This is a genomic window from Eubacterium sp. BIOML-A2, assembly GCF_009680135.1.
Classification (GTDB): domain Bacteria; phylum Bacillota; class Clostridia; order Lachnospirales; family Lachnospiraceae; genus Faecalicatena; species Faecalicatena contortus_B.
This window is the reverse complement of the sequence record NZ_WKZK01000031.1, coordinates 1-51372: the sequence shown is the minus strand read 5'-3', so window position 1 is coordinate 51372 and position 51372 is coordinate 1. Positions and strand designations below refer to the sequence as shown.

Below are 51372 nucleotides of genomic sequence, written 5' to 3'. Positions count from 1 at the left end.
ACAATTCGACTTACCACCTGTTGAATCGACTTACCTATCTCCTGAAACAAAAGACTTACCTATCTCCTGACTGGTCAGCAACCTTGTGCCATCTAGTCCCCCGCCGCCATCCCCGTACCACAACGTCCCCCGTAATCCCGGCCGGATGCGCCCAGCCTGCCGCCAGAGCGGAGTGCCCCCCCTCCCGGGGACGCATCTGGTGATTTCTAGTGCATCAAAGTGCGTATTAGAAAACGTTGCGTCAAAACAGGAGCCCCACAGAGATAGAATTTGCTTACCAAAGCAAATTCTAAGACGACCTGAGCTGCGTAGTCATAAAGATTACGCAGTGAATGCCGTCGGTTCTCTGTGAGGCTCCTGTTTTGATGTTACGTTTTCTTTGCAAACGGCCTGCACCAGAAATCACCAGATGCGCCCCTCGGGGGTTGGCACTCCGCTCTGGCGGCAGGTGCCCCTCCAACTTTATTTTGCCTGAATATATTTTTTCGCTGTCAGTGCCTCTGCGCACAATACCGCTCCGCCTGCCGCGCCGCGTACTGTATTATGTGACAGTCCCACGAATTTGTAATCAAACAGGGTGTCTTCTCTCAGCCGTCCGATGGACACGCCCATACCATTTTCATAGTCTACGTCCATTTTAACCTGCGGACGGTTATCATCCTTCAGATACTGGATAAACTGCTTTGGAGCACTCGGCAGTTTTGCCTCCTGAGGGAAGCCTTGATAGCTTACCAGTTTATCGATCAGCTGCTCTTTGGTTGGTTTTTTCTCGAAGTTTATAAATACTGCAGCCGTATGTCCGTTCAGAACCGGAACACGGATACACTGGCATGTGATCTTAGGCAGCTCTGCTTTTACAATCTCGCCATTTTCTACTTTTCCAAGCACTCTGAGAGGTTCCTGCTCACTCTTTTCTTCCTCACCGCCGATATAGGGGATAATATTTTCTACCATTTCCGGCCAGTCTTTGAAGGTCTTTCCTGCTCCGGAAATTGCCTGGTATGTGGTTGCCACAACTTCTTTCGGCCCAAATTCTTTCCATGCTGCAAGACATGGGGCATAGCTCTGAATCGAACAGTTTGGCTTAACGGCAATGAATCCTCTGGTTGTTCCCAGACGCTTTTTCTGATCTGCAATTACTTCAAAATGGTCTGCATTGATTTCCGGTACTACCATCGGAACGTCCGGTGTCCAGCGGTGTGCACTGTTGTTTGATACAACCGGAGTCTCTGTCTTTGCATATTCTTCTTCAATTGCTTTGATTTCTTCTTTTGTCATATCCACCGCGCTGAATACAAAATCCACAGTAGAAGCTACTTTTTCAACTTCATTCACATTCAACACAACAAGTTTCTTTACGGCTTCCGGCATTGGCGTATCCATTTTCCATCTGTCTCCCACTGCCTCCTCATATGTCTTACCTGCAGAACGCGGGCTTGCCGCTACAGTTACTACTTCAAACCAAGGATGGTTCTCAAGCAGAGAGATAAATCTCTGTCCGACCATTCCTGTTGCGCCTAAAATTCCTACTCTTAATTTCTGTTCCATTTTTCTCTCCTTCTCTTTTCCTTTGGTTTAGACAATATTTATTCCACAGCCTGCTGCGTATCCCGCCCGACCAGGCATACATTACCGGATGTCCTTTGGGATATTATTTTCTTATATGCTCAAATACGCCTCTTGCAAAGCGATAACTTTTTCCATGGCTGCTTTTCCAGGAGCGCCGATCGTGTTTCGCATTTCCACACAGGTTTTCATACTGATTGCATCATAGATGTCTTCTTCAAATACCGGGGATATTGCCTGGAATTCTTCCAGGGACATATCGTCCAGCGCAATATTTTTTTCTATACAATAAAGAACCAGCTGTCCTACGATCCCATGCGCATCCCGAAATGGCACGCCATGATTTACCAGATAATCCGCTGCATCCGTTGCATTCGTAAATCCGTGTTTGGCACTGTTCTCCATACGCGTTTCATTAAAACGCATGGTACGGATCATTCCGGTAAACAGCGCCAGGCACCCCTTGGTCGTATCAATGGCGTCGAACACCAGCTCTTTATCTTCCTGCATATCCTTATTATATGCAAGAGGGATTCCCTTCATCGTTGTGAGAAGTGACATCAGTGCGCCATATACGCGTCCTGTCTTCCCGCGGACAAGTTCCGCGATATCCGGATTTTTCTTCTGCGGCATAATGCTGCTTCCTGTACTGTAGGCATCGTCAATCTCTACGAACTGGTATTCATTGGAATTCCAGATGATCACCTCCTCAGAAAAACGGCTCAGATGCATCATCACAGTTGACATGGCAGACAGAAGTTCGATCAGATAATCCCTGTCTGACACGGAATCCATACTGTTCAGCGTCGGCCCTTCAAAATCCAGAAGCCCGGCCGTGTACTCCCTGTCCAGGGGATAAGTCGTCCCTGCCAGCGCCCCGGAACCAAGCGGACAGAAGTTCATGCGCCTATAGATATCTTTCATACGTGAGCGGTCTCTCTTGAACATCTCGAAATATGCGCCCAGATGGTGTGCCAGCGTGATCGGCTGTGCCTTCTGCAGATGTGTGAACCCAGGCATATAAGTCTCCGTATTTTCCTTCATTAGATTCAAAAGAACTTCAAGAAGCTCCTTGAGCAGCTTATCCAGCTCCAGAATCTCATCTCTGGTATAAAGCTTCATATCCAGAGCCACCTGGTCATTGCGGCTCCTTCCTGTATGTAGTTTCTTCCCGGGTTCCCCAATACGTTCAATCAGATTGGCCTCCACAAAACTGTGGATATCCTCATACTCGTCCGTGATTTCCAAAACGCCGTTTTCCACATCGGCCCGAATTCCTTCCAGCCCATCTATAATCTGCTCTCTTTCTTCCGCTGTCAGAATTCCCTGTTTTGCAAGCATCGTCACATGCGCGATACTCCCGCGGATATCCTGTTCATAGAACTTTTTATCAAAAGAAATTGATGCATTAAAATTGTACACTAATTGATCCGTTTCCTTTGTGAAACGACCACCCCATAACTGCGCCATTTCCTGATCCTCTTTTCTCTATTTTAGATTTTCTCATTAGTTTATCATAGTAACGTGCTGGTGTCTACAATAAATTTCAAAGGGGTCTGACCCCTTTGCGTTCCGTTTTCAGAATATTCTCATTATTCTTTTCTTCTGCTCTCCATCGAAAACTGGCATCCGCAGTAATCCTGGCGGTAAAGCCCGTGTGTTTTCGAGAGTTCTATCGACCTTTTATAGCCGTTTTTCTTTTTAAAGTCGGACTGCAGGTATTTTATTCCATATCTGGATGCTATATCTTTTCCTATTGTATTCAGCTTTTCCGCATTTTTCATCGGACTGATACTCAGCGTGGTTGTAAAGTAATCGAAACCGCCTTTTGCCGCCATCTGCGCGGTCTCATTCAGACGCAGTTCGTAACACTTGAAGCAGCGCTCACCGCCTTCTTTTACATGTTCCAAGCCCGCGGCCATGCTATAGAACTTATCTTTGTCATAATTCCCGGCTAGAAAAGAAACCGGATGTTTAAAGTTCATATCCGAGATTAATGTCTGCTGCTCCAGCAGCCGTTTTGTGTATTCACTTTCCGGGAAAATATTGGGATTATAATAGAAAACTGTAATTTCAAAATATTCCGATAAATATTCCAGCACATAACTGCTGCAAGGAGCGCAGCAACTGTGCAGCAGAAGCCTTGGCACCCGCCCTTCTTTCTGCAGAGAAGAAATCAGGCGGTCCAGTTCTTTCTGATAATTTACATAGCGATAGTTCATATTTAATTGAGACCTTTCTATCGATTCATAATAATATGAAGGTATTATATCACACCTCCCTGACATCCCGCAACTTATGAGTATATATTCCACGTGCCAAAAGTTATATACTTATTGTTCGTACTCTCGATGGAGATAATTATTGAAATACCCTCAGTCAATTACCGGGGCCTTTTACGCTCAATCAAGCGAATTCATACGCCGCTGCGGCTTCGAAGCCACTCCCATTGGACGCCCCTCTTTTACCGACTGGATGCACCAGCCGAAAAACCGGGCAGCCTGTCTCATGCCGGTAGCATATATGCCATTTTATTAATCCTAGAGTTAACGTTAGGGACCCTTAAGGAAAAAACATAGAAAATGGTGGGCAGAATTTGCAGTCTCACTGCAAATTCTGAAGCGGCCTAAGACCCGAAATTATCATATTTCGGGTTGCATGCCGCTGGACCACCATTTTCTATGTTTTTTCCTTTAGGGTCTCTTACGTTAACGGAGCGGATTAATAAAATGGCATATATGCTCTCGGCATGAGACAGGCTGCCCGTTTTTTCGGCGCCCTCCCCCCATTCTACTAAATCCTGCTCCCACTGCGCATCCAAATCACTTTAGTATTCCATCCAGTGCCAGATTGACCTGGAGTACATTTACAACCTTTTCTCCAAAAATACCAAGGAATCTGCCGGTCGTATACCTTTCTATGATATCCTGTACCTCTTCCTCCGTCATATCCCGCTCCTTTGCAAGCCGTGGAACCTGATATTCTGCTGCGTCCACACTGATGTGCGGATCCAGGCCGCTGCCGGAACAGGTTACCAGGTCTACAGGTATCTGCTCATCCTCTGCATCTGGATTTCCTGCCTTGATTTTCTCTACTCGTTCCTGAATCTGTGCTTCGAATTCCTCACCGGCGGGAGTCTTATTAGAAGGCCCTGCATATACCGTCGCCATCCCATCTTTATTTGTGAAGGTCTCGGTATTGATATTCATAATCCTTCCCCACATATACTCATCACCTGTGAACTGCTGTCCCAGCAGCTCGCTTCCGTACTGCACGCCATCTACTTCAATTATACTTCCATTTGCCTTATCTTTGAAAAACAACTGTGATATGCCAGTCATCAGCCAGGGATAGATTACCCCGCATAAAACGCTGAATATGACAAGCGCCAGAAACGCTTTCCCAACTACTGACTTTAAAGTCTTCATCTATCGACACCTCTTTCTTATTTACTTCCTGCACATTGGCTGATGTTTAGAATCCTAAAGCTACAATCAGCATATCTATTAATTTGATGCAGATAAACGGTGCAATGATTCCGCCCAATCCATAAACCAGCAGATTTCTTGACAATAGTTTGCCTGCGGAAACTTCCCTGTACTTTACTCCCTTTAATGCCAGGGGTATCAGTGCAATGATAATCAGGGCATTGTAGATGATTGCTGAAAATATTGCGCTCTCTGCACTATGCAGATTCATAATATTCAAAGCACCCAATCCGGGATACAGGCCCATAAACAGTGCTGGGATGATTGCAAAATATTTTGCCAGGTCATTGGCGATACTGAATGTAGTCAGGCTACCCCTCGTCATCAGCAGCTGCTTTCCGATCTTGACAATCTCGATCAGTTTCGTCGGCGAAGAGTCCAGATCCACCATATTTCCCGCTTCCTTTGCGGCCTGTGTTCCCGTATTCATCGCCACCGCCACATCGGCCTGCGCCAGCGCTGGTGCGTCGTTTGTTCCGTCCCCGGTCATTGCCACGAGATGGCCTTTTGCCTGCAGCGTACGGATCATATCCAGCTTTCCCTCCGGTGTTGCCTCCGCAAGGAAGTCATCCACGCCCGCCTCTGCCGCGATTGCCGCTGCTGTCATCGGGTTATCTCCGGTAATCATAACCGTCTTAATCCCCATCTTGCGCAGATCGGCGAATTTTTCTTTCACGCCTGATTTAATAATATCTTTTAGATAAATCACGCCCAAAACCTGATGATCTTTGGCTACGACCAGCGGCGTGCCGCCTTTTTCAGCAATCCTGCGTACGACTTCTTCGCATTGGGCGCTAAAGCTCTGCCCATATGATTCCACATATTCACGCACAGCCTCTGCTGCGCCTTTCCTGATTTCACTCTCTGCAGTATTCACTCCGCTCATCCGTGTCTTAGCGGTAAATGGAATGAATTCCATATGAAGCTCTTCCAGACTTCTCTCACGGAAGTTGAATTTTTCCTTTGCCAGTATGACTATGCTTCTGCCCTCCGGCGTCTCATCCGGAAGAGAGGAAAGCTGTGCCGCGTCAGCTACTTCCTGTTCCGTGTGTCCGTCTACGGGGATGAACTCGCTTGCCTGCCTGTTTCCAAGCGTGATAGTTCCTGTTTTATCCAAAAGTAGTGTATCAACGTCTCCTGCCGCCTCGATTGCCCTTCCGCTCATGGCCAGTACATTAGCCTGATTCAGTCTGCTCATTCCGGCAATGCCGATTGCAGAGAGCAGCGCGCCGATCGTAGTCGGTGCCAGGCATACAAGCAGTGCAAGCAGTGATGTCACGGAAGTCGGATTCTCGATTCCTGCCTGGCCCGCTGAAAATTGGGAGTATGCATACAGGGACACTGTTACTAATATAAAGATTACCGTCAGCGCTATCAGAAAGATTTCCAGTGCGATCTCATTCGGGGTCTTCTTTCTGGATGCCCCTTCCACCATGGCGATCATCTTATCCAGGAAGCTTTCTCCTGCTTCACTGGTCACTCTTACAACGATCCAGTCCGATATAACCGTTGTTCCGCCGGTGACTGCGCTTCTGTCGCCTCCTGCCTCACGGATTACAGGAGCAGATTCTCCTGTAATCGAGCTTTCATCGACAGATGCGGCGCCTTCTACAACTTCTCCGTCTGCGGGAATCTGTTCCCCGGTATGAACGATCACCAGATCCCCTTTCTTCAAATATGCTGATTTGACATGTTCGATTTGATCCTTCTGGTCAGCAGCAGGAATTTTATTCGCCATCACATCTTTTTTAGACGCCCTCAGGGAATCTGCCTGCGCTTTTCCTCTGCCTTCCGCAATCGCCTCCGCAAAATTTGCAAAGAGTACGGTAAACCATAATATAACTGCGATTCCTAAGATAAATCCAGCTCCTGCATCCTGGATGCCGAACAATGCAAGAACAAAAAGGATTGTTGTCAGTATCGCTGATACATAAACCAGGAACATAACCGGATTCTTTACTTCTGTTTTAGGTGACAGTTTGATGAATGCGTCTTTTACCGCCCGCATCAGCATCTTTTTATTCACCATTGTGTCTTTCATCTTTTCTGCCATTTTCGTTATGCCTCCCAACTTATCCTAACATCTGAAAATATTCTGCAATCGGTCCGAGCGACAGCGCCGGGAAGAAACTCAATGCCCCAACCAGCAGGACTACAAAAATCAGCAGTCCGATAAACATTGCATTGCTGGTGGACAGTGTTCCTGCCGTAACAGCCACTTTCTTCTTCCTGACAAGACTTCCGGCAATCGCCAGAACCGCCATCATCGGGACAAATCTGACAACGGCCATAACCAGCCCGAGCGATATATTGATAAAGAGCGTATCCGCGCCAAATCCGGCAAAAGCGGAGCCGTTATTTCCACCAGCTGATGAGTATGCGTACAAAATCTCAGATAGTCCGTGTGCTCCCGGGTTATTCAGACTGTCAAGCGTAGATGGGAGCACCGCTGCGATACCGCTACCAATCAGGATCGCAACCGGTGTTGCAAGGCAGACAACGCATGCCATCTTCATTTCATACGGTTCGATCTTCTTACCCAGATATTCCGGCGTCCGCCCGACCATCAGGCCGGCGATGAAGACCGTCATGATCGCAAATCCGAGCATTCCATATAACCCGCATCCTGTCCCTCCAAATACGACTTCACCAAGCATCATCAGGAGCATCGGTATGGCCCCTCCCAGCGGAGTGTAGGAATCGTGCATGGAATTGACGGAGCCGTTAGACGCCGCGGTTGTAAAGACCGCCCATGTGGAAGATGTTGCTATCCCGAATCTGGATTCTTTGCCTTCCATATTACCGCCGGATTGTCCGTCCGTATGCTCTATATTGACTGCACCATCCGCTGCAAGCTGGGGAGTCGCATTCTGTTCTGAAATTGCAACACCTGACAATGCAAGAACCAGCATAATCATCATTGCAGAGAAAATTGCAATGCCCTGCTTTTTATCCTTAACATTTCTTCCGAACGTGAAGCACAGCGCCACAGGTATTAATAGAAGAGACAGCATCTCAACCATATTGGAAAATGGCGTCGAATTCTCCAGTGGATACGCTGAGTTCACGCCGAAGAAACCGCCTCCGTTTGTGCCCAGCTGCTTAATAGCGATCTGACTTGCCGCCGGCCCCATAGGGATTGTTGCCTCTGTTATCTCCTCCCCCTCTTCCGTTGTGACCGGCTCCACCAGCTGCGTTGTCTCATAGCTGTTCATATTTTGCACAACACCCTGAGACACAAGCAGAACAGTTACTACGATTGACAATGGAACAAGAACATACAGGACCACTCTCGTAAGATCGGCCCAAAAGCTTCCAAGCCCCTCCGACTTTACTTTTATAAATCCACGGATTAAGGCAAACAGTACACAGATTCCGACTGCCGCAGACACGAAGTTCTGTACGGTCAAACCCACCATCTGTGAGAAGTAAGAGAGTCCTGTCTCGCCGCTGTAAGCCTGCCAGTTTGTGTTGGTCACAAAACTGACCGCTGTGTTAAACGCCAGATCCGGACTCATCCCGCTAATTCCTTCCGGATTCCATGGCAGATGTCCCTGCAGCATAAGAATCAGGAATAACGCAATAAAGCTGAAAATACTGAAAAGCCCTACGCTGGCCGCATATTTTTTCCAGCCCATCTGTTCCTCTTTATTCACTCTGAGGGCTTTATAGACCAGCCCCTCTACCGGTGACAGTATCTTGCTAAGCCATACTTTTTCACCATTCATAATTTTTCCTATGTAGCCCCCAAGCGGTATTGCAAGCGCTACTAGGATGACAACATAAAGCACATACTGCAAAATTGTATTTCCCATTTATTTTTCCTCCTTACAGGTCTCTAATTTACGCCAGTCTATATAAAATTGGGATAATAAAAATACATTCTGGTATTAAAATGACATTAAAACAGCAATCCGCAAATCTATTCCTTTCTCATAAATAAGGGGTCAGGACCAGGGATTTTCCAGTTCTGCATCATACTCCAGGTTCCTCAGAAAAAAATAGTTTTTTTTCCCCTTAACTTCGCTTGTCATCCTGATACAGTCATTCATGTCAAATGCCGGTTCTACCCTGCCCTCCTTTTCAAAAGAGGCGAACCGTTCCATATTAAAGTTTGCAGGAACATAGGATGCATCCAAGGCCTGTGCCGCCCGGAAGTGTTTCATGGCTTCCGCATGCCTGCCCTGTTTTTCCATGACAATTCCTCGTAAATTATGCGGCACCGCACTGTCCGGATATAACTCCATATACTTCGGAATCAGACGGTCACACTCTTCCCACTTATGTTCGGACACATAATTCCTGATGACTCTGCAGAGATTCTTCAGATCATCCTCCATATCAAATAAATTTCCACTCCCATATTCGTTAGATTCTTTCTTCATTATAAAAGCCTCCCTGCTTCGGATGCGTACTGCTTTACCGCCGCACCCATATCTTCTCTTTACTACTAAAAAATAGCATGCTTTGTATTAAATAGGTGTGAAAGAACATACGGCGGGTATTAAAAAAGTATAAAAACCATAAGGAGGAGGTCAAGGGGGTCTGACCCCCTTGACCTCCGTTTTCAGAATATTCTCAAAAAAGCGGGAAGCCGTGGGTATTCTTTTCCCACGGCTTCCCGCTTTTATCGCATCTGCAAATTTTCTAATCCATGCTTTATGTTTCAACCTCCTGTATATATTTTGAAAATATTCTATTCAAGATACAGGCCGAAATATATGCTGTTCCTGAGACAGCAATGATAATTAGTACCGGTAAAAGATACAGATCGATGGCCACTGCCAGATACGGTATGAGTATTACAATCATCATCAGGATTGTACGGATAATATGCCTGAAGCATAAAAATATGGATATTTTCAATATTTGTATAATTGTTGTATCAAATTTAGCCAATACCGGCGCCAGATAGATACCTATCATTACATATAGAATAGACATAACTGTAAATACCGTCAGGAAAAAAGCCTGTGCAAAAAGCTTCCCTGTGGCCGCCGCATACAGGTTGAAGTAAAGTATTCCCCCAACTCCTGCATAAGCCAGCCAAATCAATGTCCCCTGCCTGAAATTTTTCCGAAAGGCCTGTACAAAGGAACGGCATATATAGGACTCTTTATTCCTGCACATTTTCAGGGTAACCGTATAGAGAGCTGCCGTAGATGCACCAACCGTAATTATGGGGAGGCTGAAAAGAATCCACAGTATATTCAGTAAAAACAGGTTGCTGATTTTATAAAGAACCGGCATAAAACCGTTTTCCGGGCTGAACACTCTCTGAATCATACATAGCCTCCTTTCTCTGTGAGCACTAATACGGCGGCCTTATGAATCAGGCCATACCAGCGGAATGGAATAGCCTCATTTTGCCTTCCGCAATTTCTTCACACTTTGTTTTTACATATTTCATATAGTTTCTTGGATCAACCTCTGCTGTTTCATTCACAGCAACAGCATCTCTGATTGCATTTGTATACGCCGCCTTAAATTCGGTCCCCACATTGATCTTACTCATGCCCAGGCTGACGCATGTCTGAAAATCTGTTTCCGACACCCCTGTCCCCCCATGAAGAACCAGCGGGCAGGATGTTAACTCAGCGATTTTCCTAAGGCGTTCAAAATCCAGTTTCGGCGTACTCTTATAAAATCCATGTGCAGTGCCGATTGCCACTGCAAGTGCATCTACTCCTGTTTTTTCTACAAATTCGGGTACTCTCTCCGGGTCAGTCAGCGCACTCGAAGCATCATCAACAACGATCTCTTCTTCCCGGCCGCCAATTCTTCCAAGCTCCGCTTCAACCGAACATCCGAATTTCTTCGCATATACTGCGACTTCTCTCGTGATTTCTATATTCTCTTTAAAGTCTTTTTTGGATGCGTCTATCATAACCGAGGTAAAACCGGCGACTACCGCTTCTTTGAGAAACACCGCATCTGTTGCATGATCCAAATGGAGACACACCGGAATGTCTACGGATTCCGCCATCCCCTTAATCATCCCGACTGTCTGTTTCAGTCCGATATATCTGGCAGCTCCCATAGAGGCCATGAGAATTATGGGGGAGCGCATCCGAAGCGCACTGTTCATCATCCCCTGAGCATCCTCATAACCATTAAAATTAAATGCCGGAACTGCATATTTCTTTTCCCTTGTTTCTTTTAAGATTTCTTTTAACGTGACTAATGACATTATACCACACTTTCTCCTTTCTTCCCTATCGTTATGTATTTTTCCAGTCTATTTACTTCTTCTTTCGTTATCATTGCCGGACCAATTTTATATGTATTTGCAAGACCACATGCACCGGCGTATTTCAGGCATTCTTCTAATGACGCATCCTGTGCATATTTTGCCAGATAACCTGCTAAAAAAGAGTCCCCCGAACCTACGGAATAGTTTCCGCCCTGTACTTTTTCGGCTTTTCCAAATAGGCATTCCCCGTTTTTACCACAGGCTATACTTCCATTTTCACCATCCGTGACAATCAGTTCTTCGATTCCCCTCTCGAATTTAAAGCGCTTTAATTTTTTGGTAAAAAGAAAAGCATCCAACTGAAACGCTTCTTGGAATTCCTCTCTATTCACTTTCATCAGACTTAATGGGTAGTCCCCTGCTGCTTTCAGCCAGTTTCCTGAAACATCCACAGCGAAACGATGCCCTTTATAAACCCCATATTCCAGGATCTCCCGAAAATCTTGTTCCGATATTCCCCTGCATGGCGCACCGCTTATGACAAAAGACTGCTTTTCCTCTGAGTCCATTATGCCCTTTAATAATATCTTAAGGCCCGAGACCTCTTCCCTGGATAGTACGGGACCCGGATCATTATAAGAGAGTGTCTTTTTGTCATACTCCAGCATGACACAGGTATTAATCCGGGATTCGCCGGCAATACGGTACTCCAGGCAGTTCAGATGCTCCTTCCTGCCCAGATCCCGGATTATTTCCCCTGTCTTTCCGCCTAAAATATTCATGCAAACATATTCTTTACATGCCAGATTCTTTAATGCCCTGGCAACATTCAGCCCTTTTCCCGATATGATATGCAGCACCTCGTCTGCCCGGAACACATTCTGTACAGCAGGCCTGCTTCGCACAATATGCCACTGGTCATAGCCGGGATTCAGGCTTAAAATAAAGTACCTTCCGCCTTTCATTTAATCCCCCTTTGTTGTTTTGCGCACCACTAAGGACGGACGTATCAGATGCTGGACCGGCTGTTTTGGCTGGAAGTCTTTATTCATCTTCTGCATCAGCAGATTTACGGTATTGGCTGCCATGCTGTCCAAATCCTGATGTACTGTCGTCAGTGGTTTGTCGGCAATCAGATGATAGAAGACATCATCATATCCCGCCAGAGAAATATCTTCCGGTATACGATATCCGCATTCCTGGATCGCCTTTTTGATTCCATATGCCATATAATCATTCAGTGCCAGTATCCCATCCGGTGTCCGGCCACTCTGGAGAAGCTGCTTCGTTTTTGCATAACCGTATTCCACACTGATATCATCACAGCCCACAATCCAGTCCTGTTCCACGTCCAGCCCCATCTCCGCAAATGCCCTCCTGTAACCGCTGATACGTTCCTGGGCGACCGGCAGCTTTTTATCACTGGTGACAAAATACCATAGCTCGCGATGCCCATTTTCTAATAAGTAACGTGTCAGCTGGTAGCTGCCCTCCGCATAGTCTGTCAAAACACAATCTTTTTTAAAGCCTGTATAATAGGAAGTACAGAACACGATCGGAATCTTATTCTCCTTCACATCCGTAAAAACTCTGCTTTCATTTTTCCTGATATTTAGCGGAAGCACGATAATTCCATCGTACTGTTTATCCACAAAATTCTCCATAATACGAGTTTCCATATCCGGATTATTATTGGACACACCAAGCACAAGTGAGTACCCATATTGATTGCAGTAATGCCCCAGCAGCTTCATGAGTTTCCCGTAATAGGGGTTCTCGGAATCCGGGCAGACTAACCCTATTGTCATAGATTTTCTGAGAGCTAACCCTCTCGCCAGGGGATTCGGCTTATAGTTCATCTCCTCTATGCACTTCAGTACCCGCTCCCGTGTACGGCTGTTCACGACACTCTTATTATTCAATACCAGTGAAACAGTTGCCTCCGATACACCTGCTTTTTTTGCAATATCCTTTAGTGTTATGTTCCCCATTATCTCTTCCTTTTCCTACTTGTGCCCCATTTTCGGCAAATTTTCTATATTGATATCAGGTCCAAAATATTTATATAAGACAAGGTCATGTTTGCCTGTGTTTTTAATTATATAACCTTCCTTTGCCCTTTGGCAAGTAATTAAGAGCTCATCCATACAGGAATACAGGTCAAATTGCCCTGCCGCCACCTCCTGGCCGCCGACTGTCCCCTGCCCCTTCCAGACAAAGATATTGTGTACGCCTCCCTCACGGCTGAAAAATTCTTCACCCGGCTTTAGAATCAGCCTTTTCCCGCTGAATTTAGGAGTCCCATAATAGATCCAGTCTTCCGAGATATCCCCCTGTCTGGTCTCCTCTACAGGTTTCGGATAAATATGCCTCTTCTCATAAAAATCAGGATCGCTGCTTGCCTCCCAGTCAATCAGATCTAAGGCCGCTTCCTCCCCTCTATTCTCAACCTCTTCCTGTGCCACGTCCTTATACAGCATGCTTTTGGGAATGCTGCAGCCCTCCACAACGGGCTGAAATACGGTACAGACATCGGAAGACTCCTGGATCTCCATTGTCAATGCGCTCCCCGGCGCATGAAGTATTCCCGAATCCAGGAAAAATCCTTCTCCCGGTACATTTAAAAAGGCCCGGGAATGTTTCAAGACCTCTTCCTCTCCAGCTTTCCATTCTTTCAGGATCGGAAGGAATATCTCTTTCTGGAGGTTTTGCTCCACAATATACTGATGTACTCCGAAAAAACTCTCCGGATGGTTTCCAAGCGGCGCATCCAGAAAATGATATGCTTCATCCTTGGAATTTTTCCCTATCTTTTTCATGTCCTCTGCCCTAGGATGGATATGGAAAAACAGCCTGGTGCCAAAATCATATATTTTGATCAGCCGTCCCAGGCAGCCGTGCTTTTCTGCATATTCCGCCCCCAGAATCTCTGTCCTGCATAATTGCAGTGCATCACGCACCGTAATATTTTCACCCGGGATCTCCAGATAAGAATAGCCCTCATCCGGTATATCAATTCTGTTATCCGCATGCGTTTCCGAGCAGAACCATCTTTCCATTATGCTGCCGCGTTCACCTGCATCATAGTCTTCCTCCTTCAGCCCCAGCCTTTTTCCCGGCTTCAGAAAATCATGTGCCACCCAGGCCGGACGCAGCCTTAATATCCCCTGCATATTTTGAATATAATCTGATATAACCGCCTTTGTATCTTTCATCTTTCTCGTCTCCTATGCTGTTATTTTGTATTCTTATCCCTTAATTCCTGTAGATGTGATCGCCTCTACGAACTTCTTCTGCATTCCGATAAAAATGGCAAGCGCAGGGATGGAGGTTAGAATGGAGATTGCCATCAGAAGACCATACTGCCTCGAGGCCGATGACTCGCTGTAACTTGTCATAATCGTTGCCAGGCCGACCGGAAGTGTCATGGATTTATCCGTAAATGTCACCAGCAGCGGCCAGAAAAAGTTATTCCACGATGATACAAAAGTCAAAATGACCATAACCGATATGGCCGGCCCAGACAACGGAAGACATATCTTCGTCAGTATGGTAAAATGGCCTCCTCCGTCTAACTGGCATACCTCGCTGTATTCTTTGGGGATGCCGCGGAAAAACTGATAAAGTAAAAACACACCGATGGCATCGCATATCTGTGGAATCACTACTGCCGAGTAGGTATCCAGAAGCCCCAATTTAGCTACGATTTTATAAGACATAATGGAAGATAATTCTTTGGGAATCATAATCGTCGCAACCATCAGCATGACAAGAACACCCGAATACTTAAACTCTATTCTTGCCAATGCATATGCCGGCAGTATATAGAAAACGCAGGATAATACAATAACCAATGCAACGACAATCACACTGTTTTTCATCCACACGCCCAATGGATAGGCCTGCACGGCCTCTGCGTAATTTTCAAGAGTCGGCTGAATCGGAAGCCAATTGTATAGACCATTGAAGATCTCTGCCGTCGATTTGAATGATGTTGATACAATCCAAATCAGAGGAAAAATAAATAATAAAACAACCAGAATCAGTATGATATACAATATGCCTTTTGTAATCAGGCTGTTTTTCTTTTTACTTTTCATGTTTCCCCCTCCTTCTCTGGCTCCGCTTGATTCTCCATTCATCGCGGTCAAGAAATACCCCGTAAATCACAACTGACATCAGCAGAATGATGATAAATAAAACCACTCCTATTGTTGCTGCATAGCCCAGTTTAAACTCCCTGAATGCTTTGATATACAGATACTGCACAAAGGTAAGGGTGCTATAGTTAGGGCCTCCCGATGTCATAACATAGACCTGTCCGAATACCTGCATGGAATATATTACTGTTGTCAGCACTACGAAAAATGTTGTGTTTTTTACATATGGGATTATAATACGCACCAATCTTTGAAACCGGTTGGCTCCGTCTATGGAAGCCGCTTCGATCAGATCCCGCGGAACATCCTGCAGAGCCGCAAGATAAATCACCGTATTATAGCCGATTGTCCACCATATAGAAGCCACTGCGATACCGAGCATCGCTGTGGAGGTCTTTGTCAGCCAGAAGACCGGCTCAATACCCAAAAACGACAGATAGTGGTTTAGAATTCCATTGTTTCCGTCCAATATGTATCTGAATGTAATACCGACCAGGGTTGTCATTAAGATATAGGGGACAAATATGACGGCCCTTGAGAAGGTTGTTCCTTTCAGCTTCTGGTTTAAAAGCAGTGCCAGGAGAAAACCAAATATGATATTCACTGGGCCTACATATAATAAGTATGTAAATGTATTTTTCAGAACCTTATAAAACAAAGGGTCCTAAAAAAGCATCTTATAATTTTTTAGACCTATGAAAGTTCCTGCCGTCTGCACCTCTATTTCTCTAAAACTGTAGTAAAAATTGGCAAATATGGGGAGAATTTTAAATATAAACAGCAGCACAAAATATGGTGCGAGAAATAGGAGCAGTATCCCGGCTTTTTTCATTTTTTTCTTTTTATTTACCACGCTCATCCCTCCGTTATTATCCGGCGGCAGTGTATGGTGAGGTTTGCAGCACTGCCGCCTAATACGGCATTTCTCAGACAGCAGGCGCCCTATTCATTGAGACCTGCCCGTTACCGTACGATGTTCTCCCGCCTTTAATTCCCCAGTATTTTATCAACACTCTCTGCAGCTTCATCCAGAGCCGAAACGGAATCCTTTTCCTTGCTGATCACACTGTATACTGCATTTGCAACCGGTGACAGCTCGTTATCCGCACCAAATTCACTGGTTTCCGGACATAACGGCTCATATTTCACATATTCTGCCTGATCAATAAATGCCTGTGCATATTGGTACATCTCGAGCGCCTTATATTCCTCCGATTCACGTACCTTCTGGTTTGCAGGAATCTGTCCGCTCTGTGCAGCCCAGTTAAATGAATTTTCTACGATCCAACCGATAAACGCCTGTGTTGCCTCGGTCTCTTCCTCACTTCTTTTATCATATCTGGGAACCGTAATCGTATGAGAACTTCCCCATACAGAATTTTCTCCCAAAACCTGTGGGAATGGTACGGTGGTAAAATTAAGATCAGATGCCATAGCGGAAGGTGTAAACCACGGTCCTTCAATCACCATTGCCGTAGTTCCGCCCAGCCAGTCCGCATCGATATCTGCTTCAGCTTCGGGAGCATAACCTTTTGCCACCCAGTCTGCCAGAAAATCCAGCGCTTTGGCACCAGCATCACTGTTAAATTCTGCTTTTGTCATATCTCCATTCAGGAAACTACCCCCAGCCTGTCCCAGAAGTCCGTACCAATATCTGTAGGTATGCGCGTAATTACTGCCAAGTCCGACCGCATACTGGTCATCCGTTTTTAATTTCTCACAGAGTGCGTTGAATTCATCCACGGATGTTACTTTCGCATCTTCTGCAGTAAGGCCAGCCGCCTCAAAAGAATCCAGATTAATAAACATTGACATGCAATGGAAGTCCAGCGGAATCCCATACTGCTTCCCATCCACCTGGTTTCCCTTCCATATGACATCCGAATAATCCTCTTGATTCACATCCATCGTTCCAATCAAATCATCCAGGGGTACGATCATCTCCTTGCCCGCATATGTAGACAGATCTGTGGGATGCATCAGCATGACATCCGGTCCGCTTTCGGTATTGCTGGCGGCAGATAATTTTGTAAAAATCTCTCCCCAGGTAACTGAATAAAAGTCTACTTCGATCTTATCTTGTTCACTGTTAAACTGCTTTACCATATCAGCCATTGCCTGCTGGTCATCCCCTGTTAAGCCTGCCCAAAAGGTCAATTTTACTTTTTCTCCATCAGAAGACTTTGTATCCTCCGAAGATTTTCCACATCCGGCTGCCAGTGCTCCAATCATCATGATGGTTAATAAAATGGAAACTAATTTTTTCATACTTTTCCTCCTTTTTCACTTAAACTTCCTCATCATACAGAAATGTCCGGACAATTTTGTCCGTTCTGTATTCCTCTCCGGTATGGCATATAATCTGATACTCCGGCTGCCACAAAATTGTGTGCTCCTGCTGTTTGCAGTAATCGTCCCACTGCCTGACCTTCTGCTCATCGCGCTTTGCCTGGCGGTTGACAATCCTTGCGTAGAGCACTTTTTCCGGCACCTGCAGAACAAGGGACAATACCTTGAACTCTATGTCATATTTACTTTTCATTCCGTCAAAAAAGCTCGGCTGCCTCATTTCCTTCGATAACGGTGCGGACGCCGCTATGCTTATGCCCGCCCTTAAATTTTCCGCTATCACATTCCAAAAGGTTTCATAACAGCATTCGCGCCAGATAGAACAAAATTCATCGTATGCCCTTCCCTGATAAAATCTGTCATAAACCTCTGTCATAAACGGCTGGATCACTCCATCGTAATCAACGTATGGAATCTTATATTTGTCAGACAGCCATCTGCCGCATGTTGTCTTTCCGCTCCCTGGCAGACCAGATATCAAAATTAATCGTCCGCTATCCTGCTTCATATCTTTTTCTCATCTCCGCTAAGTACTCTGCGTACTGCAATTGGGGCGCAACCTTCGATTCCGCAAGAAGCGTTTTTTTCATGTTCCTTAACAAGTTTTCCCTTCCGCTGGCGCATAATCCGGAGATCGCTGCACCCAGCCCACTGATTTCTGATGTTTTTAAAATTGTAATTTCTCTGTCCAGTGCTGCAGCTTTGAACTGCATAAATAACTGGTTATCCGTAATGCCGCCGCCTGTGAAGTATGGCATCTCCTTTTGGGAACCGTTACAGTACCGGCTTAAATCCGCATACATTCTCTCCGTCCCGATTGCCATATAGACATAACCGCTTAAGAGCAGTTCCGAAAGGGAAGTATTTTCCTTTACATCCAGTAAGTTGATGTAGCGCGCATGCTCTGCATATCTGCCATAATCTTTCGGACATGCTATCCTGCAGAGCCTGTCCACATCCGGCAGGTTAAAAAGCCTTTGATTGGCATCATCATAGAATGCCTGGTCAGCACTTTTTCCGGCTAACCCTGCCAGACATTTCAACACTCTCCCATAATAGTCCAGGGATCTGTTCACCACATATTCCTCCGGTTCAAATCCTGTGACCAGACAGCCGCCCTTTGGATTGAATGTAGCTGTGCCCCGCAGTTTTTTTTCGCCGTCTGCTTTTACCATTGCCAGTACAGAAGAAGAGCCCATTGAATCGTAAAACAAATCTGAACTTCCATATAGCTTTCTCACTGCGTACAGTCCGACATAATGGTCATGACCGCCCAGTCCATATACGATCCCGTCTTTACTCCCACAGTACCCGCCTAAGCTTCCCACAGGTTTTGGAAGCTTAATATGCAGCCTCTCTGCAGTCTCTAAATCCCATGTCTTTTTATGGATATCATAAAGATAGCTGCGCCCTGCCTGGGATGTATCCCATCTTGCAGTACCCGTTCTGCTATAAGTCAAATAACTGCTGATCGGAAGCCACATATCCGGTATCCCGGACAGCACGTTCTCCATCATCCATATCATCTTATACACGGCAAATGTCGATGATTTATGTACCCCTGTATTAGCAAACCCCGATTTCTTACAAAGGATCTCATCCTTCCATTTTGGAATGTCATCTGTCTGTTCATGCCAGACCAACGGCATACTTAAGACTTTTCCTGATTTCATAGGGATCACCGATTCTCCCACACTCGAAAATCCAACACTCTTTAATTCCGAGATTTTACCGGCTTCTTCAATCCAATGTTCAACACAGGCATCTATTTTCTCAATATCAAAATAAGAACGGCCATCCTTTAAAACCTGAGGGGTCTCCTGTTTCCATATTGAGAGGATGTCTCCATTTTCCCCTAAAAGAATGGCTTTACTATTCGTTGTTCCGACATCAATTCCCAAAAATCCATCCATATTTTTATCACCTCCTTTCGTTTTTAAAGCGCTTTAAATTTAATTTGAATATACTATACTTAAATATATTTGTCAATTATTTTCAGGATTCGCATCAAGTTTCGTCAATTTTTAACAATTTTAGCTTATAATTTTCTGGTATTATTACCAATATTCAATTTTTAAATCGGTTTAAATAGATAATTTATTTGTATTTCCAAGAATCCCCTACTTGTTAACATCCACTTGCAAAGGGCAGAAAAGAATGTTCGGGTTCTGACTCATGATTTTGTATTTTTTACACCCGTATATTCTTTTTTCTTATTTTATTGTTTCTTTTTATTTTCCAATGAAAAACATTTCCTGCCGCATTTCTTTCTACATAGCAAATAAAGTTTATAGAATTACGGAATAGCTTTTCCTGTTTTCTGTCAGCTACCATAGATATACCCATAAGAACGGAAATTAGAGGGCAGCTTCTGATTCTATCTGCGAGTTCTTTCACCCATCTTAAGTTTTCTCATAAACTAACTATATACTTGTCGAATGGAGTGTCTGCATGGAACCAATACTTGAATTAAAAAACATAAATTATGCTTATCACACATTAGAAGGAGAAACCAAAGCACTGACAGATATTTCCTTTTCCATCGCCTCCGGAGAGTTTGTGGCTATTGTCGGTCCGTCCGGATGCGGCAAATCTACGCTGCTCTCGATTATATCCGGCCTGCTGGAGCCGGAAAAGGGGCTGCTGAAAACTAACGGAAAATATTTAAGAGAAAGTACCATGAATATCGGATACATGCTCCAGCATGACCATCTTTTCGAGTGGCGGACCGTCTACAGCAATGTGCTGCTTGGTCTGGAAATCCAGCATATGCTTTCTGCAAAATCGAAAGCGAAGGCAAAAGAGCTTCTCGAATTGTACGGCCTCAAACAGTTCATCAATTCCAAACCCTCTGAATTGTCGGGAGGGATGCGTCAGCGCGCTGCTCTGATCCGCACCCTTGTCCTGGAGCCGGATATTCTTTTATTGGATGAACCATTTTCTGCCCTGGATTACCAGACCCGTCTTTCCGTAGGCGATGATATCGGACAGATTATAAGAAATGCACACAAGACCGCATTGCTGGTAACTCACGACCTCTCGGAAGCCGTAAGCCTTGCAGACCGCGTCATAATCCTGACGGAACGGCCTGCCACGATTGCCAAGATAGTCCCGATCACATTTACCCTTGAAAAGGATACTCCCCTTCTGCGAAGGAACGCTCCCGAGTTCAAAAATTATTTCAATATTATATGGGAGGAGTTGAATAAAAATGAATGAGATTTCTGTTGGACAGCAAAGTTATCTGGACAGCCGGAAACGCCACAAAAGGATTGTACGGGTCTCCCGGATTGCAATCCTTTTGAGTTTTCTGTTCCTGTGGGAATTCACTGCAAATGTGGGAATCATTGACTCCTTCATCTTCAGCAGCCCGTCTAAAATAGCCCTCTGCTTCTGGGGAATGGTTCTGGATAAGACGATCTTTCTCCATATCTGGACCACTTTGTATGAAACGATCGTCAGTTTCCTGCTTGTCACCCTGATCAGCGTTATGCTGGCGGTTGCCCTTTGGTGCAGTAAAAAGCTGTCGGAAATACTGGACCCCTATCTGGTTGTCCTGAACAGCCTTCCGAAGTCCGCGCTGGCGCCGCTTCTAATCGTCTGGCTGGGCGCCACTAAGACTACAATCATTGTAGCCGGCATGTCCGTCGCAATCTTTGGCAGCATCCTGAATCTTTACACCAGCTTCACGACGGTGGACGAGGAAAAGATAAAATTAATCTATACACTGAGGGGAAATAAATGGCACGCCTTGACAAAAGTCGTTCTGCCCAGCTCCATACCGGCTATTATCAGCAACATGAAGGTCAATATCGGACTCTGCCTGGTCGGTGTCATCATCGGGGAATTCCTGGCGGCGCGCAATGGACTTGGATATCTGATTATATACTCTTCACAGGTATTCAAAATGGATTGGCTGCTTATGTCAATCGTCCTGCTCTGTATCATGGCAATGGGGCTTTACGCACTGATCAACCTGCTTGAAAAAGTTTATCAGAAAAGAATTTGACAAAGGGGTCTGACCCTTTTGCAGAGGGGTCTGACCCCTTTGCTCACATCTTCTCTCTATATGTTCGTTCTGAACATTTGAAAAGCAGCTGCGGTTTATTCCCACAGCTGCCCTACATATTTTCAATCTCTCCTTATATCCGAATCTGTCTCCTAATATCTGCTGTCATGCCTCCAAAAATTCCAGCAGTTCTGCCTGACTCATGCCGCCAAGCCCACCCGTCTGCGCATTCACGATCTGATCCGCCAGATCCATTTTGGCCTCCTGCAGTTTCTGAATCTTTTCCTCTATTGTGTGTTTAACAATCAATTTATACACCGTCACCTTCTTGGTCTGTCCAATACGGTGTGCACGGTCTGTCGCCTGATTCTGCACCGCCAGGTTCCACCAGGGATCATAATGGATAACTACATCCGCCCCGGTCAGGTTCAGGCATTGTGGTGAACTGCGAAAACAGCAGAAGCTTATGCCCGCCGTCAATGGCGCTTTGGATCAGTTCCAGACACGATTCCAGCTTGGCCGATTCATTCCGGTAATCTTCAAAACAAAGTCCCGGATCGCAGCATATCTGCCGCAGCTTCATTAACTCCGCCAGAATCTGAATCTTATTCTTATGAAACTGAGCGTCATCCTGTTCCGCTAATTGTGTCTGCATATGCACCACCTGTGCATCGTAAATCTTTTGCTGCGGCTTCTCCATCTTAACATATCGGATTTCTTCCAGTTTATCCGGAAGATCCTTTAATACATCGCTTTTCAGCCTGCGCAGGATAAACGCACCCGTCATTTTCTGAAGGCGCTTCATTGCATCCTCGTCTCCATTTTTCACGATCGGGGTTTCTATCTCTCTCTTGAATATTTTGTAACTATATAAAAATCCCGGCATCAGATAATCAAAAATACTCCACAGCTCACTTAACCGGTTTTCGATGGGAGTTCCGGTCATTGCATACCGGAACTGGCTTTTGATCACTTTTACCGCCTTGGATGCCGCCGTGGTATGGTTCTTGATGTACTGAGCCTCATCGATAATCTCATACAGAAACTCCTTATCCTCATAAGAAACGATATCTCTTTTCAGCAGGTCATACGAAGTAACCAGCACATCATAGGACGTATATTCATCCAGCTTCTGCCGGCGCTCCTCCTGGCTTCCTGTAATCAGCAGCACCTTCAGCAGTTTATCCAGATAAAGAGTACGGTAAACCGGGAGATGCATTTTCCCCTTCACAAAGTCTTTTGGGGAAAGATGCATAGAATCCATCAGCTCACCCAGCAGTTCCAGCGTATTATCCTCCAGCTTCAGAAAATCCCCGCTCTTCAGACGGTAAAATTTTTTGCGGGAACGGTAGCTTTTCAGAACATCCAGCAGTTCTTCCCGTGGGATATCTTCTGTCGTAATATCCAGATTCAAAAGTCCGCTGGAAAGCGATACCCCCACCGACACCTTTACCTTTCTGAGCACATTCATATTGCGGAATCTCTGGGTACACTGGACTTCTCCATACTCCAATAGTGTCTCCACCCCATGCTCCAGCACGGAATACATCAGGTCCTCATCATGCCCGCAATGCAGTTCATCTTCTTCCACATCAATTTCCGGAAACAGGCGCCTTGTGATAAGCAGTATTTCAGCCTCCTTGTTTTCCATTCTGAAGCGTTCCAGCGGCCTGTCCTGATTTTCGTCTAACAGGTCAAATACCGACACTTCGCGTTCTCCATATTTTGCATGCAGCCGGCAGCTGCTATTGTGATCTCTGGCATCCAGATAGAACATAAACTGTACCTCGGGCGCAGGTATTCGTGAATCTCTTCTGTATCTGCTTCCGTAACATCGACCACATCCCGGAGCCTCGGCAGCACCATATAATAAAACTCTGACAAATTGTTCCTTCCCACTTTGAAAGACAGCAACCCATTCCTTGACTGATCCGCCAGAAGCCTGATGCGTTCCATATATTCCTGTCCGGTTCTGCATAAACAATCCTTTTCCACAAAATAGGATGCTTCCACCCCTTTAAAAAACACCGGCATTTCACAGGTTATTTGCACGCCGTGGAACTCTTTTTGTGTTTCCAACGTATTTTTTCTAATTTCCATGCGGATTCTTGGAGTCGCTTCTTTGCAGCAGATCATCCGTTTTTCCTTTTTCGCTGCGCTTCGGTCTTCATACTCAACCTTTTCTGATCCCAGCAGCTGATAGAACTCATCCAGCTTCCATCCGGACAGATCTAAAACATTGTGCCTATTCGTCTGCTTGCCATAATACCAGCCGGATTCACAAAGACGCCTTTCCATTTCCAGTTCTTCCTCTACAATCCTATGGATATAACCGGCCCATTCCTGTCCCCGTGCCGTAAAGTTGCTCAGTTTATGATTCATCCTGGTATTTGTTCCGTAAATGGCAGTCTCCGAATTCTGCACCTGTTCATTGAATTTTCCTTTCCCATTCCTGCATTGCCAAGTTTTCTCCTTAAACTTATCAAATTGTACCTTTTCAAATCTTCTGTAATATGATCCCGCCGGTTAAGAAATCATGTCTGCTCTTTTTTGCACCTGTCTCCACTGTTCCGCCGTTAAAAACCCGGGACGCCTCATAGCCTTCAGCTTACTCATATCAATTTTAAGCTCCGCCTGCGCCTCTGAAGCCGCCTCGTACAAAGTTTTCTCATCCGCTGTTGTCTGGGACATCACATGCGGATTACTAGAAAATGCATGGTCGTGTGCCGGGATTTCATATTTCCCAACCTTATGAAGATAAAGAGCATTTTCCCGCCTGATCCATGCTTTCGCACTGGCTCCTAAAGTTGTAAGTTCCGGCGTATGGATCTGGCTCTTTGACGAAATATTTGCCGGATGTCGGACATTTCTTCCCGACAGAGATATTTCGGTAATAAAAAGCGTCAATGGGTTATGAAATAAATTAACCTCTTCCCATGTTTTTCCATCGCCATCCTGCCTGCTCCAGTACGAATCCTCCAGACTTAATCCTCTGCAGGCTTTGCATACTGCATAGCGATTAGTCTGGGACAGCCGTAAACTGTTCAAGATCTCTTTTGCATAACTTCTCCCAATAGATAATGTTCGGTTAGAGGCCCATTCGATAAAATCCGCCAGTGTTATGTTCTGCTTTCTAAGCGCAAACGGAAGGCGCTCAAAATCCAACACATTACATATTCCATTGTCATACACTTCCAATAAAACTTTGTCTCAATAAAAGCTGCATCTGTAACCTCCTGACAGTGCTTTATAAAATGATTATAGTATAATGGATTCTGCCATTCAACAAAAATTCTCTAAATGCAGAGGGGCCTGTCCCCTTTGCAGAAGAGACTGACCCCTTTTACTTCCGAAAGATTCCCAGCACAAATAACAGAATCCATATTAGGATTACCGCCGAGATCACTTTCTGAAACGGATGCGGACTATTAAAGTCCTTCAGATAAATGTTAGGATTTTCAAGTGTGATCCCCGGTTCACTGCGGTTCTCTTTCAACTGAAAGTCCTCGATAACATGGTGCCACCCTGTGGAATCAGTATACACCTTCACATAGGGCGCTCCCAGATATTTGTGCAGCGGGATCCGATAAGGCTCACTCTTGATCCGCTGTGAGACCCCCGTATTCGAATCGAATACTTCAATAATCAGAAAATAATATGTAATATACTGCCTGTTTCTGCTGTTGGAATCTACATAATACTCCCGCACAATATTCACGATCTTGCCCTTCTTCGGATGCCCCTCCTCCACGCACTGCGCATGCAGCCTTCTGTAGTAAACTGCCTTCTGCACCATACGCACTGCCTGAAACGGAAGCAGAAGCCCTGCTGCCAGAAAGATCAGGATAAAAGGCTGAAACCCTTCCCGCAGTATGTTTCCCAAAAGCCCTGCATACCATACGATTGTAAACAAAATCAAAAATACTACATTGCCGATTTCTTCATTCGCTGTCCGGATTTTTTTATGCATATGTCCTCCTCGATCTGATATCGCTTCTCCGCGGCTTCCACTTGTTCCCCCTCAGCCATCACTGGACTTCCCTCAATAAAAAACCACTCTGTTAATTTATTCACTATAAAACATCATACCACAGAGAAATAAAAAAATCTCTTTAATTCTGTTAATAAAATTTGATTTTAAAAGCTGTGTCAATAAACTAAAACATACTATAAAACAGTAACGAAACATGAACCATATACAGCGAGCTTCAGCCTTGACGGCAGATGGGGGCGCCAGCCGGCTGTCAATTTCCGGTGCGCCCCCATCTGTCGCTAAAACTAAAGCTCATCTCTTACAATCTGCGTCATATTCTCAAAATATTACCCAAATTACTCCACTAATTATTTAATACGTGTCAAATGCTGACAGTAGACATAGATATTCTGGATCTTCCTCGCCTCTACGCCGTCATCAGCCTGTATCACAGGCTGGGTCTCCGAGGGGGTGACGTAGAGCTTAAACACAATCGCATCCTGTCCCGACCTCATATTCCTGATCTTTTTAAATTCGAAGTTCCGTTTTGTAATACCAAGGTAGTCAAAAATAACTGTCTCAATGTCAACATTGGTAAAGCAGCGGAGAATCATATCCTCATCGTACATGTCTATGATTGCCTTCGTTTCTTCAAACGTAAGGTTGCTGCATTTAAATTCGCCCTCGTTCAATACCGACATCATATTGCTGTTGTCAAGTAACAGTAAAGGTTTTGCAAGTTTTCCGCCCATATCAGTCCCTCCCTTTCTCACGTGGAATCTGAATAGTTACACACAGCATCTCTTCTATAATTTAATGATAAGCGTATGGGAGGAAAATTACAACCAAAGTTATTAACTTAACGGGATTGTTAATAAAATAGCCTTACTGTTCTTGACGGCGGATATGTTCACACAAACACTGATACACCATTTCTGCGATGATTCGATTCCCCCTGGCATTCGGGTGGACTCCGTCAGCAAAATACTCCGGATGGTCTTTTGTCGTACCGTAAATATCGATAACCGGCACTTCACAATACTCCCCTACCCGTTTAATAATTGCATTTACTTCATTTCCAATAACCGTTTTATCTACGCCAAATGCAACTTCTTTCTTGCCGTCTGTGGCAAAGGCATCACAGCATGTCATGAGATATACCTCGGGATGGCTGGGTATGTTCTGGTACAAGTCCACGAACTCCCCGAGCTCTTTTTCATATGCCGCGGAATCCCAGTTATTTGGCTTGGAGTCGTTCGTGCCTAACATAATCAAAACAAGATCGGGCTCTGCTTCCTGCGTTTCTTCGAAGAAATCTTCTTGTTTGTATGGCTTGTTCCCTTCATCGAGCAAAGTACGGCCGCTCAGCCCATAATTAAGTACCTGATAGCAATCCCCTAGTAATTCCTGTAAAATGGCAGGATAGGAATCTCTGTCCCGGGTAGCAAGTACTCCGGCTCCATATGTGATACTGTCCCCTATACATGCGACCCTTATCTTTTTGTCTTCTGTTTTTCCCGTTGACTCTATTTGGGGCGCCGGTGGTTCTTTTGCTTTATAAACAAAGCAGAAAAGAACTGCGCCTGCAGCCACAATCAATGCTGCGGCGATTATAATAATTCCTTTGATGGCCTTATTCATTCTCCCTGAAGTCCTTCCTATTTTCTTTCCGCAGACAGAACAGCGTCCCCCTTTTTCCTGCATTACAATATTAACTTTCTGCAATTAATTTTGACGCGCATATTTTCATTTGGTTATTCACCGTTAGAACACCCCAAGTTTTTTTATTGGCAGGTGAAGCAGGCGGTATAAAAACAGCTTCTGCAATTATATTACTTTGAATTTTCCCTAAATTAGTAATGCTATAACCGTTTTGTGAACCATATCCAAACATATTTCTTCCTACAAATGTTCCTGCTTTACTTCCAAAATCTCCTAATGCAGATATTGCAACAGCGTCAATTAGCTCTGGCTGCATATGTATATAACAGGCAAGCACAAGCATTTCTTTCTGCGGGTGCTGACATATATTTAGGACTTGTGACGATACGCGCTTTGCAAGGGATATAACATTTTCCCCAGTCTTTTTCACAGAAACGCTAAAAGCAGTCGAATAATTCCCCATTGCTCCTTGTCTGTAACATTTCGTCTGATTACGAATATCAGCTGCAATAACCACTTTATCTGTATTTTCTTCCAACATCATTTTTGCAATCAGCCAGTCATTTACGGTAATGCAATGTTGTCTGCATAAAGTCTGTATTTCCGCTAACTCCTGTTTGCAAACGGTGAGTACTTCCCGTTTCATTTTGTGTTCTTGAATATAGGCCCTTTCAAATCTGCTATATTCCTCATACATTACCTGCTTTCCCTCTTTTTTCCACCTTCTATTTGCGTCGCCTATCATCAATTTACTGATTAAAGGTAAATCACTGTTTGAGGGAAGATCATGTAAGCCTTGAATTAAGCGTTCCTCTACAAACTGCGGCATTACTCCATTCGCATAATGCTCTGAAAATTCCTCTGCCAGTTGTAAAAGCCCTCTGCCGTCACACAATAGATGGTGGGCAATAAATAATATTTGAAATTCTTTCCCCTTTGGATAAATCACTATTTTTAGCAGACATTCTTTCTTGACATTCCATCCGCGCAAAGATATTTCTTCATAATCCTGCTGCCACAAATCAACCTCTTCTTTTACAGTTACGGGAATATGCAAAGAATCTTGTATTTGATAAAACAATCTGCCAGTGTCTGTTTCCTCTGCAATTAAACTTTGCAGAAACGGGTGTGCTTTTTGAAGAGTGTCTATACTTTGCCTTAGCAGTCCTTCATCATAATTACATTCTATCTTTGCCATAATCCCAAAGTGCATATTAGGGCACATATAATGCGCACGTTCTGTATACACATAATTTTTATCCGATTTCATATCTTTTCTCCGAATCATTTTCATTGTGATATAACTTAAAACTTGCACATGCTTCTGTAAGTAACCGCCTTATTTCTTCCGGTTGGATATTCGTTGTGTTCGTGGAAACAATCGTTGCTATACCATGCGTAAATATCCATGTTTTTACAAACACTCCAGGATCGATCGGAACAGGGATGTGTTTTGCCAAATCGTAAAGGCTTTCTTTGCTGTCGCCCCCCTTGATTACTCGGCTGGTTTTGTTATCTACTGGAAATAACGGAATCTATCAGACCATATTTTAATGCTTCTTCGGCACTCATAAAATTATCCCTATCGGTATCCCTTTCAATTTCTTCAATAGTACGCCCTGTGTTTTCAGATAATATTCTGTTTAATCTTTGTTTGTTTTTTTGCATATAATCAGACATTATTTTTATATCGCTGGCTGGTCCTTGAATACCGTTTCCATGCATGGCCGGCTGGTGTATCATGATTTCAGCATTAGGCAAAGCCATACGCTTTCCATGTGTACCTCCTGCTAACAAGAATGCACCAAAGCTTGCAGCCATACCAATACATATTGTAGAGACATCGCACTTGATGTATTTCATGGTGTCATAAATCGCAAATCCGGCAGAAACAGAACCTCCCGGACTGTTAATGTATAAATGAATATCTTTCTCCGGGTCTTGGGCCTCCAAAAAGAGGAATTGCGCCACGATTAAACTGGCAGAAGTATCACTTACTTCTTCTCCCAGAAAAACAACTCTGTCTGACAACAAACGAGAGAAAACATCATAGCTGCGTTCTCCCCGGCTCGTCTGCTCAATAACGTAAGGAATTGTACTCATGCTGCCATCTCCTTGAACATACTGATGAATAGATTATATCTTGTGTTATTGAAATTTCCACAAAGGGAAATTCTGTTTTGCTTTGGTACAAACACCCCCATACTTCTATAAATTTTAGGCGGATATAAATACAATTGCTTAAAAGCGAGTGTAAATGCCTGTTGAGAATCATATCCAGCTTCATAAGCAATTTTTGTAATCGGCTCGTTTGATAATATCAATTTTTCAGCAGCCATTGTAAGCCTGCGGCTTTGAAGGTATTTATAAATGGTAATTCCCGTACATTCGGAAAATATGCGATTAAGATAAAATCTTGAATAGCCAACATTTTTAGCAATTTTATCTACGTTAATTTCTTTCTCAATATTATCCTCGATATAATTCAAGACCTTACCGACAATCTCTTTTTGCTGTTCCATAGTTACGCCTCCTTTTTATCATTATAACAAGTTTCCGATCGCGTGTCTTAATAAAAAGTGCGGTTTTGGCGCCAAATGCGAAATCTAAAAGAAGCAGCTATGGTTTTCCACAGCTGCTCACCTTATTTTCTTTTTACTGTTAGACTTCCTTTTCTGGAAACAGCTCTTCCAGTGCATGTTCTACGCGGTCCATATCCGCAGTAGGCTCGAACCGGTCAATCACAGTTCCGTCCCGGTTGATCAGGAATTTTGTAAAGTTCCATTTAATGTCACTGCTGTTTTTATAATCCGGTTCCTCTGCCGAGATAATCTCGTGCAGCTTTCCGCTTAAAGGATGTCCTTCATCGAACCCCTGAAATTCTTTCTTTTCTGTGAGAAACCGATAAAGCGGATGCATATTTTTGCCTTTTACATCTATTTTTGAAAAAAGAGGGAAGGTGACGCCATAGTTCAATTTACAGAATTCTGCAATTTTACTCTCCTCTTCCGGTTCCTGCTCCTTGAATTGATTGCAGGGAAATCCCAGGATTTCAAATCCTTTTTCATGGTATTTTTTATAAAGCGCTTCCAGTGCTTCATATTGAGGTGTGAATCCACATTTACTGGCAGTATTGACAATCAGTAGAATGTTGCCCAGATATTTCTCCATACTCTCTTTGGTTCCATCGATCCGTTCCAGTTCTATCTTGCTTAAATCCATTTCATTTTTTCCTTTCCTGCGTTTATTGCTTATAATTCCTTCACTTTTAATTACTCAATGCAGTATTAGTATGTCCTTTTAAAGTTTACATAATACGCAGCCAACGCAGCAGGATGTCGGCAGTAACCTCCTCTTCTGCCTTTTTGTTATATACTGGTAAAGCTTTCTATTTACGGTTTGTATATAGTCTTCAGCTTTTCTATGCTGTTTTCCAATGAAGTCTCATGTAAGGGATTATATAAAGAATATAATTCTTCAGGTTTAATCTTTGCTTCAATCTTGCTGGATAAAATCTCACATTTCCACTGCATATAAGTATATACATCTGCCATCCATTCCAATATAAACTCATCATACTTATCGCTTATATCAGCATCTGCCCGGATCTTCACCCCCAAACTGCCCAGGATCTGTTTTGGTGTCTTATTTAAAAAAAGAGGATTGCCTTCATCCATATGCCTTCTGTATGTCCCGTTCATATATTCAGTAATTATCTGAAACACATTTTCACAGTTTCCGGCAATTAATTTGAAAAGATATCTGTTTTTTTGTATCATGCTGTCTAAATAACTCACATCATACGCCGGCATTATCATAACCTCCGCTTTCCTTTCGATATATCAGTCTGTTCCGAATTGCAAACTGTGCTGTAATTCCTGGTACCTGGTATCCATCTAACAAAATGGACTGCATTCTTTCTGATAAGAACCTGCCCACCTCACGTCTGACATATATATCCGTATTTTTATATTCTTCATGCACTTCTGCATTATATGAGTCTATCCACCTAATATTTCAAAATGCTTTTTCTGATTTTAAGAATATTTGCTTTCCCAGGGAGCCTTTATAGAATAATTTTTCAACTTCTACAATATTAATCTGATTCAGCAAAAAAGCTTCTAATATATAGGTAAGCGCATATGCCATATCATCCAGCGGATTTGGAGCTTTCGCATGTTCTTTGCAGCGGTAATTCAGAGCAAATGCATGATATCCCAGCTGATTCAAATGCACGCATGTCGGGTATGCCTCAATCATAGATGCGCATCCCATATACCCGCCGCCGGCGCATACAATCAATCACAAAGGCTGTTGTTACCATGATAATCTTCCTCCTTTTATCGGGCATCCGAACTATCCGTCCGAAAGCGATATGCCCCGCTGCCTCGTTCAAACCTCTGCCCGTCCGGCAGAACAATAACCGCAGTTGTATTGCAGGGGATTTTAACAAATAACTCAAAGTTCCCGTCTTTCTTCTCCCACTCCGAAACGATCTCTCCGTACGCTGATTTAAAAGTACGTTTCGCCCAGTCCAGCCGGTCATCTGGCTGCGGCTGAATCCGAATCTTTTTAAAGCCGGGTTCTTCATAATTAATTCCATTTATGTTGCGGAACATCCAGTCGTCCACACAGCCAAATGCATAATGATTCAGGCTCATACAGAATGGCATTCCATAGATCTCTGATATAAAAGGGGCGCCGTCTTCATCTAGGGCAAACCAGCTCTCCCAGATGGTCGTTGCGCCGTGTTTGACCTCATATAGCCACGACGGTGCTTTTTCGTTAAACAAAAGATCATAAGCCAGATCCCGGCGGTCAATCCGGCACAGGGCGTCCTGCAGAACCGGTATTCCTAAAAATCCGACATCCAGGCACCCGTCGTTCTCTTCTATTTTACGAACTAAGTTTTCCGCAAAGGTCTGCTTGAGATTTTCCGGTACTAGCCTATAAAAAAGAGGCATTGCATATGCGCCCATGAGATCAGCAGGCATATTGCCTTTCTCATCGATTACGCCTTTCTGAATAGCAGCTTTCATGTTTTGCGCCATTTCCCCATAATAATCTGCATCTCCATCATTTCCAAGAACTCTTGCAATCTCCGACATACTTGATACAGAATGATATCCATAGATCGGAGCCACATATTTTGTCGATACCCGTATCGCCTCAAAGGTTCCTTCCCCATACCCGTCCCTGGAATAACTCGGTATTAAATGTTCCCCGTAATGATGTCCGGTATTCCACAGATATTGCTCCACTTCCTCAGGAATCATACTGCCATCCGGACGGTTTTCTCTTGCCGTCCTAAGAACAAAATCACACCAGTTTTTCATGGACTCATATTGCTGCTTCAGAATCTGCATGTTTCCTGTCAGGCAATACATGTAAAATGGAACCAATACTGCCGCATCTCCCCAGCCCGCGGGAGACACTGCCTCCGGCGTCTTGAACTGTTCGGCATACATTTCATACTGCCCGATATAGGCTCCTGCCAATGGCACTACGAAGGGCACGGAACCATTTTCCTTTTGCTCACATGCCAGGTTTTCAAGCCATCTGGTCAGAAACGGAGTGATATCTTCATTTAATAATGCTGTTTTTGTGTATACCTGAATATCTCCTGTCCATCCTGCTTTTTCACGCTGTGGGCAGTCAGTGGGCAGCGAAAGCATATTCGCATGCTGTGACCAGCGCGTATTCTCATATAATCTGTTAATATCTGCATTGGAGCAGGCAAATGTTCCGGCATTTTCTTTTTCAGAACTTAATACAACAGCAGTAATATCCTCTTCATTTAAATCCTTTATACCATCGACCAAAACATAACGGAACCCCTGAAATGTAAAATACGGCTCGTATACCTGTTCATTTCCATCTGAAATATATTCAATCCTCTGATCTGCCGTCGGATTGTTGTCGAAAAAATTTCCTTTTGCATCCAGCCCTTCCGTATGGATCACTGTCACCTTTGTCCCACTTGGTTCATGGATGTTCAGACGCACACGGCCGGCAATTACTTGGCCGAAATCAATAATCCGCTCGCCTTTCGGTGAAGTCAGGACATTTTTCACCGGCAAAATCATAATAGGGCGCACCGGCTGCCCATACTGCGCTTTTAAGTTCTGATAGCCAAAATCTGCCGGCACCACATCTAACCATTCGTCGTCAATAAACTCTGCGCTTTCCCATCCGTATGGCATTCTGTTTGCATCATAGCGTTCGCCGGCAAACAGATCCGAACACCGGACAGGGCTTTCCTTCACCTTTACGGTTTCATCTGAGCCAAAACAATCTGCAGTCCCATCCTCATATGTCACTTCCAGCTGCGTCAAGACCGCAAGCGCAGGATCATAAGTTTCATCCTGGGCCTTTGTCATAAATCCGTGATACCAGCCATCGCCCACATGCATCCCTATGATATTTATACCAGTATTTAAAAGTTCCGTAACATCGTAAGTTTGATAGCACAAATACTCTCTATACACAGTACACTCAGGCGCAAATTCACGGTCATCTGGACGTTTCCCGTTAACTGTCAGCCGATAGACCCCGTGGCAGGTTGCATAAAGCCTCGCCATTTTCACCTTTTTATTAAGAATGATCTTCTGGCGGAACATGGCTGCCGGAGGCTGATCCCCCAGATGTGCCTGGCGTTCTATGATCGGAAGCGGCGATTTTACCCATTTCGCCTGCCAGTCCTTTCTGTTTAAGAATGCTGTCTCAAATTCGCTGGAAGCCTCAGGAATGAAATCGTTGCTGTTTTTGCCGGTGCTTCGGTATCGCTCTCCCTGACAGAGGAATCGAATTCTTCTTCCGGCAGTTCTTTTAGTGTGAAAAACGGGATTAACAGGATCCCAACGCCAACAACCGCATAGATCAGAGCAATCATTCTCCATCCCTGCTGCCCTCCTCCAAATGCCTCGACCAGGCCGGATGTAACGGATGCTACCACCACACTTCCTATGGTTCCGCTCAACATTGCCGCGCCGCTCATCGTAACCTGGTCATGCTGATCCTTTGTTACACGGGCAAGCATCATATTATAGGCAACCTGATTCATTGTATAAAAAACAGCACTGATCAGCAGGTAGAAAATAAAAATCCATGCACTTTTTGCCCCTTCCCCCAGCGATCCCGGGACATTAAAAATCAGGAACATACAGACTCCCATTGGAATACAGCTCAATAAATACCAAAACCTTGTTTTTCCCATCTTAGACTTTGTAAGGTCAATGATCCTGCCCATAAAGATATCTGTAATACCATCAAATACCTTTGCAAACATAAGAAGCGTACCGATAATCGCGGCGCTGACCCCAATCACATTCGTACAATAAAGTAATAAAAATGTGGTGATGGTTCCCCAGGTAAAGCCGCCCCCTGCATTTCCTAGTCCATAGGCAATCTTTTTCCACATTGGCAATGAACCTGTCTTTTGTTTACTCATGTTGATTTCCTCCTTTTTCAACAACTATTAATCACAGGTTCATCTTAAGTTTTATTTCTCAACTCTACAATTTGCATAATCCGACTTTGCCATAAATGTAATGACTTTTATCCGACTTATCATTGATTTTTCTTTATGGAATTGCTAAAATACGAGTAAACATAGGGATTCCAATCGTATTGGAGGAACGACTCATGAAACAGATTTTAGAATACATTGAACAAGTATTCAAACGGGAAGAACAAAAGAACCTGAAGAATTATGCGGCAGAGCATCTCTCATTTACACAAAAGGCCCACACCTGGCAGCCCTACAGCTCTGAGGGATACATCGATAAGGTTCTGCAGATTCCCTATGACTATTTTATGACAGTAGAATACTGTATACCAACGCAGGAGAATGGGTATGTTTTGTCTACATACTCCCCATGCCCTCTGCCGGTATCACAAAAAACCTATCTCCTGGAAAATAATAACGAAGACGACAATCTTCACAGACATGATTATTTTGAGATGATCTATGTATACAAAGGCACACGAACCACGCAGATCGAAAACCAGACCATTCATTTAACCGAACATGATATCTGTATTTTTGATACCCAGTGCGCCCATCTGGACATTCGCTCCAAAAGTGAAGGAATTGCTTTTTACTGCTGTATCACAAGTAAAATGCTGGATTCCTATTTTCTGAACCACTTGACCAATAAAAGCATCCGCAATTTTTTTCTTATCAAAGGCACAGCCAAGAGTGATGTAAGTTATTTGAAGCTCCATGCAGCTCCCGAACCGGCGAAAGATATCGAAGAGAACCTTGATTGTATCTTCCGTGAAATGGAATCGACCAAACCCGGATATGAAAGAATCGCCCAGATACATACATTGAGAATTTTGAATGCTTTCGAACGCTCCGATACTACCGATATCTATACCTTTTCCAAACGACTTCAGGGGAATAAACTATTTCAGGCTGTCGCCAGATATATTGACAGCCACATAGCCGATATCAGCCTGGAAAAACTCTGTGACCACTTTCATTACCAGGCTGATTATTACGGCAGACTGATCAAAAAAAATACCGGCTTGAACTATGCCCAATATGTGCATGCCCTGAAAATGGAGAAAGCAAAAAATCTTTTAGTGAATACTGACATGTCTGTTTCTGAAATACTGATATATCTGGGCTATCAGTATCATTCTTATTTTTATAAATCCTTTCAGCTGGAAACCGGAATGTCACCCTCCGAGTACCGGAAGGCCAAAAGGGTAAAACCGCCGGACTAACCTGCCGCTATTCACCGGATTCCACTCCGAATATCGGTTCTATATCCTTTTTAATAAATTCTATCCTATCTTTCGCCTTAGGCGTAAACATAGAGGCTATAGCTACAACCATTTTCTTTTCCGCATTGACATAAATGACATTCCCCCCATCGCCCATTGCTGCATACCCCTTTCCTTTTTCATCCACCAGCCACCATAAATACCCATAGGGCAGGTTCTCGCCTTTCCAGCGGCTGTGTTCCTTTGTGCTTTCTTCTACCCACGCCCTGGAAACGATCTGTTTTCCGGCCCAGATCCCTCTGTCCAGGTAAAGCTGTCCTATTTTTGCCATGTCTGCAGGCGAAAGGGTCAGTCCCCATCCGGCGGAATTTACTCCGGCCGGATCGGATACCCATCCGCTGATGTCCGTGGCCTTATTAAATGCGAGTTGTTCTTCTTTGCTTTGGAAAGTGATACTGCGCTCCACGGTAATGCCAAGCGGTCCGAATAAATTCTCCCTGGCGAAATCCAACACGGTTTGTCCCGTTGTTTTCATGAGAATCCCTGTTAGAATATCAGGACCTATGAGAGGCGCATATCTAAAATCGCCTATGTTTCCCCGTCCTCCCAGATAGTCCAGACCAAATGACACCCAATCATCACTTGTAAAATACTTGACATAGGGAGCGAACCTATATTTATAGGGTGCTGTCATTGTCAGCAGATTTTCAAGCGTTATATTCTGAATTGTTTTTTCTCGTTTCTTCACTGTATAGTCGGGGAAAAAGTCCAGTACCTTCTGGCTGACACTTTGAATGCATCCCTTCTCTATGGCAATCCCGATTAATATGGAAATGATGCTTTTTGTCACGGAGTAAACATGAAGACGGCTCTGCGCGGTACATCCGTTAAAGTAGTTTTCATACCGGATCTGTCCTTCTTTTAGTACTACGATTCCTGCCGTATTGCTATACTCATTTTTAATTGTCTTCTCAAGCTCTGCCACTCGTTCCAGATTCATTTAAACGCTCCTCTCTGCTGCTTTTCTTTTTACCGGATAGTATACTTCCGTAATAAGTTCGCTTTCATTCGAAACCTGGGATGGATCCGTTACATACACTTCATACAGAGCATTGCTGCTCTCATACCCTTCTTTTTCCGCCCATTCGCGCTGTTTTGTATACACAGAAGGCAGATTGGAATATGAGCCGTGAAGAACCGTTTTCAGGCACAATCCCGGACAAAAATCCCTGGTGCCGGTCGCGTATTCTTTCACCGGTATGGCAAATTCAGTATCTAACCCAAAAGGACTATATTCCGCACTGTGGAAAAGTACCATAGGCGGCGCGGATACAGTCAGTCGATCCGCCTCAATCTTCCGGAACAATTTGTGATAGCAGCTCCCATATGCTTCGGAAAATTCTTGTTCGTTCACCATTTTCCGGATTGACAAAAGATACATCAACGGCACTTCTGTAAGCTGAACATCAATCGTCTCTAAGTAGGACATCATTGATTTACCTGCCTTCAGATTTGAAATATCACTACTTAGCTGTTCCAGCGTCTCATTCAGTTTTCTGCTCTGATTCCCGATCTCTTTCGCCTTCCTGCTGAGCGCAATATAAAGCTTCGCCTCCTGTTCTTCCTCAGATCGAAGAATCTCGCCGATCTCCTCCAAAGAAAATTGATAAGACTTCAGCCGGTTAATCAATAACATCGTTTCCAGCTGGTCAATGGAATAATATCTGTAACCGGTCTCCGGGTTCACCTCATTGGGCAGGAGCAGCCCTTTCTCTGCATAGTAGCGCAGTGTCTTCGTGGACACCTTGCATATTTTTGAAAACTCTCCAATCGTTAGCATCCGTTTTCCTCCTCTTGGTATGTAGAAAATCTACCCTAATCTTACACCTTGCCCCAAGGGGAAAGTCAAGGCGGGAAATTTTGAGCAGAAGGGATGAAGCATGAATACACTTGAAGTATTGACATTAGTGCTGGTAATTTTTGCAGCACTTGCTTACATAGATAACCATCAGAACAAAAACCAGCTATCCTCTACGGCAATAGAGGATAGCTGGTAACTATAAATTACTATGGTATCCGAAGCGCAATCATCAGACGAACCAAAGTCTTTTGATTACTTCTAAGTAAATTATACATTGGGTACTTGAATTTTTCAAGTACCCTTTCAAATTTTGTCAGAATTCCAAACATTTCCGCCTCACTTTACACCCCTTCCAAATACCACAGCTTCGTATGGCCGCAGGGATGGTGCACAATCTTTATAATTCCCCAGGATTTTATGATACCCCTCTTGCGAAAGCTCCTCCAGCACCACTTCTCTGTCTTTGAAGTTGCACAGCACAAGCATTTCTTCTCCCCCAAGTGATCTTTTGTACGCCAGTACATCCGGGTTTTCCTGATGCAAAAATTCTATCTCCCCTTCGGCTATTACCGGGTTTTCTTTTCTAAGACGAATTAATGCTTTGTAGAAACTGAGGATCGAATCCTCGTCTGCCGCCTCCGATTCTGCATTTATGGTTTTATAATTTTCCGGCAGGCCGATCCACGGTGACGCCTCTGAGAAACCTGCATTTTCTCCAGCAGTCCACTGCATAGGGGTGCGCCCATTATCCCGGGAACGCGCGGAGAGGATATCCAATGCCTCTCCGGGAGTCTTTCCCTGAGACAGCAGGATTTCATAATAATTCAGGCTTTCCACATCCCGGTACTGGGAAATATCCCGGTATCCTGCATTGGTCATTCCCAATTCCTCTCCCTGGTAAATGTATGGGGTACCGCGCATCAGATGAATAGCCGCAGCCAGCATTTTGGCGGATTCCTTCCAGTACTTTTTATCGTCTCCGAATCGGGATACGATTCTCGGCTGATCGTGATTGCACCAGAATACCGCGTTCCAGCCTCCTGCTTTCTGCATTCCGGTCTGCCATTCTTCAAAAAGACATTTCAATGCCCTTATATCCGGATCCATTAACTCCCACTTATTTCCGTTTTTGTAATCTACTTTCAAATGGTGAAAGTTAAAGCACATAGAAAGCTCTTTTTCTTCCGGATTAGAATAACGAATGCAGTTATCCAGTGATGTGGAAGACATCTCTCCGACGGTTACCATATCCTCAATCCCGGTATCATGTACCAGTTCCTTTAGAAACTCATGCACGTGCCTGCCATCCGTATAGAATCTTCTTCCGTCCCCTTGTGAATCATCCTCGAATATTTCCGGCTTAGATATGAGATTTACAACGTCGAACCGGAACCCTTTGATGCCTTTTTCCTTCCAGAAACGGATGACTTCTTTCAGTTCCTCTCTCACTTTCGGGTTCTCCCAGTTCAGATCCGCCTGTGTTACATCGAACAGATGAAGGTACCATTTTTCAAGATGAGGCACATATTCCCATGCGGGGCCGCCGAATTTGGACACCCAGTTCGACGGCGCTTTCTCCGGAGACCCAGCTTTGAAAATATAATAATCCATATACTCCGCATCGCCCATCAGCGCCTTTTGAAACCACTCGTGCTCTGTGGAAGTATGATTGAATACCATATCCAGCATCAGGCCAATCCCCCGTCTGTCAGCCCCGGCAATCAGTTCCTCAAGATCTTCCATTGTTCCGAACAGCGGATCGATGTTCCGATAATCCGCCACATCATAGCCATTGTCATTCTGAGGCGACACAAAAAATGGTGTCAGCCAGAGATAATCTACGCCCAGTTCCTGCAGATAATCCAGCTTTTCCAGGACTCCGCGCAGGTCGCCAACTCCGTCCTGGTTCGAATCTCTGAAAGATTTGGGATAAATCTGGTACACTGTTTTATTTTTAAAGTCTGCCATGTTTCATGCCTCCGTATTCCAATAGGTTACAACTGCCGTTTCGCCTGTTGCCGCCCGGCCGCCCGTATGATACTGAATCTCTTTTGCATCCCCTTCTCCGGTAATGATGCAAACCGTCACGTCCGGATGGCCTGCAGCTTTTATCTTCTCCCTGCTGAATCTGATAAGAGGGGTTCCTGTCATAACATCCTCGCCTTCTTTTACCAGATATTCAAATCCATCACCCTGCATATCCACCGTATCGATTCCTATATGAAGAAGCACTTCCATGCCGTTGTCCAGCGTCAGGCCGCAGGCATGGCGGGAATCCTCCATGAGTACCGTCACTTTTGCGTCAGCCGGTGCGCAGAGCGTTTCGCTTTCCGGGAGAATGGCAAGGCCGTCGCCCATGATTCCCTCTGAGAATACGCCGTCTCCCACTTCTTTTAAAGAAATGACTTTTCCGTCTAAAAATGCCTTCAGTTCCATTTCTGCGTGTGCTTTTTTCGGGAATTTCTCTGTGAGCTGTGCTTCTGAATCAACATCTTCCCCCAGTATCTCCTCCGCCTGTACACAATTAAGAGGCCCTTTCTCTTCTCCCATTACTTCCGGGGAATCTTCTTTGTTTCCGGCTGATGCCACGCCCTTTTTCTTTCCTGCAATTATGGTCAGTACAAAAGGCACTACAATCGCAATCACCATGCACACAGCAAAGGAGAGCATATATTGCGGCTTGACGGAAAGGATTCCGGGGATTCCACCGACACCGATGGCATTTGCCGTCGTTCCGGTAGCCACACAGACAACTGCCGCGCAGGCGGAACCTATCATCCCGCATACAAATGGGAACAGATATTTCAAGTTAACACCGAAGATCGCCGGCTCTGTTACACCCAGATAACAAGAGATACATGCCGGTACATTCACTTCCTGTGCCTCCGCGTTCTTTCTCTGCAGAAAGATCATCCCAAGTACTGCGGAGCCCTGTGCAATATTAGAGAGTGCGATCATCGGCCACAGCATGGTTCCGGTGTAATCCGCAATAAGCTGCAGATCAATGGCATTCGTCATATGGTGAAGCCCGGTAATAACAAGCGGCGCATAGACAAATCCAAAGACCGCCCCGAATACGATTTTGAACGAACCTGTAATTCCTGCATATACGACACTCGATATAGCAGAACCTATCTGCCAGCCGACCGGCCCCAGAATAAAATGTGCTGCGATTACTGCCAGGAGCAGGCTGCAGAATGGTACTACAATCATGGAAATCACCTGCGGCGTAATCTTCCGAAAGAATTTTTCCAGGTATACAAGAGTAAAAGCCGCCAGAATCGCCGGTATCACCTGTGCCTGATATCCGATCATGTTTACCTTGAAAAAGCCAAAATCCCAGAACGGAATGTCTGCCGCTGCCGTGGACGCTACGGAGTAGGCATTCAGAAGCTGCCCTGAAACCAGTGTCAGACCAAGAACAATTCCCAGCATCTGAGTCGTACCCATCTTTTTGGTCACTGACCAGCAGATTCCCACCGGCAGCATATGGAATACCGCCTCGCCGATCAACCAGAGAAAACTGTCTATCCCGGACCAGAACTGGCTAATATCGCACAGTGTCTTGGTTCCGTTTTCAAATAGGTAGAGGCTGTCGATGCAGTTACGGAATCCCAGAATCAGACCTCCTACAATAATCGCCGGTATCAGAGGCGCGAAGATCTCTGCTATCGCCGCCACTGCGCGCTGCAGGAGATTCTGATTGCTCTTGGCAGCCTGCTTCACAGCGTCCTTGGATACTCCTTCAATTCCGGCAGTAGCAACAAAATCATTGTAAAAATCCGCCACTGTGTTCCCAATAATGACCTGGAACTGTCCCGCCTGTGTGAAACTGCCCTTTACAACCTTCATGGCTTCGATTTTTTTCACATCCGCTGCAGACGGATCGTTCAAAACAAACCGCATCCTCGTCATACAATGAGAAACCGCGGCGATATTCTTCTTTCCACCGACCAGTTCCAAAAGCTCTTTTGCGTCTTCTGCATATCTGCCCATTACTCTTCCTCCTAATCTTAACATCTGTTAGATTTTGCTTTTACGTGTCTGTTTATTCACTGCCTGCCCTGTCGTTGTCCAACTTGTTCAAACAAGTTCTTTAATCATTTTATACCACACTTGTTTAAACAAGTCAAGAGTTATTTTATAATATCTATGGAATGGATGGCGGGACACCTTGGGAATCGCCGGCGATAGTGCAGGTGCAGCTATAGCAGCTTGTCTTATAAACATCTGCGAAAAAGAGCAATTAGTACCACCTTGCGGGCATATGCTGATTTATCCGGTTACAGATGCTACACTATCTTCAGAATCAATGAAAGTATATGTGGACACGCCTCTTTGGAATGCTGTTAATAATCAAAAGATGTGGAAGTATTATTTGAAAGGGAAAAATGAACAGGAGCGAATAAAAGCTTCTCCGCTGGATAATGAATTACCGGGCAAGGTACCTAAAACTTATATAGAAACCGCCGAATATGACTGCCTCCATGACGAAGGAATTGCATATGCAAATAAATTGAAATTAATGGGTACAAGCGTCATTTTAAACGAAACGCATGGTACTTTCCATGGATATGATTCTTGTTTGAATGCAAAAATTAGTCGAACAAATGTAAAAAAGCGAATAGATTTCATTAAAAATTTGATTAGTGAAAGGTGATGACACGTTCCAGTTCAAAGAGGATTAACTAAAAAGTCAATATAATGTACTTAAAGAAAGGCAGCCGCACTACGTTAATCCGTCAGTACTGCTGCCCCATAAACTCTATAAAGTTTTACTCAGCCGGCCCCGCCGTCTGATGCATTCCCAGCGGCTTCACATTAAAGTTCGAACGGTATTCTGTCTCATCCCAGAAAATATCTTCTGCCACAAGACACTGCGGATTCAACTCCACCCCATCCAGAATGATCTCTTTGAACTTCTTATAACCCGCACGGTCAATCAGATGGCCGCCATGAAGATATTCCGGCTTATAGTCCATAACCCATGCAGAGAACTTCTGCCAGTTGCGGAGAACGGAAAGAACTACATCCTCTGTTGCCCAATTCAGAAACATCTTACCGGTACGCGGAGTCTGGCGTCCTGTCCTGCCGCCTAAGATTACGCGGTAATACTTCGTGGGTTCTCTGGTCCATGCACTGGTTGGACATGCTCTGACGCACTCGCCGCAGCCAATGCAGCAGCAGGCATCCTTCTCGATCTTTCCGGTATCTTCATTGAGTTTCAGCACTCTGGTAGATGCCTTTTCACATGTGCGTGCACAGGCGCCGCAGCCAATGCAGCGTTCAGGGTGATAAACCATACGCGCCACCCCGATGATTCCGAAGTCACACAAATGTGCCTTATTACAGTCATTCGGGCATCCCGCAATATTAATCTTAATGTGATAATGGCTTGGGAAAATGATAGGCTCTATCTTCCTCGCCAGTTCATATGTATTGCAGTTTCCACAGATACAGTGGTAATTCCCGATACATGCCGTAATATTCCGTGCACCGATTGTCGGGTATCCGCTCTTTGGATCCCATTCCTGAGGTTCATGCGATACTGTGTCCATATCTACCTGGCAAAGCTGGGCATCCACCTCTTTGATATAATCTTCCAAATAAGCATTCACGGCCGGAACATTCTCATAAGGAATACCGGTTATATCGAACGTCTGCCTTGTTCCAAAATGGAAGTTCCCATCGCCCCAAGTCTTTGCAATATGCTCAATCACTGAAAGATAGGAGGAATCAATGAATCCTCCCGGAACCCTCATCTGCAGCATAAACTGTCCGGGGACTTTGGACTGGCGAAAGCAGTTAATCCGCAGTTTTTTGATATTAATATCCTGATTCATACCATTTACACTCCTTTCTCAATCCACCAAATCACGTGCTATTGTATAGGGGAACACAGGTCCGTCTGTACAGACATAGACCTCATCAATCCTGCAGTGCCCGCATTTTCCGATGGCACATGACATCTTCCGCTCAAAACTCATCCAGACCTTCTCCGGATCTACGTTGTATTTCATAAGTTCAAGCCCGGTGAATTTCATCATCGGCGGCGGTCCTACTACAATTACTGCATAATTTCCCTGAAATTCGTCAAATGGGATCTCTTTTACAAATTCTGTTACAAAGCCGGTCCTCCAGCCTTCCTTCTTGTCGGTATCCAGCGCATAGGTCGTAACAAACTGCTCCTTCCACTTCGCCAGATCCCCGCTGAAAATGATTCCTTCCTCATTCTTAAAGCCAGAAATAAGATGCACGCTCTTCACATATTCCGGCTTCTCTGCAAAACTGCGGAGCATAGAGCGCACCGGTGCCAAGCCCGTTCCCCCTGTAATAACGATTATATGTTTCCCGGCAAATTCATCGACAGGCCACCCTTTTCCATAAGGTCCGCGTAAGAACAGTATATCTCCCGGCTCCTTTGAAAAGATACAGTCCGTCACTTTCCCTACTGAACGGATCGTAAACTCCAGCCATCCCTCGCCCTGTGCCGAAACAGAGATTGGAGCCTCACCAATCTTTGGGATAGACAACTGCATAAACTGGCCATGAGCCGGACAGACATCAGAAGCGACTCTGAAAGTCCACTCATGCTCGCTTTCTTTGTGCACATCCAGAATTGTGCACGGTTTTGGCATAACAGGATTCATCATAACAGTCCCTCCTTTACTGTTCCATGCCGGCTTTAATCTCCTCCACCGCATGATTCATTTTGTTAACAGTTGCACTAATCGATATCATTTCCGGACAGCGGTGTGTACACCGGCCGCAGCCAACGCACATGTGGGAATCCCCAAACCGCGCCTTATAATCATAAAACTTATGTAAGACCTTGAAGCGCATCCTGTCCGCCGCAGTACTGCGCATCTCTCTCTGCCCTGCCATCTGGTCAAACCCTTCCACCTGGCAGGAAGCAGTCACCCGGCGGCGCTCTCCCACTTCCGGATTATCCCCATAGAGAATATCCCGTGTCGTAAAGCAGGTACAGGTAGAACATGCCACCGTACAGCTGCCGCAGGATGTGCATCTTCCATCGAATTCCTTCCACATCGGATGTTTTTTAAGTGCCTTACGCACCTCTTTATCCGACAGATCAGGAATCCTGACCTTCAGTTCATTCTCCTCTACGAATACCGGTGTATAGCTGGTGTCAGGCATCCCTTCAAAATAATGCTGGAAACTCTCATCCGTCACATGAACCTTCAGCCCTTCTTCTGAAAACTTAAGCGCCAGTGAGTAGTCATCCGTCCGGTTCGTTCCCATTGAAACACAGAAACAAGTATCGTCTCCCCCATTACACTCCATCATGGCGAACTTAACCCGCTCTCTGACACGCTGATAATAGAAATCCTCATACCCTCCGTTGCCAGCAAAAATCTTTGCCTGAATATGCTGTGCATTGATATCACAGGGATGGGCAAGTATCAGAATTGGTTTTTTAGGTCCTTTACTCTCACGGTACTCGTCTTCCGTGAAATAAAGAATTGTCTCCTGGATTGGATTGATTACCTCCTTTGCAGGATAATCTGACTTTGCATCCCATACAATCTCGCTGACATGATCCACCTGGTCATAGCGGATAATGTCGGTATCCGAAAAACGCCCTTCTTTCAGGAAACGCTTCGGGGCATAAACGCAGTAGTCCTTTTTGAGTGCGCACAGAACCTCATCGGCCTGAGCGGTATTAAGTACATAATCCATTCTGAAAGCCTCCTTTTCATTGTTGTCCCAGAGTAACCATTTAGACTTGCCTGAACTGTTTCGTTCCAGAAATTTTACTGTTCGGTCTGACCAGTAACTCCGGTATCACATTCCTATTTATCTTACCATTAATTTACTATAATAAAAAATTATTTATTATTATTATATGATAAAATATAATTATTGTTGTTATTTTCTCTCCGCAGATAAACACCAACCTTCCCTCACAAAGACTTGACATCTCTGTCCTATGAATTATAATAAAATTAGATGTTTAAACAAGTATGCCAATATAAAGGAAAATATACCATGCCAAAAGCAAAATTTGAATCCATATACAAGGATCTGAAACAAAAAATAGAAAACGGTGAATACCCTTATCAGGAGCTGCTGCCCTCTGAAAATACAATGGTGGACATATACAGCAGTTCCCGGAACACAATCCGGCGTGCCGTCCTGGAACTGGCAGAGCAGGGCTATGTACAGTCCCTGCACGGAAAGGGAGTCCGCGTAATCTATCAGCCGGTGGATCAGGCTGATTTTACGCTGGGGGGGATCGAAAGTTTTAAGGAATCCGCAGAGAGAAACCACCGGAAGACTTCCACGAAAGTCATTCAGTTCACAGAAATCACGGCCGATGCCCGAGTATCGGCAAATACAGGCTTTGCCGTGGGAAGCGAGCTGTATTATATTCAGCGGGTCCGTTATTTGGAGGATAAGGCACTGATCCTGGATATTAATATGTTTCTCAAATCTCTTGTGCCGGGGCTTACAAAAAAAATCGCGGAAAAATCCATTTATGAATATATTGAAAATGAACTGGGAATGGCTATTGTAACCAGTAAGAGAAAGATGACCGTGGAGCGTGCTACCGAAATCGACGAAAAGTATCTGGAACTGAACGATTATAACTGCCTTGCAGTTATCAGCGGCCAGACATTTAATTCTGACGGTATCATGTTTGAGTTTACCCAGTCCAGGCACCGCCCCGATTATTTCTGCTTCCAGGATACTGCAACCAGAAAGCGGGGGCCTGTATAACATCTGAGAGGAGTTTGAGACATGTGCGGACGTTATTATATTGACGACGAGACAGCCCCCGTCATTACCGGGCATCACAATGAATTTGCAGAGGAGCTGTTTACCTGGGGATTCCCCGGATTCGGCAGTAAAAGCCTGATTATCAATGCCCGGGCCGAGACTGCTATGGAAAAAAGAACGTTTAAAGACAGTGTACGTACCAGGAGGTGTGCCGTACCCGCCACTGGATTTTATGAATGGAATTCCGAAAAAGAAAAATATACCTTTCAGAACCCGGACGGCAGCATCTGCTTTCTGGCCGGGTTCTATAAGGAATATGAGGAAGGCCCCCGCTTTGTGATCCTGACAACAGAGGCCAACGATTCTATGAAGAGCGTACACAACCGGATGCCGCTGGTCCTTGACAGGCAGGAGCTGGACGCCTGGCTGTTTGACGATGATCAGACGGAGCTGATTCTCAGAAAAGTTCCCGGCCCACTGAAAAAAGACACCGAATACGAACAGCAGAGCCTGCCATTTACCAACATGTAAACAGCTCTGCCAGACATTTTCCCTTCCGGGATGTTCCGCTTTACACCGACCGGCGTCTGATTATAGACCGGCAGGCATCCCGCCAGATGTTGAAACAGGAGATGAACATTATGGAACAAATGAATTTATTTGACGACCGCAGGCAGACGGCCCCTCTTGCCAGCCGCCTGCGTCCGGATACGCTCAAAGATTTTGTGGGGCAGGAGCATTTGCTCGGAAAGGGGAAGATCCTCCGGCAGCTGATCGAACGGGACCAGATCTCTTCTATGATATTCTGGGGGCCTCCGGGTGTTGGCAAGACCACTCTTGCCAGCATTATCGCCGGACAGACAAAAGCTGATTTTATTAATTTCAGCGCCGTTACCAGCGGAATAAAAGAAATCAAAGAAGTCATGAATCAGGCCGAACAGAGCCGGCGCATGGGAATTCGTACCGTTTTGTTCGTAGACGAGATCCATCGATTTAACAAAGCCCAGCAGGATGCATTTCTGCCTTTCGTCGAGAAGGGCAGCATTATACTCATTGGCGCTACGACTGAAAATCCATCTTTTGAAGTCAATGCCGCTCTGCTCTCCCGCTGCCGCGTTTTTGTACTGAAAGCACTGGAAGAAAAGGATCTGGTGAAACTTTTGGGCCATGCCCTGGTGAGTCCTTCCGGTTTCGGCGGTCAGAATGTACATATTACGCCTGCCCAGATTGAGGCCATCGCTGCTTTTGCAAATGGAGACGCCAGAACGGCCCTGAACACACTGGAGATGGCGGTGCTGAATGGAGAAATCAGCGCAGCCGGAATCACGGTAACGAATGAGGGGCTGGAACAGTGTATCAGCAAAAAATCACTCCTCTATGATAAAAATGGAGAAGAACATTATAACCTGATCTCTGCTCTGCATAAATCCATGAGAAACAGTGATCCCGATGCGGCTATCTACTGGATGATGCGAATGCTGGAGGGCGGGGAGAATCCCCTCTATATTGCCCGCCGCCTGATCCGTTTTGCCAGCGAGGACATCGGAATGGCGGACAGCCATGCCCTGCAGGTTACGGTAGCTGCGTATCAGGCCTGTCATTTTCTGGGCATGCCGGAATGCGACGTGCATCTCACACACGCGGTCACTTATCTCTCTCTTGCTCCAAAGTCGAACGCACTCTATACCGCATGTGAAGACTGTAAAAAGGATGTCCGCAATCTGCGGGCCGAACCGGTTCCTCTGCAGATCCGCAATGCGCCTACCCGCCTGATGAAAGAACTGGAGTACGGAAAAGGATATGAATATGCGCACGATACGGAAGAAAAATTGACGCACATGCAGTGCATGCCGGATTCCCTGAAAGACCGGCACTATTATCATCCGACCGGACAAGGGGAGGAACTGCAGGTTAAAAAGAGGTTCGAAGCGATCCGGAAATGGAAAGGGGATATGCCTCCCTCAGGAGATATATAAATAGTTGATTCATTTACGTCAATGGTATATACTATGTATATACCATAACAAATGGAGGTGTTTTTATGCAGTTACAAGTTAAGGCATGGGGCAATAGTCAGGGAATACGCATCTCGAAAGATATCCTGCAGGAAGCAGATATTTCTATTGATGATGTATTAGATGTTAAAGTAGCCAACGGTATGATCACGCTGGTTAAACCATTCAGACATAAAACACTTGAAGAAAGAGCTGCCGAGTTTCAGGGAAAACTAAATTTGGACGGCGAGTATGACTGGGGTGAAACCGTAGGAAGAGAGGTTTGGTAATGAAAGAAACGTTACATCAGGGTGACATCGTCAAAATAGAAAGAATTAAGAGTCCTGTACTTGTTACGAGTAAGGACTTTTTTAATCAAACCGGCGAAATTATTGGCTGTCCTATTTTTCAAGATAGTGTGCCCAGCCCTCTCCATATTAAGATTAAAGCAGACAGCATGGAGGGATATGTCCAATGCGAAAAATTAGCTTTATTAGATCTTAATGTGAGAGGGTTTTTAAAAACAGATAGTATTTCGATGGCAGATATCATCAATATAACGGATGCGATACAAGGCATTTTTGATTATGTATAAACTGTATTGAACAAGTAAATGACCATTGCCATACAAGTATCACACGCAATCGTAGATGGTTATCATGTTGCATTGTTTTTTGAAAATTACAGGAAGAATTGAATGTTGGATAATATCAAATTTCAGTTTGTAGGATTGGGAAATTTGAATCGATGGAGATATCATGATGAAAGAGATAATCGCTTATGAGTTGTCATTTAAAGAAGCCTTAGAATACCATAATGATATACTTTGTGTTCCCTTCCAAGAAAAATATTGGGATGAATACATGCGGATTTATAATGAATGTTTCTATGAAATGAGAAAAGATTTGGAGATTGAACCAATTAATTATTATTCTAAATATTCTCAAATGAGCGATAAAATAAACACTACTTTTATTTACCTGCAAAACGGAGTTATAGCAGGGGCTGTTACTTGTTTTGGAAATGAAATCGACGAACTGATTGTCAGAAAGCCATTTCAAAGGTAGGTGAATAATGAATATCAAAAAAGTTACAGGTGAAAAAAAAGAATATATTGATTTGCTGTTGTTGGCTGATGAGCAGGAAAGTATGATAGACAAATACCTTGAAAAAGGCGAAATGTTTGTTCTGGATGATAATGGCATAAAAGCTGAATGTGTGATAACCAATGAAAACGATGGCATTTATGAGCTTAAAAACATTGCAGTGCTGCCCGAATGTCAACGTAAAGGCTACGGGAAAAACCTGATAGAATTTTTATTTAATTCTTATTCCGACTGCACTGTTCTGTATGTTGGTACTGGAGACTGTCCTTCGGCCCTATCTTTTTATAAAAAATGTGGTTTTACAGAATCCCATAGAATTAAGAACTTTTTTGTAGATAATTACGATCACCCAATGTTTGAAGATGGAATACAACTGGTTGATATGGTTTATCTGAAAAGAGAACGATAAATCCCCAATTATTTGAAAGTTCAACAGCATAGAAATGGGGAGTTGACGGAGGAATAAATCAAATGAATTATAAAATAATACGTCTAATAGAAATGCCTGAAATAAAGAATCAAGCTGCATTGGAGTTGCCGGTGCCTTATTGAATTATGTATGTATGGACATGAAGGAGAAAGGAATTGATACCTTATATCTTATAACAAATCACACCTCTTTTTATGAGCGTTATGGCTGGGAATTTTTTTGTATGGTTCAGGGAGATGGCGAACCCGAGATTACAAGAGCGTATAGGATGTATATACATAGAAGCAGCATCTGAGCGGCATCCTAATTAGAAGTGTGATTTCCGATAGGAGAAGCCATTAGCTGACGATTCCAAATAATAACTCGGTGTTTAGAAAGGAAATCTCATATGAAAAGATATATTGCCTTGTTAAGGGGAATAAATATTGGCGGTAAAAACAAGATAGACATGAGTAAATTAAAAGAGGCATTTGCAGAACTTGGTTTTACAGATATTACAACTTATCTTAATAGTGGTAATGTAATCTTTTCAAGTGTTATTGATGATAAAAACGTTCTTTCCAACAAAGTTAAACGAATAATAAAAGATAGATTTGATTTAGATATTCCAGTTTTTATTGTTTTGCAGGAAAAATTAAAAGAACTATTAATTAATGCTCCTGATTGGTGGGGAGATAGTAATAAGGAAATATACGACAACATTATATTTCTTTTGCCCCCTTTATCTTATGAAGAGTTTTTTGATGAAATCGGCAAGCCGAAGGCGGAATATGAGAAAGTGCATAATTACAAAAATGTAATTTTCTGGTCATTTAGCCGGAAGGATTATCAGAAAACAAATTGGTGGTCAAAGACAGCCAGTGCAAATGTTAAGGACAAGATTACAATACGAACAGCAAATACTGTAAGAAAAATAGTTGGGCTGTGATATAAAGCAGCAAGGCCGTTTGAAAGCTGATAGCCTGACAGCATCCAGTCTTCTCTATTGCAACAGAGATCGTTGAGAGTACAATTTTCATTTGGAAAACATATAGTGGCTCAGTTGTCAAGACAAAAATCTAAGATTTTTATAATGAACTGATATGGTGGACAAGTTACAAGGAACA

The 51372-nt window shown here is 44.4% G+C and carries 52 protein-coding genes; 13 read left to right on the top strand and 39 right to left on the bottom strand.

Features of this window, described 5'->3' with window-relative positions; all coding sequences use genetic code 11:
* Nucleotides 1-462: 462 nt before the first annotated feature.
* The 17 genes from asd to GKG43_RS12355 form a co-directional block, all read right to left on the bottom strand.
* Complete coding sequence (gene asd, locus GKG43_RS12435; RefSeq protein ID WP_025657047.1) at nt 463-1548, bottom strand: aspartate-semialdehyde dehydrogenase; 1086 nt, start codon at nt 1546-1548, stop codon at nt 463-465.
* A gap of 111 nt (nt 1549-1659) precedes the next feature.
* Nucleotides 1660-3036: an argininosuccinate lyase gene (gene argH / locus GKG43_RS12430; protein WP_117440785.1), complete on the bottom strand. Its 1377-nt coding sequence runs from the start codon at nt 3034-3036 to the stop codon at nt 1660-1662.
* A 122-nt stretch (nt 3037-3158) separates the two neighbouring features.
* Complete coding sequence (locus GKG43_RS12425) at nt 3159-3788, bottom strand: epoxyqueuosine reductase QueH (RefSeq protein ID WP_025657045.1); 630 nt, start codon at nt 3786-3788, stop codon at nt 3159-3161.
* 600 nt (nt 3789-4388) lie between these two features.
* Entirely contained in the window at nt 4389-4994 is a 606-nt protein-coding gene (gene kdpC, locus GKG43_RS12420) for a potassium-transporting ATPase subunit KdpC (RefSeq protein ID WP_025657043.1), read from the bottom strand.
* A gap of 46 nt (nt 4995-5040) precedes the next feature.
* Nucleotides 5041-7107 carry a potassium-transporting ATPase subunit KdpB gene (gene kdpB / locus GKG43_RS12415; RefSeq protein ID WP_025657042.1) on the bottom strand — a complete coding sequence of 689 codons (2067 nt, stop codon included), beginning with the start codon at nt 7105-7107 and terminating at the stop codon, nt 5041-5043.
* Between the two features lie 19 nt (nt 7108-7126).
* Nucleotides 7127-8869, bottom strand: coding sequence for a potassium-transporting ATPase subunit KdpA (gene kdpA / locus GKG43_RS12410; RefSeq protein WP_025657041.1), 1743 nt, complete (start codon nt 8867-8869; stop codon nt 7127-7129).
* A gap of 132 nt (nt 8870-9001) precedes the next feature.
* Entirely contained in the window at nt 9002-9439 is a 438-nt protein-coding gene (locus GKG43_RS12405) for a hypothetical protein (RefSeq protein WP_117440787.1), read from the bottom strand.
* 274 nt (nt 9440-9713) lie between these two features.
* Complete coding sequence (locus GKG43_RS12400) at nt 9714-10340, bottom strand: DUF624 domain-containing protein (protein ID WP_025657039.1); 627 nt, start codon at nt 10338-10340, stop codon at nt 9714-9716.
* 46 nt (nt 10341-10386) lie between these two features.
* A complete protein-coding gene (locus GKG43_RS12395) occupies nt 10387-11244 on the bottom strand; it encodes a class II fructose-bisphosphate aldolase (RefSeq protein ID WP_025657038.1) in 858 nt (285 codons plus the stop codon).
* A complete protein-coding gene (locus tag GKG43_RS12390) occupies nt 11244-12212 on the bottom strand; it encodes a PfkB family carbohydrate kinase (RefSeq protein ID WP_025657037.1) in 969 nt (322 codons plus the stop codon). The genes GKG43_RS12395 and GKG43_RS12390 overlap by 1 nt, the downstream gene beginning before the upstream one ends.
* Entirely contained in the window at nt 12213-13238 is a 1026-nt protein-coding gene (locus tag GKG43_RS12385) for a LacI family DNA-binding transcriptional regulator (protein ID WP_025657036.1), read from the bottom strand.
* A 15-nt stretch (nt 13239-13253) separates the two neighbouring features.
* Nucleotides 13254-14462, bottom strand: a complete 1209-nt coding sequence (locus GKG43_RS12380; RefSeq protein ID WP_025657035.1) for a hypothetical protein — start codon at nt 14460-14462, stop codon at nt 13254-13256.
* Nucleotides 14463-14495: 33 nt separating this feature from the next.
* A complete protein-coding gene (locus GKG43_RS12375; RefSeq protein ID WP_025657034.1) occupies nt 14496-15347 on the bottom strand; it encodes a carbohydrate ABC transporter permease in 852 nt (283 codons plus the stop codon).
* A complete protein-coding gene (locus tag GKG43_RS12370) occupies nt 15337-16011 on the bottom strand; it encodes a sugar ABC transporter permease (protein WP_173020106.1) in 675 nt (224 codons plus the stop codon). Before GKG43_RS12370 ends, GKG43_RS12375 begins: the two co-directional genes overlap by 11 nt.
* 383 nt (nt 16012-16394) lie before the next feature.
* A complete protein-coding gene (locus tag GKG43_RS12365) occupies nt 16395-17675 on the bottom strand; it encodes an ABC transporter substrate-binding protein (protein ID WP_129879159.1) in 1281 nt (426 codons plus the stop codon).
* A 19-nt stretch (nt 17676-17694) separates the two neighbouring features.
* Nucleotides 17695-18264: an AAA family ATPase gene (locus GKG43_RS12360; RefSeq protein ID WP_025657031.1), complete on the bottom strand. Its 570-nt coding sequence runs from the start codon at nt 18262-18264 to the stop codon at nt 17695-17697.
* Nucleotides 18251-19669 carry an FGGY family carbohydrate kinase gene (locus tag GKG43_RS12355; RefSeq protein WP_025657030.1) on the bottom strand — a complete coding sequence of 473 codons (1419 nt, stop codon included), beginning with the start codon at nt 19667-19669 and terminating at the stop codon, nt 18251-18253. The genes GKG43_RS12360 and GKG43_RS12355 overlap by 14 nt, the downstream gene beginning before the upstream one ends.
* A 538-nt stretch (nt 19670-20207) precedes the next feature.
* Between GKG43_RS12355 and GKG43_RS12350 the strand changes: the two genes are divergently transcribed.
* Both GKG43_RS12350 and GKG43_RS12345 read left to right on the top strand, forming a co-directional pair.
* On the top strand, nt 20208-20975 hold the full coding sequence (locus tag GKG43_RS12350) for an ABC transporter ATP-binding protein (RefSeq protein WP_025657029.1): 768 nt from the start codon (nt 20208-20210) through the stop codon (nt 20973-20975).
* Entirely contained in the window at nt 20968-21765 is a 798-nt protein-coding gene (locus GKG43_RS12345; protein ID WP_025657028.1) for an ABC transporter permease, read from the top strand. Before GKG43_RS12350 ends, GKG43_RS12345 begins: the two co-directional genes overlap by 8 nt.
* Nucleotides 21766-21930: 165 nt before the next feature.
* Here GKG43_RS12345 and GKG43_RS12340 read toward each other — a convergent pair whose 3' ends face one another.
* The 15 genes from GKG43_RS12340 to GKG43_RS12270 all read right to left on the bottom strand — a co-directional run bounded on the left by GKG43_RS12340 (nt 21931) and on the right by GKG43_RS12270 (nt 34850).
* Complete coding sequence (locus GKG43_RS12340; RefSeq protein ID WP_055150373.1) at nt 21931-22140, bottom strand: DEAD/DEAH box helicase; 210 nt, start codon at nt 22138-22140, stop codon at nt 21931-21933.
* Between the two features lie 19 nt (nt 22141-22159).
* A complete protein-coding gene (locus GKG43_RS23710; protein WP_129879158.1) occupies nt 22160-23542 on the bottom strand; it encodes an SNF2 helicase associated domain-containing protein in 1383 nt (460 codons plus the stop codon).
* Nucleotides 23452-24147 carry an SNF2 helicase associated domain-containing protein gene (locus GKG43_RS23705; RefSeq protein WP_129879157.1) on the bottom strand — a complete coding sequence of 232 codons (696 nt, stop codon included), beginning with the start codon at nt 24145-24147 and terminating at the stop codon, nt 23452-23454. Before GKG43_RS23705 ends, GKG43_RS23710 begins: the two co-directional genes overlap by 91 nt.
* A 144-nt stretch (nt 24148-24291) precedes the next feature.
* Nucleotides 24292-24933, bottom strand: a complete 642-nt coding sequence (locus GKG43_RS12325; protein WP_242857497.1) for a hypothetical protein — start codon at nt 24931-24933, stop codon at nt 24292-24294.
* 175 nt (nt 24934-25108) lie between these two features.
* Nucleotides 25109-25735 (bottom strand): hypothetical protein, encoded by a 627-nt coding sequence (locus tag GKG43_RS12320; protein WP_050639737.1) that lies wholly within the window; start codon nt 25733-25735, stop codon nt 25109-25111.
* A 371-nt stretch (nt 25736-26106) separates the two neighbouring features.
* Entirely contained in the window at nt 26107-26490 is a 384-nt protein-coding gene (locus GKG43_RS12315) for a hypothetical protein (RefSeq protein ID WP_050639736.1), read from the bottom strand.
* Nucleotides 26491-26623: 133 nt separating this feature from the next.
* Entirely contained in the window at nt 26624-27379 is a 756-nt protein-coding gene (locus GKG43_RS12310) for a GDSL-type esterase/lipase family protein (RefSeq protein WP_157355597.1), read from the bottom strand.
* A 70-nt stretch (nt 27380-27449) separates the two neighbouring features.
* Complete coding sequence (locus tag GKG43_RS12305) at nt 27450-28670, bottom strand: hypothetical protein (protein WP_055150389.1); 1221 nt, start codon at nt 28668-28670, stop codon at nt 27450-27452.
* Nucleotides 28671-28912: 242 nt separating this feature from the next.
* Nucleotides 28913-29503, bottom strand: coding sequence for an ATP-dependent Clp protease proteolytic subunit (locus GKG43_RS12300; RefSeq protein ID WP_050639733.1), 591 nt, complete (start codon nt 29501-29503; stop codon nt 28913-28915).
* Nucleotides 29500-29922, bottom strand: a complete 423-nt coding sequence (locus GKG43_RS12295; protein WP_050639732.1) for an AraC family transcriptional regulator — start codon at nt 29920-29922, stop codon at nt 29500-29502. The genes GKG43_RS12300 and GKG43_RS12295 overlap by 4 nt, the downstream gene beginning before the upstream one ends.
* A gap of 139 nt (nt 29923-30061) precedes the next feature.
* The gene (locus GKG43_RS12290; protein WP_050639731.1) at nt 30062-30622 is read right to left on the bottom strand and encodes a glutathione peroxidase; all 561 of its coding nucleotides are present in this window, start codon (nt 30620-30622) and stop codon (nt 30062-30064) included.
* Nucleotides 30623-30792: 170 nt separating this feature from the next.
* A complete protein-coding gene (locus GKG43_RS12285) occupies nt 30793-31212 on the bottom strand; it encodes a hypothetical protein (protein ID WP_055150392.1) in 420 nt (139 codons plus the stop codon).
* Between the two features lie 205 nt (nt 31213-31417).
* Complete coding sequence (locus GKG43_RS12280; RefSeq protein WP_129879155.1) at nt 31418-31660, bottom strand: hypothetical protein; 243 nt, start codon at nt 31658-31660, stop codon at nt 31418-31420.
* Nucleotides 31661-31740: 80 nt separating this feature from the next.
* The gene (locus tag GKG43_RS12275; protein ID WP_173020105.1) at nt 31741-33981 is read right to left on the bottom strand and encodes a family 78 glycoside hydrolase catalytic domain; all 2241 of its coding nucleotides are present in this window, start codon (nt 33979-33981) and stop codon (nt 31741-31743) included.
* 128 nt (nt 33982-34109) lie between these two features.
* Complete coding sequence (locus tag GKG43_RS12270; protein ID WP_055150406.1) at nt 34110-34850, bottom strand: MFS transporter; 741 nt, start codon at nt 34848-34850, stop codon at nt 34110-34112.
* A gap of 194 nt (nt 34851-35044) precedes the next feature.
* Between GKG43_RS12270 and GKG43_RS12265 the strand changes: the two genes are divergently transcribed.
* The gene (locus GKG43_RS12265; protein ID WP_055150409.1) at nt 35045-36133 is read left to right on the top strand and encodes an AraC family transcriptional regulator; all 1089 of its coding nucleotides are present in this window, start codon (nt 35045-35047) and stop codon (nt 36131-36133) included.
* Nucleotides 36134-36140: 7 nt separating this feature from the next.
* Here the strand turns inward: GKG43_RS12265 and GKG43_RS12260 are convergent, their stop codons facing one another.
* The 4 genes from GKG43_RS12260 to treP all read right to left on the bottom strand — a co-directional run bounded on the left by GKG43_RS12260 (nt 36141) and on the right by treP (nt 41990).
* Nucleotides 36141-37133: a serine hydrolase gene (locus GKG43_RS12260; protein ID WP_055150412.1), complete on the bottom strand. Its 993-nt coding sequence runs from the start codon at nt 37131-37133 to the stop codon at nt 36141-36143.
* On the bottom strand, nt 37134-37973 hold the full coding sequence (locus tag GKG43_RS12255) for a MerR family transcriptional regulator (RefSeq protein ID WP_055150415.1): 840 nt from the start codon (nt 37971-37973) through the stop codon (nt 37134-37136).
* 357 nt (nt 37974-38330) lie between these two features.
* Nucleotides 38331-39962 (bottom strand): alpha,alpha-phosphotrehalase, encoded by a 1632-nt coding sequence (gene treC, locus GKG43_RS12250; protein WP_055150418.1) that lies wholly within the window; start codon nt 39960-39962, stop codon nt 38331-38333.
* A 3-nt stretch (nt 39963-39965) separates the two neighbouring features.
* Nucleotides 39966-41990, bottom strand: a complete 2025-nt coding sequence (gene treP / locus GKG43_RS12245; protein WP_055150421.1) for a PTS system trehalose-specific EIIBC component — start codon at nt 41988-41990, stop codon at nt 39966-39968.
* Nucleotides 41991-42168: 178 nt separating this feature from the next.
* Between treP and GKG43_RS12240 the strand changes: the two genes are divergently transcribed.
* Entirely contained in the window at nt 42169-42654 is a 486-nt protein-coding gene (locus GKG43_RS12240; protein WP_055150424.1) for an alpha/beta hydrolase fold domain-containing protein, read from the top strand.
* 115 nt (nt 42655-42769) lie between these two features.
* Here the strand turns inward: GKG43_RS12240 and asrC are convergent, their stop codons facing one another.
* The 3 genes from asrC to asrA are packed head-to-tail and all read right to left on the bottom strand — an operon-like array spanning nt 42770 to nt 45695.
* The gene (gene asrC, locus GKG43_RS12235) at nt 42770-43837 is read right to left on the bottom strand and encodes a sulfite reductase subunit C (protein WP_050639721.1); all 1068 of its coding nucleotides are present in this window, start codon (nt 43835-43837) and stop codon (nt 42770-42772) included.
* Between the two features lie 18 nt (nt 43838-43855).
* Complete coding sequence (asrB, locus tag GKG43_RS12230; RefSeq protein WP_050639720.1) at nt 43856-44647, bottom strand: anaerobic sulfite reductase subunit AsrB; 792 nt, start codon at nt 44645-44647, stop codon at nt 43856-43858.
* 13 nt (nt 44648-44660) lie between these two features.
* Nucleotides 44661-45695 (bottom strand): anaerobic sulfite reductase subunit AsrA, encoded by a 1035-nt coding sequence (gene asrA, locus GKG43_RS12225; RefSeq protein ID WP_055150427.1) that lies wholly within the window; start codon nt 45693-45695, stop codon nt 44661-44663.
* A gap of 309 nt (nt 45696-46004) precedes the next feature.
* Between asrA and treR the strand changes: the two genes are divergently transcribed.
* The 9 genes from treR (at nt 46005) to GKG43_RS12175 (ending at nt 51194) form a co-directional block, all read left to right on the top strand.
* Nucleotides 46005-46736, top strand: coding sequence for a trehalose operon repressor (gene treR / locus GKG43_RS12220; protein ID WP_050639718.1), 732 nt, complete (start codon nt 46005-46007; stop codon nt 46734-46736).
* A 21-nt stretch (nt 46737-46757) separates the two neighbouring features.
* The gene (locus GKG43_RS12215) at nt 46758-47267 is read left to right on the top strand and encodes an SOS response-associated peptidase (protein WP_083486987.1); all 510 of its coding nucleotides are present in this window, start codon (nt 46758-46760) and stop codon (nt 47265-47267) included.
* Nucleotides 47268-47368: 101 nt separating this feature from the next.
* Nucleotides 47369-48712 carry a replication-associated recombination protein A gene (locus tag GKG43_RS12210; RefSeq protein WP_347562035.1) on the top strand — a complete coding sequence of 448 codons (1344 nt, stop codon included), beginning with the start codon at nt 47369-47371 and terminating at the stop codon, nt 48710-48712.
* Between the two features lie 65 nt (nt 48713-48777).
* Nucleotides 48778-49020, top strand: coding sequence for a hypothetical protein (locus GKG43_RS12205; RefSeq protein ID WP_055150433.1), 243 nt, complete (start codon nt 48778-48780; stop codon nt 49018-49020).
* Nucleotides 49020-49325 carry a type II toxin-antitoxin system PemK/MazF family toxin gene (locus GKG43_RS12200; protein ID WP_055150436.1) on the top strand — a complete coding sequence of 102 codons (306 nt, stop codon included), beginning with the start codon at nt 49020-49022 and terminating at the stop codon, nt 49323-49325. The genes GKG43_RS12205 and GKG43_RS12200 overlap by 1 nt, the downstream gene beginning before the upstream one ends.
* Nucleotides 49326-49491: 166 nt before the next feature.
* A complete protein-coding gene (locus GKG43_RS12190) occupies nt 49492-49797 on the top strand; it encodes a hypothetical protein (RefSeq protein WP_055150439.1) in 306 nt (101 codons plus the stop codon).
* Nucleotides 49798-49804: 7 nt separating this feature from the next.
* On the top strand, nt 49805-50245 hold the full coding sequence (locus tag GKG43_RS12185) for a GNAT family N-acetyltransferase (RefSeq protein WP_055150442.1): 441 nt from the start codon (nt 49805-49807) through the stop codon (nt 50243-50245).
* A 118-nt stretch (nt 50246-50363) separates the two neighbouring features.
* Nucleotides 50364-50561 carry a GNAT family N-acetyltransferase gene (locus tag GKG43_RS12180; RefSeq protein ID WP_347562034.1) on the top strand — a complete coding sequence of 66 codons (198 nt, stop codon included), beginning with the start codon at nt 50364-50366 and terminating at the stop codon, nt 50559-50561.
* A 93-nt stretch (nt 50562-50654) separates the two neighbouring features.
* A complete protein-coding gene (locus tag GKG43_RS12175; protein ID WP_055150445.1) occupies nt 50655-51194 on the top strand; it encodes a DUF1697 domain-containing protein in 540 nt (179 codons plus the stop codon).
* Nucleotides 51195-51372 lie beyond the last annotated feature (178 nt).

What these genes read in the sequence shown, in the direction of transcription:
- kdpA (WP_025657041.1), bottom strand. Translation starts at nt 8,869, where the DNA reads ATGGGAAATACAATTTTGCAGTATGTGCTTTATGTTGTCATCCTAGTA.
- GKG43_RS12390 (WP_025657037.1), bottom strand. Translation starts at nt 12,212, where the DNA reads ATGAAAGGCGGAAGGTACTTTATTTTAAGCCTGAATCCCGGCTATGAC.
- GKG43_RS12400 (WP_025657039.1), bottom strand. Translation starts at nt 10,340, where the DNA reads ATGATTCAGAGAGTGTTCAGCCCGGAAAACGGTTTTATGCCGGTTCTT.
- GKG43_RS12300 (WP_050639733.1), bottom strand. Translation starts at nt 29,503, where the DNA reads ATGAGTACAATTCCTTACGTTATTGAGCAGACGAGCCGGGGAGAACGC.
- treC (WP_055150418.1), bottom strand. Translation starts at nt 39,962, where the DNA reads ATGGCAGACTTTAAAAATAAAACAGTGTACCAGATTTATCCCAAATCT.
- GKG43_RS23710 (WP_129879158.1), bottom strand. Translation starts at nt 23,542, where the DNA reads ATGTTCTATCTGGATGCCAGAGATCACAATAGCAGCTGCCGGCTGCAT.
- GKG43_RS12295 (WP_050639732.1), bottom strand. Translation starts at nt 29,922, where the DNA reads ATGGAACAGCAAAAAGAGATTGTCGGTAAGGTCTTGAATTATATCGAG.
- GKG43_RS12365 (WP_129879159.1), bottom strand. Translation starts at nt 17,675, where the DNA reads ATGAAAAAATTAGTTTCCATTTTATTAACCATCATGATGATTGGAGCA.
- GKG43_RS12345 (WP_025657028.1), top strand. Translation starts at nt 20,968, where the DNA reads ATGAATGAGATTTCTGTTGGACAGCAAAGTTATCTGGACAGCCGGAAA.
- GKG43_RS12405 (WP_117440787.1), bottom strand. Translation starts at nt 9,439, where the DNA reads ATGAAGAAAGAATCTAACGAATATGGGAGTGGAAATTTATTTGATATG.
- GKG43_RS12260 (WP_055150412.1), bottom strand. Translation starts at nt 37,133, where the DNA reads ATGAATCTGGAACGAGTGGCAGAGCTTGAGAAGACAATTAAAAATGAG.
- argH (WP_117440785.1), bottom strand. Translation starts at nt 3,036, where the DNA reads ATGGCGCAGTTATGGGGTGGTCGTTTCACAAAGGAAACGGATCAATTA.
- kdpC (WP_025657043.1), bottom strand. Translation starts at nt 4,994, where the DNA reads ATGAAGACTTTAAAGTCAGTAGTTGGGAAAGCGTTTCTGGCGCTTGTC.
- GKG43_RS12270 (WP_055150406.1), bottom strand. Translation starts at nt 34,850, where the DNA reads ATGAGTAAACAAAAGACAGGTTCATTGCCAATGTGGAAAAAGATTGCC.
- GKG43_RS12215 (WP_083486987.1), top strand. Translation starts at nt 46,758, where the DNA reads ATGTGCGGACGTTATTATATTGACGACGAGACAGCCCCCGTCATTACC.
- GKG43_RS12355 (WP_025657030.1), bottom strand. Translation starts at nt 19,669, where the DNA reads ATGGATGGATTTTTGGGAATTGATGTCGGAACAACGAATAGTAAAGCC.
- GKG43_RS12275 (WP_173020105.1), bottom strand. Translation starts at nt 33,981, where the DNA reads ATGGCGAGGCTTTATGCAACCTGCCACGGGGTCTATCGGCTGACAGTT.
- GKG43_RS12280 (WP_129879155.1), bottom strand. Translation starts at nt 31,660, where the DNA reads ATGATTGAGGCATACCCGACATGCGTGCATTTGAATCAGCTGGGATAT.
- treP (WP_055150421.1), bottom strand. Translation starts at nt 41,990, where the DNA reads ATGGGCAGATATGCAGAAGACGCAAAAGAGCTTTTGGAACTGGTCGGT.
- GKG43_RS12305 (WP_055150389.1), bottom strand. Translation starts at nt 28,670, where the DNA reads ATGAAATCGGATAAAAATTATGTGTATACAGAACGTGCGCATTATATG.
- GKG43_RS12310 (WP_157355597.1), bottom strand. Translation starts at nt 27,379, where the DNA reads ATGAATAAGGCCATCAAAGGAATTATTATAATCGCCGCAGCATTGATT.
- GKG43_RS12185 (WP_055150442.1), top strand. Translation starts at nt 49,805, where the DNA reads ATGAATATCAAAAAAGTTACAGGTGAAAAAAAAGAATATATTGATTTG.
- GKG43_RS12210 (WP_347562035.1), top strand. Translation starts at nt 47,369, where the DNA reads ATGAACATTATGGAACAAATGAATTTATTTGACGACCGCAGGCAGACG.
- GKG43_RS12350 (WP_025657029.1), top strand. Translation starts at nt 20,208, where the DNA reads ATGGAACCAATACTTGAATTAAAAAACATAAATTATGCTTATCACACA.
- GKG43_RS12395 (WP_025657038.1), bottom strand. Translation starts at nt 11,244, where the DNA reads ATGTCATTAGTCACGTTAAAAGAAATCTTAAAAGAAACAAGGGAAAAG.
- GKG43_RS12375 (WP_025657034.1), bottom strand. Translation starts at nt 15,347, where the DNA reads ATGAAAAGTAAAAAGAAAAACAGCCTGATTACAAAAGGCATATTGTAT.
- GKG43_RS12205 (WP_055150433.1), top strand. Translation starts at nt 48,778, where the DNA reads ATGCAGTTACAAGTTAAGGCATGGGGCAATAGTCAGGGAATACGCATC.
- GKG43_RS12200 (WP_055150436.1), top strand. Translation starts at nt 49,020, where the DNA reads ATGAAAGAAACGTTACATCAGGGTGACATCGTCAAAATAGAAAGAATT.
- asrB (WP_050639720.1), bottom strand. Translation starts at nt 44,647, where the DNA reads ATGATGAATCCTGTTATGCCAAAACCGTGCACAATTCTGGATGTGCAC.
- GKG43_RS12255 (WP_055150415.1), bottom strand. Translation starts at nt 37,973, where the DNA reads ATGCTAACGATTGGAGAGTTTTCAAAAATATGCAAGGTGTCCACGAAG.
- GKG43_RS12265 (WP_055150409.1), top strand. Translation starts at nt 35,045, where the DNA reads ATGAAACAGATTTTAGAATACATTGAACAAGTATTCAAACGGGAAGAA.
- GKG43_RS23705 (WP_129879157.1), bottom strand. Translation starts at nt 24,147, where the DNA reads ATGAATCATAAACTGAGCAACTTTACGGCACGGGGACAGGAATGGGCC.
- treR (WP_050639718.1), top strand. Translation starts at nt 46,005, where the DNA reads ATGCCAAAAGCAAAATTTGAATCCATATACAAGGATCTGAAACAAAAA.
- GKG43_RS12380 (WP_025657035.1), bottom strand. Translation starts at nt 14,462, where the DNA reads ATGAAAGATACAAAGGCGGTTATATCAGATTATATTCAAAATATGCAG.
- asd (WP_025657047.1), bottom strand. Translation starts at nt 1,548, where the DNA reads ATGGAACAGAAATTAAGAGTAGGAATTTTAGGCGCAACAGGAATGGTC.
- GKG43_RS12175 (WP_055150445.1), top strand. Translation starts at nt 50,655, where the DNA reads ATGAAAAGATATATTGCCTTGTTAAGGGGAATAAATATTGGCGGTAAA.
- GKG43_RS12425 (WP_025657045.1), bottom strand. Translation starts at nt 3,788, where the DNA reads ATGAACTATCGCTATGTAAATTATCAGAAAGAACTGGACCGCCTGATT.
- GKG43_RS12285 (WP_055150392.1), bottom strand. Translation starts at nt 31,212, where the DNA reads ATGCCGGCGTATGATGTGAGTTATTTAGACAGCATGATACAAAAAAAC.
- GKG43_RS12290 (WP_050639731.1), bottom strand. Translation starts at nt 30,622, where the DNA reads ATGGATTTAAGCAAGATAGAACTGGAACGGATCGATGGAACCAAAGAG.
- GKG43_RS12385 (WP_025657036.1), bottom strand. Translation starts at nt 13,238, where the DNA reads ATGGGGAACATAACACTAAAGGATATTGCAAAAAAAGCAGGTGTATCG.
- GKG43_RS12190 (WP_055150439.1), top strand. Translation starts at nt 49,492, where the DNA reads ATGAAAGAGATAATCGCTTATGAGTTGTCATTTAAAGAAGCCTTAGAA.
- asrA (WP_055150427.1), bottom strand. Translation starts at nt 45,695, where the DNA reads ATGGATTATGTACTTAATACCGCTCAGGCCGATGAGGTTCTGTGCGCA.
- GKG43_RS12320 (WP_050639737.1), bottom strand. Translation starts at nt 25,735, where the DNA reads ATGCATAAAAAAATCCGGACAGCGAATGAAGAAATCGGCAATGTAGTA.
- kdpB (WP_025657042.1), bottom strand. Translation starts at nt 7,107, where the DNA reads ATGGCAGAAAAGATGAAAGACACAATGGTGAATAAAAAGATGCTGATG.
- GKG43_RS12360 (WP_025657031.1), bottom strand. Translation starts at nt 18,264, where the DNA reads ATGAAGCAGGATAGCGGACGATTAATTTTGATATCTGGTCTGCCAGGG.
- asrC (WP_050639721.1), bottom strand. Translation starts at nt 43,837, where the DNA reads ATGAATCAGGATATTAATATCAAAAAACTGCGGATTAACTGCTTTCGC.
- GKG43_RS12315 (WP_050639736.1), bottom strand. Translation starts at nt 26,490, where the DNA reads ATGGGCGGAAAACTTGCAAAACCTTTACTGTTACTTGACAACAGCAAT.